50 protein-coding genes and 2 tRNA genes (1 of these 52 cut by a window edge) are annotated in these 56,476 nt (G+C 58.9%); 12 read left to right on the top strand and 40 right to left on the bottom strand.

Annotated features, from left to right (window positions below; all coding sequences use genetic code 11):
• The coding region (locus tag J1777_RS06055; protein WP_242700419.1) for a DEAD/DEAH box helicase at positions 1-1,606 on the bottom strand (1,606 nt) is incomplete at its 3' end.
• 298 nt (positions 1,607-1,904) lie between these two features.
• Here J1777_RS06055 and ettA point away from each other — a divergent pair.
• The gene (gene ettA / locus J1777_RS06060; RefSeq protein WP_207574925.1) at positions 1,905-3,566 is read left to right on the top strand and encodes an energy-dependent translational throttle protein EttA; all 1,662 of its coding nucleotides are present in this window, start codon (positions 1,905-1,907) and stop codon (positions 3,564-3,566) included.
• Between the two features lie 147 nt (positions 3,567-3,713).
• Positions 3,714-4,238 (top strand): DUF4124 domain-containing protein, encoded by a 525-nt coding sequence (locus J1777_RS06065; protein WP_207574926.1) that lies wholly within the window; start codon positions 3,714-3,716, stop codon positions 4,236-4,238.
• Here J1777_RS06065 and J1777_RS06070 read toward each other — a convergent pair.
• Entirely contained in the window at positions 4,202-5,194 is a 993-nt protein-coding gene (locus tag J1777_RS06070; RefSeq protein WP_341352940.1) for an SDR family oxidoreductase, read from the bottom strand. The genes J1777_RS06065 and J1777_RS06070 overlap by 37 nt on opposite strands.
• Before the next feature lie 57 nt (positions 5,195-5,251).
• Between J1777_RS06070 and J1777_RS06075 the strand changes: the two genes are divergently transcribed.
• Positions 5,252-6,292, top strand: coding sequence for a CDP-6-deoxy-delta-3,4-glucoseen reductase (locus J1777_RS06075; protein ID WP_207574927.1), 1,041 nt, complete (start codon positions 5,252-5,254; stop codon positions 6,290-6,292).
• A gap of 110 nt (positions 6,293-6,402) precedes the next feature.
• Complete coding sequence (locus tag J1777_RS06080; protein WP_207574928.1) at positions 6,403-6,891, top strand: plasmid pRiA4b ORF-3 family protein; 489 nt, start codon at positions 6,403-6,405, stop codon at positions 6,889-6,891.
• Between the two features lie 113 nt (positions 6,892-7,004).
• On the opposite strand, the gene J1777_RS06085 is transcribed toward J1777_RS06080, so the two are convergent.
• Both J1777_RS06085 and ppsR read right to left on the bottom strand, forming a co-directional pair.
• Positions 7,005-7,664, bottom strand: coding sequence for a 7-cyano-7-deazaguanine/7-aminomethyl-7-deazaguanine transporter (locus J1777_RS06085; RefSeq protein ID WP_207574929.1), 660 nt, complete (start codon positions 7,662-7,664; stop codon positions 7,005-7,007).
• Between the two features lie 88 nt (positions 7,665-7,752).
• Positions 7,753-8,586, bottom strand: a complete 834-nt coding sequence (gene ppsR, locus J1777_RS06090) for a posphoenolpyruvate synthetase regulatory kinase/phosphorylase PpsR (protein WP_207574930.1) — start codon at positions 8,584-8,586, stop codon at positions 7,753-7,755.
• Positions 8,587-8,769: 183 nt separating this feature from the next.
• Here ppsR and ppsA point away from each other — a divergent pair, with 183 nt between their 5' ends.
• The 3 genes from ppsA to J1777_RS06105 are packed head-to-tail and all read left to right on the top strand — an operon-like array spanning position 8,770 to position 13,578.
• On the top strand, positions 8,770-11,160 hold the full coding sequence (gene ppsA / locus J1777_RS06095) for a phosphoenolpyruvate synthase (RefSeq protein ID WP_207574931.1): 2,391 nt from the start codon (positions 8,770-8,772) through the stop codon (positions 11,158-11,160).
• Between the two features lie 20 nt (positions 11,161-11,180).
• Positions 11,181-11,519: a DUF4212 domain-containing protein gene (locus J1777_RS06100; RefSeq protein ID WP_207574932.1), complete on the top strand. Its 339-nt coding sequence runs from the start codon at positions 11,181-11,183 to the stop codon at positions 11,517-11,519.
• Positions 11,503-13,578 (top strand): VC_2705 family sodium/solute symporter, encoded by a 2,076-nt coding sequence (locus J1777_RS06105; protein WP_207574933.1) that lies wholly within the window; start codon positions 11,503-11,505, stop codon positions 13,576-13,578. Before J1777_RS06100 ends, J1777_RS06105 begins: the two co-directional genes overlap by 17 nt.
• Before the next feature lie 8 nt (positions 13,579-13,586).
• Here J1777_RS06105 and J1777_RS06110 read toward each other — a convergent pair whose 3' ends face one another.
• Both J1777_RS06110 and J1777_RS06115 read right to left on the bottom strand, forming a co-directional pair.
• A complete protein-coding gene (locus tag J1777_RS06110; RefSeq protein WP_207574934.1) occupies positions 13,587-14,597 on the bottom strand; it encodes an HD-GYP domain-containing protein in 1,011 nt (336 codons plus the stop codon).
• 49 nt (positions 14,598-14,646) lie between these two features.
• On the bottom strand, positions 14,647-15,132 hold the full coding sequence (locus J1777_RS06115) for a YajQ family cyclic di-GMP-binding protein (RefSeq protein WP_207574935.1): 486 nt from the start codon (positions 15,130-15,132) through the stop codon (positions 14,647-14,649).
• A gap of 74 nt (positions 15,133-15,206) precedes the next feature.
• On the opposite strand from J1777_RS06115, the gene murB reads away from it, so the two are divergent.
• Positions 15,207-16,286, top strand: a complete 1,080-nt coding sequence (murB, locus tag J1777_RS06120; RefSeq protein ID WP_207574936.1) for a UDP-N-acetylmuramate dehydrogenase — start codon at positions 15,207-15,209, stop codon at positions 16,284-16,286.
• Between the two features lie 138 nt (positions 16,287-16,424).
• Complete coding sequence (locus J1777_RS06125; RefSeq protein ID WP_207574937.1) at positions 16,425-19,307, top strand: bifunctional diguanylate cyclase/phosphodiesterase; 2,883 nt, start codon at positions 16,425-16,427, stop codon at positions 19,305-19,307.
• Between the two features lie 88 nt (positions 19,308-19,395).
• Here J1777_RS06125 and J1777_RS06130 read toward each other — a convergent pair whose 3' ends face one another.
• The 4 genes from J1777_RS06130 to gloB all read right to left on the bottom strand — a co-directional run bounded on the left by J1777_RS06130 (position 19,396) and on the right by gloB (position 26,036).
• Complete coding sequence (locus J1777_RS06130) at positions 19,396-20,061, bottom strand: hypothetical protein (RefSeq protein WP_207574938.1); 666 nt, start codon at positions 20,059-20,061, stop codon at positions 19,396-19,398.
• Positions 20,054-23,587 (bottom strand): transcription-repair coupling factor, encoded by a 3,534-nt coding sequence (gene mfd / locus J1777_RS06135; protein ID WP_207574939.1) that lies wholly within the window; start codon positions 23,585-23,587, stop codon positions 20,054-20,056. The genes J1777_RS06130 and mfd overlap by 8 nt, the downstream gene beginning before the upstream one ends.
• 161 nt (positions 23,588-23,748) lie before the next feature.
• Positions 23,749-25,239: a transglycosylase SLT domain-containing protein gene (locus tag J1777_RS06140; protein WP_242700420.1), complete on the bottom strand. Its 1,491-nt coding sequence runs from the start codon at positions 25,237-25,239 to the stop codon at positions 23,749-23,751.
• A gap of 23 nt (positions 25,240-25,262) precedes the next feature.
• The gene (gene gloB / locus J1777_RS06145; RefSeq protein WP_207574941.1) at positions 25,263-26,036 is read right to left on the bottom strand and encodes a hydroxyacylglutathione hydrolase; all 774 of its coding nucleotides are present in this window, start codon (positions 26,034-26,036) and stop codon (positions 25,263-25,265) included.
• A 41-nt stretch (positions 26,037-26,077) separates the two neighbouring features.
• On the opposite strand from gloB, the gene J1777_RS06150 reads away from it, so the two are divergent.
• Both J1777_RS06150 and rnhA read left to right on the top strand, forming a co-directional pair.
• Positions 26,078-26,827 (top strand): methyltransferase domain-containing protein, encoded by a 750-nt coding sequence (locus J1777_RS06150; protein ID WP_207574942.1) that lies wholly within the window; start codon positions 26,078-26,080, stop codon positions 26,825-26,827.
• Entirely contained in the window at positions 26,820-27,263 is a 444-nt protein-coding gene (rnhA, locus tag J1777_RS06155) for a ribonuclease HI (protein WP_207574943.1), read from the top strand. The genes J1777_RS06150 and rnhA overlap by 8 nt, the downstream gene beginning before the upstream one ends.
• A 44-nt stretch (positions 27,264-27,307) precedes the next feature.
• On the opposite strand, the gene moeA is transcribed toward rnhA, so the two are convergent.
• From moeA to moaA, 3 genes are read right to left on the bottom strand one after another with little or no spacing between them, the layout of a single operon-like run.
• On the bottom strand, positions 27,308-28,621 hold the full coding sequence (gene moeA / locus J1777_RS06160; RefSeq protein ID WP_207574944.1) for a molybdopterin molybdotransferase MoeA: 1,314 nt from the start codon (positions 28,619-28,621) through the stop codon (positions 27,308-27,310).
• 5 nt (positions 28,622-28,626) lie between these two features.
• On the bottom strand, positions 28,627-29,265 hold the full coding sequence (mobA, locus tag J1777_RS06165; protein WP_207574945.1) for a molybdenum cofactor guanylyltransferase MobA: 639 nt from the start codon (positions 29,263-29,265) through the stop codon (positions 28,627-28,629).
• A gap of 16 nt (positions 29,266-29,281) precedes the next feature.
• The gene (gene moaA / locus J1777_RS06170) at positions 29,282-30,415 is read right to left on the bottom strand and encodes a GTP 3',8-cyclase MoaA (protein ID WP_207574946.1); all 1,134 of its coding nucleotides are present in this window, start codon (positions 30,413-30,415) and stop codon (positions 29,282-29,284) included.
• 229 nt (positions 30,416-30,644) lie between these two features.
• Between moaA and J1777_RS06175 the strand changes: the two genes are divergently transcribed.
• Positions 30,645-31,649 (top strand): site-specific integrase, encoded by a 1,005-nt coding sequence (locus J1777_RS06175; protein WP_207574947.1) that lies wholly within the window; start codon positions 30,645-30,647, stop codon positions 31,647-31,649.
• Positions 31,650-31,677: 28 nt separating this feature from the next.
• On the opposite strand, the gene J1777_RS06180 is transcribed toward J1777_RS06175, so the two are convergent.
• From J1777_RS06180 to J1777_RS06310, 27 genes are all read right to left on the bottom strand, one after another.
• Positions 31,678-31,854 (bottom strand): hypothetical protein, encoded by a 177-nt coding sequence (locus J1777_RS06180; protein WP_207574948.1) that lies wholly within the window; start codon positions 31,852-31,854, stop codon positions 31,678-31,680.
• Positions 31,841-32,083, bottom strand: coding sequence for a hypothetical protein (locus J1777_RS06185; RefSeq protein ID WP_207574949.1), 243 nt, complete (start codon positions 32,081-32,083; stop codon positions 31,841-31,843). The genes J1777_RS06180 and J1777_RS06185 overlap by 14 nt, the downstream gene beginning before the upstream one ends.
• 42 nt (positions 32,084-32,125) lie before the next feature.
• Positions 32,126-32,347, bottom strand: coding sequence for a hypothetical protein (locus J1777_RS06190; RefSeq protein WP_207574950.1), 222 nt, complete (start codon positions 32,345-32,347; stop codon positions 32,126-32,128).
• A 229-nt stretch (positions 32,348-32,576) separates the two neighbouring features.
• Positions 32,577-33,050, bottom strand: a complete 474-nt coding sequence (locus J1777_RS06195; RefSeq protein WP_207574951.1) for a hypothetical protein — start codon at positions 33,048-33,050, stop codon at positions 32,577-32,579.
• A 360-nt stretch (positions 33,051-33,410) separates the two neighbouring features.
• Positions 33,411-33,884 (bottom strand): hypothetical protein, encoded by a 474-nt coding sequence (locus J1777_RS06200; protein ID WP_207574952.1) that lies wholly within the window; start codon positions 33,882-33,884, stop codon positions 33,411-33,413.
• 13 nt (positions 33,885-33,897) lie between these two features.
• Positions 33,898-34,071 carry a hypothetical protein gene (locus J1777_RS06205; RefSeq protein WP_207574953.1) on the bottom strand — a complete coding sequence of 58 codons (174 nt, stop codon included), beginning with the start codon at positions 34,069-34,071 and terminating at the stop codon, positions 33,898-33,900.
• A 242-nt stretch (positions 34,072-34,313) separates the two neighbouring features.
• The gene (gene mobF / locus J1777_RS06210) at positions 34,314-37,841 is read right to left on the bottom strand and encodes a MobF family relaxase (protein ID WP_242700421.1); all 3,528 of its coding nucleotides are present in this window, start codon (positions 37,839-37,841) and stop codon (positions 34,314-34,316) included.
• Between the two features lie 2 nt (positions 37,842-37,843).
• Entirely contained in the window at positions 37,844-38,077 is a 234-nt protein-coding gene (locus J1777_RS06215) for a hypothetical protein (protein WP_207574955.1), read from the bottom strand.
• A gap of 3 nt (positions 38,078-38,080) precedes the next feature.
• The gene (locus tag J1777_RS06220; protein ID WP_207574956.1) at positions 38,081-38,587 is read right to left on the bottom strand and encodes a plasmid mobilization protein; all 507 of its coding nucleotides are present in this window, start codon (positions 38,585-38,587) and stop codon (positions 38,081-38,083) included.
• A 236-nt stretch (positions 38,588-38,823) separates the two neighbouring features.
• Positions 38,824-40,539: a type IV secretion system DNA-binding domain-containing protein gene (locus tag J1777_RS06225; protein ID WP_207574957.1), complete on the bottom strand. Its 1,716-nt coding sequence runs from the start codon at positions 40,537-40,539 to the stop codon at positions 38,824-38,826.
• Positions 40,540-40,551: 12 nt separating this feature from the next.
• Positions 40,552-40,929: a hypothetical protein gene (locus tag J1777_RS06230; RefSeq protein WP_207574958.1), complete on the bottom strand. Its 378-nt coding sequence runs from the start codon at positions 40,927-40,929 to the stop codon at positions 40,552-40,554.
• 1,070 nt (positions 40,930-41,999) lie between these two features.
• Entirely contained in the window at positions 42,000-42,563 is a 564-nt protein-coding gene (locus tag J1777_RS06235) for a replicative helicase loader/inhibitor (protein WP_207574959.1), read from the bottom strand.
• Complete coding sequence (locus J1777_RS06240; protein ID WP_207574960.1) at positions 42,560-43,219, bottom strand: hypothetical protein; 660 nt, start codon at positions 43,217-43,219, stop codon at positions 42,560-42,562. Before J1777_RS06240 ends, J1777_RS06235 begins: the two co-directional genes overlap by 4 nt.
• Complete coding sequence (locus J1777_RS06245; protein ID WP_207574961.1) at positions 43,216-43,608, bottom strand: hypothetical protein; 393 nt, start codon at positions 43,606-43,608, stop codon at positions 43,216-43,218. The genes J1777_RS06240 and J1777_RS06245 overlap by 4 nt, the downstream gene beginning before the upstream one ends.
• The gene (locus J1777_RS06250; RefSeq protein ID WP_207574962.1) at positions 43,605-43,949 is read right to left on the bottom strand and encodes a DNA-binding protein; all 345 of its coding nucleotides are present in this window, start codon (positions 43,947-43,949) and stop codon (positions 43,605-43,607) included. The genes J1777_RS06245 and J1777_RS06250 overlap by 4 nt, the downstream gene beginning before the upstream one ends.
• 71 nt (positions 43,950-44,020) lie before the next feature.
• A complete protein-coding gene (locus tag J1777_RS06255; protein WP_207574963.1) occupies positions 44,021-44,473 on the bottom strand; it encodes a hypothetical protein in 453 nt (150 codons plus the stop codon).
• A gap of 166 nt (positions 44,474-44,639) precedes the next feature.
• Positions 44,640-44,716 (bottom strand) — tRNA-Arg (locus J1777_RS06260).
• Between the two features lie 58 nt (positions 44,717-44,774).
• Positions 44,775-44,850: transfer RNA gene (locus J1777_RS06265), tRNA-Thr, on the bottom strand.
• A 12-nt stretch (positions 44,851-44,862) separates the two neighbouring features.
• A complete protein-coding gene (locus tag J1777_RS06270) occupies positions 44,863-45,885 on the bottom strand; it encodes a class 1 fructose-bisphosphatase (protein WP_207574964.1) in 1,023 nt (340 codons plus the stop codon).
• Between the two features lie 113 nt (positions 45,886-45,998).
• The gene (pepN, locus tag J1777_RS06275; RefSeq protein WP_207574965.1) at positions 45,999-48,704 is read right to left on the bottom strand and encodes an aminopeptidase N; all 2,706 of its coding nucleotides are present in this window, start codon (positions 48,702-48,704) and stop codon (positions 45,999-46,001) included.
• 10 nt (positions 48,705-48,714) lie between these two features.
• A protein-coding gene (gene prfB, locus J1777_RS06280; RefSeq protein WP_207574966.1) for a peptide chain release factor 2 occupies positions 48,715-49,819 on the bottom strand; the annotation gives its coding sequence in 2 pieces (ribosomal slippage) (positions 48,715-49,737 and positions 49,739-49,819; 1,104 coding nt in all).
• A 200-nt stretch (positions 49,820-50,019) separates the two neighbouring features.
• Positions 50,020-51,198: a lipopolysaccharide assembly protein LapB gene (lapB, locus tag J1777_RS06285; RefSeq protein WP_207574967.1), complete on the bottom strand. Its 1,179-nt coding sequence runs from the start codon at positions 51,196-51,198 to the stop codon at positions 50,020-50,022.
• Positions 51,188-51,481: a LapA family protein gene (locus J1777_RS06290; protein WP_207574968.1), complete on the bottom strand. Its 294-nt coding sequence runs from the start codon at positions 51,479-51,481 to the stop codon at positions 51,188-51,190. The genes lapB and J1777_RS06290 overlap by 11 nt, the downstream gene beginning before the upstream one ends.
• Before the next feature lie 28 nt (positions 51,482-51,509).
• On the bottom strand, positions 51,510-51,800 hold the full coding sequence (locus J1777_RS06295) for an integration host factor subunit beta (protein ID WP_207574969.1): 291 nt from the start codon (positions 51,798-51,800) through the stop codon (positions 51,510-51,512).
• A 143-nt stretch (positions 51,801-51,943) separates the two neighbouring features.
• Positions 51,944-53,626, bottom strand: coding sequence for a 30S ribosomal protein S1 (gene rpsA / locus J1777_RS06300; RefSeq protein WP_207574970.1), 1,683 nt, complete (start codon positions 53,624-53,626; stop codon positions 51,944-51,946).
• Positions 53,627-53,811: 185 nt separating this feature from the next.
• On the bottom strand, positions 53,812-55,854 hold the full coding sequence (locus tag J1777_RS06305) for a bifunctional 3-phosphoshikimate 1-carboxyvinyltransferase/cytidylate kinase (protein ID WP_207574971.1): 2,043 nt from the start codon (positions 55,852-55,854) through the stop codon (positions 53,812-53,814).
• Positions 55,855-55,858: 4 nt separating this feature from the next.
• Positions 55,859-56,476 carry the 3' portion of a prephenate dehydrogenase gene (locus tag J1777_RS06310; protein WP_207574972.1) on the bottom strand. It continues 255 nt past the right edge of the window, so only the last 618 of its 873 coding nucleotides appear in the window; the start codon falls outside the window, past its right edge — the gene reads right to left on this strand; it ends in the stop codon at positions 55,859-55,861.

Consider the following 56,476-nt stretch of genomic DNA (forward strand, 5'->3'; position numbering starts at 1 on the left):
GGGCATCGGTGGGGGGCTGGAATTCAAACCGGCTGCTCGCGCCGCCTTCGTAATCCGGCCCTTCGCTGCGGGGGGGGCGGTTGTGGCTGCTGCTGGTGCTAGTGCGGGGAGGGCGGCTTTCTCGCATCGGTGCCAAGCCTTCGCCCGGGCGTGTGCTGCTGCGGCCTGGGCGCTGGCGCGAGCGGTTGTAGCCTTGGCCGCCACGGCGTGGGCCCGTGTCCCCTGGGGTGGCGCTGCCCTGGTCGGGGTGGCCTTCGCCACTGGCTTGGGCGGCGGCTTCGGCCACCGGTTTGCGGCCACCACGGCCACCGCCTCGGTTGGGTTGGGCGGTTTTAGTGCTGCGGATGCGCTCCATCATCTCTTGGCGCGCGGCTTTGGCCGCTGCCTGCATGACTTCCCGGCTGGGGGGCTTGCCAGCACCGCCCCAAATGGTTTGGCGGCCCATGGCGATGGGCTCGGCTTTTTCACCCTCTTCAGGGCCAAAGTCGGGCAGCACCTGCACGGGGATTTCTTGCTTGGTGAAGCGCTCGATTTCCATCATGAAACCTTCTTCGTCCAGGCACACCAAGCTGACGGCGTGGCCTTCGCGCCCCGCACGGCCCGTGCGGCCAATGCGGTGTACGTAGTCTTCTGGAACGTTCGGGATTTCGTAGTTCACGACGTGCGGCAGCTCGTCAATATCAATGCCGCGTGCTGCAATATCAGTAGCTACCAAAGCACGTAGCTCGCCAGTTTTAAAGCCTGCTAGCGCTTGAGTGCGCGCGCTTTGGCTTTTGTTGCCATGCAAAGCCATAGCGGTGACACCGTGCTTGGTCAGGTATTCAGCCACATGGTTGGCGCCAAATTTGGTGCGGGTAAAGACCAGCACTTGGCTCCAGTTGTGTTCTTGGATGATGTGCAGCAGGGCTTCTTTTTTCTTGCGGCGGCCAACGGGGTGGATGATCTGGGTGATGCGCTGCACGGTGGTGTTGCGCGGTGTCACTTGGATGCTTTGCGGGTTTTTCAGCAAGGTGCCCGCCAGCTCGCGGATGTCGTCGCTGAAGGTGGCCGAAAACAGCAGGCTTTGCTTGTCTTTGGGCACCAGGGCCAGGATTTTTTTCACATCGTGAATAAAACCCATGTCCAGCATGCGGTCAGCCTCATCGAGCACCAGCACTTCCACGTGGGACAAATCCAGCAGGCCTTGCTGCTGCAAATCGAGCAAGCGCCCCGGCGTGGCGACCAGGATGTCGATGCCTTTGCGGATACGGTCGATTTGTGGCTTCATGCCCACGCCGCCGAAGATGACGGTCGATTTGACGGGCAGATGTTGGGCGTAGGAGCGCAGGTTGTCCTCAATCTGCGCGGCCAATTCGCGCGTGGGGCTCAAGATCAGCGCACGGATGCCGCCAGCGGGTTTTTGCGTGCCGCCTTGGGTTAGGCGGTGCAGGATGGGCAGCGAAAACGCCGCCGTTTTCCCGGTGCCGGTTTGGGCACCAGCGAGCAAGTCGTGACCGGCCAAAACGGCGGGGATGGCTTGTTCTTGAATCGGGGTGGGGGTGGTGTAGCCCTGCTCGTGTACGGCTTGGACGATGGCCGGAGCCAAGTTCAGTTCTTCAAATGTCATTGTTGTGGCAATACGCCCATCCTGGGCGTTGGGGTTAGGTGCTTGTTTTCAAAATTTACTCACCTTGCAGGGCCGCCCCTTGCGGGCAGCCGGGCCAGTCTCTAGGTGAATGGGCTGACCTTGGTTTTAAAGACGGTCGCAGTGCGTGGGTAGGCGCTGGAAGGCTTCGCAAAAAGGCCAAAGTCCAGGGTAACTGGATCCCTGGGTAGCCGATATTGTCGCATGCGTTGATAATTGCGGGTTGGTTGCTGCAAAAAGACAGCACATTAATTGCAAAAATTTCTTATTTGAAAGACCCATGGCTCAATACGTTTTCTCGATGAATCACTTGACCAAGACGGTGCCGCCCAAGCGCCAGATCTTGAAAGATATCTCTTTGTCGTTCTTTCCCGGGGCCAAAATCGGTGTGCTGGGCCTGAATGGTTCGGGTAAATCTTCGCTCTTGAAGATCATGGCGGGCGTGGACAAGGAATTCGAGGGCGAAGCCATTCCCATGGCGGGGCTGTCGATTGGTTACCTGCCCCAAGAGCCCCAGCTCAACCCCGAGCACACGGTGCGCGAAGCGGTGGAAGAGGCCATGGCCGAGGTGAACAAGGCCAAGGCCCGCCTCGAAGAGGTGTATGCCGCGTATGCCGAAGAAGATGCCGACTTTGATGCCCTGGCGGCCGAGCAAGGCGAGTTGGAGGCCATCATTGCTGCCGCAGGCACAGACAGTGAGCACCAATTAGAGATTGCCGCCGATGCCTTGCGCCTGCCCCCTTGGGATGCGGTGGTGGGCAAACTCTCGGGCGGTGAAAAGCGCCGCGTGGCGCTGTGCAAGTTGCTGCTGTCCAAGCCCGATATGCTGCTGCTGGACGAGCCGACCAACCACTTGGACGCTGAATCGGTCGATTGGCTGGAGCAGTTCTTGCACCGCTTTACCGGCACCGTGGTGGCCATTACCCACGATCGCTATTTCCTGGATAACGCGGCTGAGTGGATTTTGGAGCTGGACCGTGGCCATGGCATTCCCTACAAGGGCAATTATTCCGACTGGCTGCTGCAAAAAGGCAACCGCCTGGAGCAAGAGCAAAAAGGGGAAGAGGCCCGCGCCAAAGCCTTGAAAAAAGAGCTGGAATGGGTGCGCCAAAATGCCAAAGGTCGCCAGACAAAATCCAAAGCCCGCATTGCCCGTTTTGAAGAGCTGAGCGATTACGAATACCAAAAACGCAATGAAACCCAGGAAATCTTTATTCCTGTGGCCGAGCGTTTGGGCAGCAAGGTGATCGAATTTAAAAACGTCTCCAAAGCCTTTGGCGACCGTTTGTTGATTGACAACCTGTCGATGAACGTGCCCGCTGGGGCCATCGTCGGCATCATCGGCCCCAACGGCGCGGGTAAATCCACGCTGTTCAAGCTGATTGCGGGCAAAGAGCAGCCCGATAGCGGCACGGTGGAAATCGGTCAAACCGTGCAACTGGCCTATGTGGACCAGTCGCGTGACAGTCTCTCGAACGATAAAACCGTGTGGGAAGATGTCTCGGGTGGCCTGGATATTTTGAACATCGGCAAATTCCAAATGGCCAGCCGCGCTTACTGCGGGCGCTTTAACTTCAGCGGTCAGGACCAGCAAAAGAAAGTTGGCAACCTCTCCGGCGGTGAGCGTGGTCGCCTGCACTTGGCGAAAACCTTGATTCAAGGCGGCAACGTGCTGCTGCTGGACGAGCCCTCCAACGACTTGGACGTGGAAACCCTGCGTGCCCTGGAGGATGCCCTGCTCGAATACGCCGGCACGGTGCTGGTTATCAGCCATGACCGCTGGTTTTTGGACCGCATCGCCACCCACATCCTGGCCGCCGAGGGCGACTCGCAATGGGTGTTCTTTGACGGCAACTACCAAGAGTACGAGGCCGACAAGAAACGCCGCCTGGGCGAAGAGGGCGCTGCGCCCAAGCGTTTCCGCTACAAGGCACTGAAATAAGTCAGTGACTTTAATTGCATAGCAAGAGGCGTACTGAGTACGCCTTTTTTTATTGAAAAACACCAAAAAATAGCAAAAATAAAGCGGTAGATGCTATTTATTATTCTCTTGTCAGTGCCGCTTGAACTGGGCACAGTTCTGGGCACTATGCGCTGCAAAATTTTTCTACCCCTGTTGTTGTTCACGGTTGTTACGGCCTTGCTGCCGGCGCAGGCCCAGGTGCAGCGCTGCACCGATGCCCGCACGGGCAAGGTGACGTACACCGACGGCAGTTGCAGCGCTGACCAGCGCAGCCAGGAGGTGGTGCCGGCCCTTTCACCGCAGGAAAAAGCCGCGCAAGAGCGCCAATACGAAGAGGCCCAAGCCCGCTGGCAGGTGGAGCAGGCCCGCACCCAGGCCCAGCGCCGATTAGAGGCGGAAAAAGCCGCAGCCCAAGCCGCCGCCGCAGCGGCGCGGCAGCCCCCGGTGCAAATCATTCAGCCGCCCGCCAATCCTGTTGCACCTGTGGTGGTGCCTTATCCGGTGTACCCCGGTTCGGTGGGGGCTTATCCCCCCCACCACCGCCCGCGGCCACCGCATGGCAGGCCCCCGCCGCCCGAGCCCGAAGTGCGCTGGCAGTGCAATGTGTTTCGGTGCTACGACGGCAAGGGCAATGTGCGGCCCCGGCCTTGATCGGCGGTCGGCCCAAGGCCTGCCGCCAAGCCTTGCAACACATCGGGCCAGCGCAAACGCATTCTGAGTTCTGTTTTTAAACGGCGATTGGAGAGGCGGCGCGATTCGCTCATAAAGCTCAAGCTCAGGGGCGAGAGCTGCTCTTGCGCCTGGCTGCGCGAGATGCGCGGTGGGCGCGGCAGGCCGTACACATCGGCCGCCTGCTCAAAATAATCGCCCATGCGCAGCTGGCGGTCGTCGCACACGTTCATGGCCCGCAAGGGCCGAGCGCGAAACAGGGCCAGCAGGCAGGCCAGGGCCAAATCGTCGGCATGAATATGGTTGGTAAACACATCGTCGGCCGCGGCCAAGATGGGCAGGTTGTTGCGCAACCGCTCTTGGGGCGTGCCATGGGGACGATTGGGCGCATAAATGCCGGGGGCCCGCAAAACGCTCAGGCGCACGCGCCGGTGTTTCGCCCAGCGCTGCAATTGCGTTTCCGCATCCACACGCCGCTGGGCGCGGGCGGTGCTGGGGGCCACGGGGCGGGTTTCATCCACCCAAGCGCCGGCGCAATCGCCATACACCCCGGTGGTCGAGACATAGGCCAGCGCCTGGGGCGCTGAAGTTTGGCTCAGCGTCTGCAGCAGGGCGCGGGTGCGGGTGTCGTGCGGGCCGTGGCCCGGTGGCGGGGCCAGGTGCAGCACATAAGGGGCCAAACCGGCCAGGCGGCGCAGGCTGGCCGGGGCATCCAAGTTGCCCAACAAGGGGGTGATGCCCTGGGCTTGCAGCACGGCCTGGCTCTGTGGGTTGGAAGTTAGCGCCAGCACCCGCACCCCGCGATCGAGCAGCATGCGGGCGCAGCGCTGGCCCACATCGCCACACCCGACAATGAAGACGCGCAGGCGGCGAAATGGGGCCAGCGGCTGGGGGCGGATGCGTGGCGGGCGGGGGTATGGTTTTGCGTTTGTGGGCACAATCCGGCCTTTCCTGGCGCGGGGCCAGTGCTGAAAATAAGGAAGGATAGCCAAGATATGAGCGCAGACAACGCTTGCCAAGTCACCATCCAGCCCAGTGGCCGCAGTTTTATGGTGCGCGAAGGCCAAACCATTTTGGCCGCTGCCATCGAGGCCGGGGTGGGCCTGCCCTATGGCTGCAAGGACGGGGCCTGCGGCTCGTGCAAGTGCCAAAAATTGAGCGGCAGCACCACGCATGGCAGCCATTCGGCCCATGCCTTGAGCGAGGAAGAGGCGCGCCACGATGTGATCTTGACCTGTCGTGCCACCGCCCACAGCGATGTGGTGCTGGAGTCGCGCCAAGTGAGCTTGGAAGGCTTGCCGCCCATCAAGAAAATGCCCGTGCGGGTGCGCAGCCTTGCGCGTTTGAGCCCCGATGTCATGCAAGTGCAGCTGCAGCTGCCGGCCACCGAAAAATTTGTGTACTTTGCCGGGCAATACATTGAGTTTTTATTGCGCGACGGCACCCGCCGGGCGTATTCCATGGCCAACGCACCGCACACCCAGGCCGACAACCCCGGCATGGAGCTGCACATTCGCCACATGCCCGGTGGCGTGTTCACCGACCAGGTGTTTGGCGGGATGAAGGAAAAGGACATCCTGCGCGTCGAAGGCCCGTTTGGCAGCTTTTTCTTGCAGCCTAACAGCCAAAAGCCCTTGATTTTTATCGCCTCTGGCACCGGTTTTGCCCCCATTCAAGCCATCTTGCAGCACTTGGAATACCTGGGCAGCCGCCGCCCGGTGATGCTGTATTGGGGGGGACGACGCCCGCACGATATTTACCGGGCCGACTGGATTCAGGCGCATCGCCTGCCGGGGGGCTTGAACTTTGTGCCCGTGGTTTCGGATGCGTTGCCTGAGGACGATTGGCAGGGCCGCACAGGGTGGGTACACCAAGCCGTGCTGGATGATTTTGCGGATCTGGCCCCTTTCGAGGTGTACGCCTGCGGTGCCCCGGCGATGGTCGAGGCGGCGCGACACAGCTTTATCGCGACCCGCAATCTGCCTGCCGAAGCATTTTTTGCCGATGCCTTTACCAGCGCTGCCGATTCAGCGTAATTGGCCGCCGCCATACCCACCCGGGAGGCGGACTTTCTTGCCCACGCCCCAGCAGCGTGGGCGTGGCTGCTCTTAAATGGCGGTTTTTTTGACCTTGAAGGAGTGTTTTCATGCCGCCGTCTGTGTCCCGTTGTGCTTACCAGTTGCATGTGCAGTTGCAAGGCACAACCCCTGCCGTCTGGCGGCGCTTGGTCGTGGCAGAGCGCACTTCTTTGGCGCAACTGCACCGCATCGTGCAAACCGTTTTGGGCTGGCACCAGCCCCAGCCGTATTGCTTTGAAATTGCGGGCCAGCGCTACGGCCAGCCCAACCCGGATGACCCCAACGACCCCACCATGGATGCCCGCCGCTACACCCTGGGGCAATTGCAGCAGCATGGCCCCGTGCCCATGGCGCACAGTGTTGGCGGTGGCGAGGGCGTTGCACTGCTGCGCATTCGGGTGGAGGCGGTGCAACCGCTGACGGCATTGCTTGTCATCCCCGATTGCCTGGATGGCCGCCACCAGCCCGATGGCAGCGCGTTTGATATAGCCGCAGCCCGTTTGCGCGTGCAGGCTTTGCAGGCCCAGCCGCAAAAAGCGGGTGAATGCCTGATTTAAAAATAAAAGCTGTTTGCGCTTAATTTAAAACGTTTTCAAGGCAATTTTGCTTTGAATCGCTTATTAAATCAGCGCAAACAGCTATTGTTTTTATGAGGTGGTGTGCAGCCGCTTTAGCGGGCCGCAGCCACCAACCGCTGGCGCGGCAGCAGTTTGAGCAAGGTTTTGAGCAAGGCACCGTACAGCGGCACAAACACCGCCAGGCTCACCAGCAGCTTGATCACGTAATCGACCAGGGCAATCTCCATCCAGTTGGCCGCCATAAACGGGTTGGAGCTGCGCCAGAACGCCACGCTGAAAAACATCAGCGTATCGGCCGCCTGACCAACAATGCCCGAGGCGGCCGGCGCAATCCACCACTGGGGCCATTGGCGCAGGCGGTCAAACACCTGAATATCGAGCAGCTGCCCCAGCACATAAGCCATAAAGCTGGCCAAGGAAATGCGGAACACAAAGGCGTTGAAGGTGGCCAAGCTCTCCCAGCCGGCAAACGCGCCATCGTGAAACAGCACCGAGACGATGTAGGAGGCGACCAGTGCGGGCAGCATGACCCGGGCAATGACGATTCTGGCGGCCGGTTTGCCAATCAGGCGCACCGTTAAATCGGTGGCCAAAAAGATAAACGGAAAGCTGAATGCGCCCCACGTGGTATGCCAGCCCCATAGGGTAATGGGCAGTTGCACCAGGTAGTTGCTGGCAATGATGAGGGTGATGTGAAAGGCGATCAGGGCCACGAGCGCGTTGCGCTGGGCCGTTGCCGGGAGCTCAAACATAAAAGTCCTTTTTGGGCAAAGCAAGCATGGGGGTGAGGGAACCCATGGCACCGGCCCCCGATGGGCCCGTGCGAAGAGGGGCGCAAGTTTAACCGTGCAAATTCACCCCCAGGCGCTGGGGCAGCACTTGCTGCAGCACGGTGGTGGAGATCTCTTCAATCGATTTGTGCGTGCTCGAGAGCCACTGCACCCCGGCGCGGCGCATCATGGCCTCGGCCTCGGCCACCTCGTGGCGGCAATTTTGCAAGCTGGCGTAGCGCGAATTGGGGCGGCGCTCGTTGCGAATATCGGACAGGCGCTGGGGGTCAATCGTTAGGCCAAACAGCTTTTTACGGATCGGCTCCAGCGCCGGGGGCAGCTGCTTGCGATCAAAATCTTCAGGAATCAGCGGGTAGTTGGCCACTTTTAGGCCAAATTGCATCGCCAGGTACAGGCTGGTGGGGGTCTTGCCCGAGCGGCTCACGCCAATCAGCACCACATCGGCACCCGACAGGTCGGCGTGTGTCTGCCCATCGTCGTGCGCCAGGGTGTAGTTGATGGCCTCCATGCGGTTGAGGTATTCCTTGCTCTGGCTGATATCGCTAAAGCGCCCGACGCGGTGCTGGCTTTTCAGGCCCAGCTCATCTTCCAGCGGCTGCACAAAGGTGCCAAACATGTCCATGAGCAAACCCTTGCAGTGCTGGGTGATCACGGCCACCACGTCTGGATTGACCAGGGTGCTGAAAACGATGGGGTTTTTTCCCTCCACTTCACCACTGTGATTGATTTGGCGCACCGCTTGGTGGGCTTTATCGACGGTATCGACAAAGGGAATGCGCACGATGCGGGGGGTGATATCAAATTGCGCCATCAACGCGGTGCCAAAGGTCTCGGCGGTGATGCCCGTGCCGTCCGAAATCACAAAAACCGTGCGTGTATGCATACACTTGCCTCTCCAGTGGGGTCAGAAACTGCCGGATTTGGCCATTGTTTTGGCTGCCCGGCCCTACAATCGCCGATTATTTGTCAGATTCCTGCCTCTGCCCGATGAAGTCCCACAACGAAAACCAAGCAAAGTGACTTGCACCGCGCAGACGCTGCCGATTTTTTAACTTTGGAGTTTGTTATGTCTGAACGCTTTGCTGCGAATGCTCTGGTCGTGCCCTTTGAGCAACTGCGCATGGAGGATGTGGAGGTTGTTGGCGGTAAAAACGCCTCGCTGGGCGAGATGATCTCGCAGCTGCCCCAGGGCGTGCGCGTGCCCACCGGCTTTGCCACCACGGCCCACGCTTTTCGCCAATTTCTGGCGTTTGAAGGTCTGGCCGAGAAAATCTCCGCCAAATTAAAAGCCTTGGACGTGGACGATGTGCGCGCTTTGGCGCAAGTGGGTGCCGAAATCCGCGCCATGGTCGAAGCCCAGCCCTTCCCCGCCGATCTGGAAAAAGCCATTCGCGAGGCTTTTGACACCCTGCAAGGCGGCAACAGCGCCGCTTCGTTTGCGGTGCGCTCTTCGGCCACGGCCGAAGACCTGCCCGACGCTTCGTTTGCCGGTCAGCAAGAAACCTTCTTGAACGTGGTGGGCATCGAAGATGTGCTGCACAAAATGAAAGAAGTGTTCGCTTCGCTCTACAACGACCGTGCCATCTCTTACCGCGTCCACAAAGGCTTTGAGCACGACGTGGTGGCCCTGTCCGCTGGTGTGCAGCGCATGGTGCGCTCTGACCTGGGCGCCGCCGGTGTGATGTTCACCATCGACACCGAATCGGGCTTTGAAGACGTGGTGTTCATCACCTCCAGCTACGGCCTGGGCGAAACCGTGGTGCAAGGCGCTGTGAACCCGGACGAGTTCTACGTCCACAAGCCCATGCTCAAGGCCGGCAAACAGGCGCTGATTCGCCGCAACCTGGGCAGCAAACTGATCCAGATGGTGTTTGCCAGCCCTGAAGAAAAAGCTGCCAGCGGCAAGCTGGTGAAAACTTGCGATGTGGCTCCTGAGCTGCGCAATCGCTATTCGCTCTCCGACGCCGACGTGCAGCAACTGGCCCAGTACGCCCTGGTGATCGAGCAGCACTATGGCCGCCCGATGGACATCGAGTGGGGCAAGGACGGCACCGACGGCCAGCTCTACATCCTGCAAGCGCGTCCCGAAACCGTGAAAAGCCAGTCCAAAGGCCAGGCCGAGCTGCGCTACAAGCTCAAAGGCACCGGCAATGTGCTGGTCGAAGGCCGCGCCATTGGCCAGAAGATCGGTACCGGCACTGTGCGCCTGGTGTCCGACATTTCGCAAATGGACCAGGTGCAAGCCGGCGACGTACTGGTCACCGACATGACCGACCCCAATTGGGAGCCGGTGATGAAAAAAGCCGCAGCGATTGTCACCAACCGTGGTGGCCGTACCTGCCACGCCGCCATCATCGCGCGTGAATTGGGCATTCCGGCCGTGGTGGGTTGCGGCGATGCCACGGCACGCTTGAAAGACGGCACCTTGGTGACCGTGTCTTGCGCCGAGGGCGATACCGGCAAGATCTACGACGGCCTGATCGAAACCGAAGTGACCGAAGTGCAGCGCGGTGCCATGCCCGAGATTGCCACCAAGATCATGATGAACGTGGGCAACCCCCAGCTGGCTTTTGACTTTGCCCAACTGCCCAATGGCGGTGTGGGGCTGGCGCGTTTGGAATTCATCATCAACAACAACATCGGCGTGCACCCCAAGGCCATCCTGGACTACCCCGCCGTAGATGCTGACCTGAAGAAAGCTGTGGAATCCGTGGCCCGTGGCCATGCTTCGCCGCGTGCCTTCTACGTCGATAAAGTGGCGGAAGGCGTGGCCACTATTGCCGCAGCGTTCTGGCCCAAGCCCGTCATCGTGCGCATGTCGGACTTCAAGTCCAACGAATACCGCAAGCTGATCGGCGGCAGCCGCTACGAGCCGGAAGAAGAAAACCCGATGCTCGGCTTCCGTGGTGCAGCGCGTTACATCTCGGAAGACTTCGGCGAAGCCTTCAAGATGGAATGCGAAGCCCTGCGCCGCGTGCGCGAAGACATGGGTCTGACCAACGTTGAGATCATGATCCCCTTCGTGCGCACCTTGAAGCAGGCCGAGCGCGTGACCGAGCTGCTGGCCGACAACGGTTTGAAGCGCGGCGAAAACGGACTGAAGCTGATCATGATGTGCGAAGTGCCCTCCAACGCCATCCTGGCCGAAGAGTTCCTAGAGTTCTTTGATGGCTTCTCGATTGGCTCCAACGATTTGACCCAGCTGACCCTGGGCTTGGACCGTGACTCAGGCTTGGAGCTGCTGGCCAAAGACTTTGACGAGCGCGATCCGGCCGTTAAGAAAATGCTCGAACGCGCCATCGATGCCTGCTTGGCCAAGGGCAAATACGTGGGTATTTGCGGTCAAGGCCCTTCTGACCATCCCGACTTTGCCAAATGGTTGGCCGACAAGGGCATTGTCTCGATCTCGCTGAACCCCGATACCGTGATCGAAACCTGGCAAAACCTGGCCAAGTAAGGCCGACTGCGCAGCCCGCCATGCCCGAGCAAGTTTCTGCCCAGCATGACGAGGCGGCCGCTGTGGCAGTCGAGGTTTTCCCCCCCGACTTGCACGACACCCACCACCTTTGGCTCAAAGCATCGTTGCTGACAGTCTGGGTGGTGGTCACGTTTGGGGGGGCGTATTTTGCCCGTGTCCTGCAAAAAGGAGGGGGGCAATGGGGCTATTGGATGGCAGCCCAAGGCTCGGTGTTGGTCTTTTTGGCCATTGTGGTGTTCTACTCGTGGGCCATGGCACGGTTTGAGCGGCGTGATGCCCAAGCGACCGATCCTGGCCCACCCCCTTTGGAAGATGGGGCTGATGACACAGCCCTCTGATCGCCCCGGTATCCATGCCCTGCATGCCCGCGCGTATTCTTCGCGCTGGCACCGTTTTGTGGGGCTGTACGTTGTCGGCGTGCTGGTGTTTTTGGGCTGTATGGGCTGGGCGGAGCACCTGGGCCTGTCGCGGTTGTGGATTGGCCCGATCTTTTTGTTCGTCACGGTGATGGTGTATGCGCTGATCGGTATTTCGGGGCGCACGGGCAGTCCCGAGGAATACTACGTCGCTGGGCGGCGCATTCCCCCCATTTACAACGGTATGGCCGCGGCAGCCGACTGGATGAGTGCGGCTTCCTTTATCAGCTTGGCTGGGGCCTTGTACCTGCAAGGGTATGGCGGCACACCTGAAAACCCGGGGGGGCTGGCCTATGTGCTGGGCTGGACGGGGGGCTTTGTGCTGGTGGCCTTGCTGGTTGCGCCGCATTTGCGGGCCATGCGCCTGTACACCTTGCCAGACTTTTTTCAGCAGCGCTTTGGGGGCAGCTGGCCGCGCATCATTGCGGCCTTGTCTGCGGTGCTGTGCTCATTCACCTATGTGGTGGCGCAAATTTATGGGGTAGGGCTGATTGCTTCGCGCTTGACCGGGGTGCAGTTTGAAATTGGCATCATGCTGGGTTTGGGCGGCGTGCTGGTGTGCTCCTTCCTGGGGGGGATGAAGGCCATCACCTGGACCCAGGTGTCGCAATACATTGTGGTGTTGCTGGCTTTTCTGGCACCGATGTCGTGGCTGGCGTACAAGCAATTGGGCAACCCGGTGGCCGCTGTGGCCTACGACAGCCATTTGCAAGCCATTGCCGATATGGAAACGCGGCTGCTGGCGGCCCCTGAAGAGCTGCAAGTGCGCCAGGAGTTTGAGCGCCGCGCCCAGGTGCTGGAATACAAATTGAGCAATGTGGCGCAAAACTTGGAGCAAGAGCGCCAGCTGCTGCAAGAGCGGGTGCGGTATCTGCGCTCTATTCACAGCGATATGGCATCGATTGTGCAGGCCAATCGCGAGCTGGTGAACCTGCCGCGCACCCCCGAAGAGGCCAAAATCCTGTGGCAGGAGCAAATGCACGAATACCGCCAGCGCTCCCAGCCCTTGAATGGGGTGCCCCGCCATACCCTGCCCTTTGCCGGTGATCCTGAAGGCTCGCCGCAGGAGCAAGCCCTGTTTGATAAATCCCGGCGCAACTTTTTGGCTTTAATGTTTTGCCTGATGCTGGGCACGGCAGGGCTGCCCCACCTGCTGACGCGCTACTACACCGCGCCCTCGGTGGCCGGGGCGCGCTCCTCGGTAGCGTGGTCGCTGTTTTTTATTGCGCTGTTGTACCTCAGTGCGCCGGCCTTGGCCGCCTTGGTGAAGTACGAGGTGATGCACAAATTGGTCGGTGTGCGCTTTGATGAGCTGCCCACCTGGATTGCCCAATGGTCACGGGTGGATAGCTCGTTGCTGGCCGTCGAAGATGTGAATGGCGATGGCCGCTTGCAGTGGGGCGAAATTCGCCTGGGGGCGGACCTCATCATGCTGGCCACCCCAGAAATTGCCGGGCTGCCCTACGTGATGTCGGGGTTGGTGGCGGCCGGTGGTCTGGCGGCGGCGCTGTCCACGGCCGATGGTTTGCTGCTGACGATCAGCAATGCCTTGGTGCGCGATTTGTACTTTCAAGCCCGCCCGCACCAGGCCAGTACCGAGCAGCGGGTGATTGTCTCAAAGTTTGTACTTATGGCCGTAGCGTTGGCGGCCGCTTTTGTGGCAAGTCGTCGCTCTTCTGATATTTTGCCTATGGTTGCAGCTTCATTTTCGATAGCTGCTTCCGCCTTTGTGCCGGTGATGGTGCTGGGCATTTTTTGGCGTGGCACCAACCGCATGGGTGCGGTGGCCGGCATGCTCAGTGGGCTGGGGGTGACGCTGTACTACATGCTCTCCCATACGGCACTGGCGCAGGCGCTGTTCCCGAAAGCCTGGCTGGCCAATGGGATGTGGTGGGACATCCAGCCGGTGTCGGCCGCCGTGTTTGGCGTGCCGGTGGGTTTGGTGGTGGCGATAGTGGTCAGCTACTGGAAAAAACCCTAGCAACCCGCTTAGGCTTGCCCAGGCGTTTGCGTAATTTGCTGGAAGGTGGGCGTGCTGTTGGTCATCAAGGCCCCCAAGTGCAACAAGCTTTGGGTGTCCAAAAAGGGGCGCACTTCTGAGGAGGACAGGCTGTGCGTAATGCGCAGCTGCGGCTCTTGGGTGAGCAACAGAATTTGCGGCTGGGCAAACGGCAGTTTGCGCGCATCCAGCAGCTTGGCAATTTGCGGCTGGTGCGGCTGCTGGGTTCTGCGCAGCACCACGGCGGTGGTTTCATCGTTGAGCGCAATGAACACCCCGGGCGGGTACATGCCCACGCTGTGCAGCAAGGCATCCCCGGCTTTTTGATAGAGCTGCGAGGAGGGGCCGGTGATCACATGCACCGATTCGGCCACGCTGCGGCCGGCCCGGCTGCGGCGGGGGCTGATCATGGCGGCATAGCGATCCACCGTGGCCAGCAGGCGGGCCAAACGTTCAGCCGCTTGCTGCTGCAGCAATGGCAGCTGTGGCGGGATGTTGATATGGTGCAGCGTCACCACGTCCAGCCACAATCCATTGGTGATTTGCATGCGCTCCAGCAAGCGCCGCCCTTCCACCGGATGCATGCGAATGGCTTCTTGCTGGGCAGCGCTGGGGCGCTCGCGCTGCAAGGCCAGCTGGTCTTGCAGCTGGGTCATGCCGATGTTCATGGTCAGGGCGGCGCGGACCAAGGCATCGCGCTCTTGCGGTGGCAAATGGTAGGTGTCGGCCAAAATGTGGCTCAGTGTTGCGCATACCAGTGCATGGGCCGCGCTGTAGCCCGTGTGCGAGCTGGAGGCCAGCTGGTACATCAGGTACAAGCCCGCATCGCGGTCATGCGCCAAGAGCTCTTGCAGCCACGCATCAAGTTGCAGAACTTTGGCTTCAAAATTACCCACCTGCGCCGGATGCGTCAGCACCAAAGCCAAGGCCGCCTCTAAATCGGCCCACAAGCCTTGCAGGTCTTCGTAGGTGTCGTAGTCCATGGCAGCGTATCGGCGCAAGTGCGGCGCAATCAAGAAGGGCAGGCAGGTGCTGGGGCGGTTGCAGGTGTTAATCGCGGAAGTTGTTGAACGACAGCGGGTGGTCAGGCAGCTCTTTGCGGATCAGCGCCATCGCCGCTTGCAGGTCATCGCGCTTGGCACCAGTGATGCGCACGGCATCGCCCTGGATGGCCGCTTGCACCTTCATCTTGCTCTCTTTAATGAGTTTTTGAATTTTTTTGGCCAGTTCTGATTCAATGCCGTTTTTGATTTTTACCACCTGCTTGACCTTATCGCCGCCGATTTTTTGCGATGGCTGCACGTCCATGAAGCGCACATCCACGTTGCGCTTGGTCAGTTTGTTGCGCAGGATGTCCTCGACCTGCTGGAGCTGAAAATCGGCATCGCCAAACAGGGTGATCTCTTTGTCCTTGAGCTCCAGGCCCGCTGAGCTGCCTTTGAAGTCAAAGCGGGTGCCAATTTCTTTGGCAGAGTTGTCCACGGCGTTTTTGACTTCGACAAAATCAGCTTCCAAGACGGTATCAAATGAAGGCATAGCAGTTCTCTTTCTCTCTTCTCAAACAGGGCGCACCCACCAGACCCACTCAGGCGCAGTGCGACAATCGGGGGATGTTAGTCGAGAAAAATACTTCATTACAGAATTTGAATACCTTTGGCATTGCCGCCAGTGCCGATGTGCTGGTGCGCTTGACCAGCACCCAAGCGGTGCAGGAGGTCGCCTCCAGTGCCATTTTGCGCACCCCGCAAGGGGCCTTGCGCCCCAGCTTGGTGCTGGGTGGGGGCAGCAATATCGTTTTGAGTGGCGATGTGGTGCATGCCGTGGTGCTAAAAATGGAAATTCCCGGCATGGCCTTGGTGGAAGAAACGGCCAAGCATTGGATTGTGCAGGCTGGGGCGGGGGTGCGCTGGCATGACTTGGTGGAGTGGACACTGCAGCAGGGCTGGGGCGGTTTAGAGAATTTGGCGTTGATCCCCGGCACCGTGGGCGCAGCCCCTGTGCAAAACATTGGGGCCTACGGGGTGGAGCTGCAAGACCGCTTTCACAGTCTGGATGCGGTGGATTTGCGCACGGGGCAGGTCTTTACCCTGGATGCGGCCCAATGCGCTTTTGCCTACCGTGATTCGGTGTTTAAACATGTGCCGGCGCAGGCGGGTGATTTTGGCTTGGCAGGCCAAGCGGTGATAACCCAGGTGCGCTTGGCCCTGCCCAAGCAATGGCAGCCCGAGCTGGGCTACCTGGAGCTGCAGCGCAAGGCAGAAAGTTTGGGCATTGCTCAGCCCAGTGCCCAGCAGGTGTGTGATTGGGTGTGCGCCATTCGCCGTGCCAAGTTGCCCGATCCAGCGCAGATTGGCAATGCGGGCAGTTTTTTTAAAAACCCCACCGTCACCCAAGAGCAATGCCGCGACACCATTGCCCGCGAGCCCAAAATTGTCTACTACCCCCTGCCCGATGGCCGCATCAAGCTGGCCGCCGGCTGGTTGATTGATGCCTGTGGCTGGAAAGGCAAAACCCTGGGCCGCGCCGGAGTGTATGAGCACCAAGCGCTGGTGTTGGTCAATCGTGGCACGCTTGGCAGTTGCGACAACAGTGTGACGGGTGGAGAGGTTATGACCCTGGCGGCTGCGATTCAAACCAGCGTGTACGAGCGCTTTGGCATTCGGCTGGAGCCGGAGCCGATAGTGGTGTGATTTTGTTTTTGCAAACAATACAAAATCGTAAAATTTACCTTTTATTGCAAAGTAAACATATTCTGAACCCCACAGCCTGCAAAGCCGTGGGTTTTTTCATGGTGCAAATACCTGTGGTTGGTGGCAAGGAAATTCCCGTTGAGTGAGAAAAAAACATCTTTAACAGCCAATGCAACGGCCTTGCCCCGGCTGCATTTGCTGGGCACCCTGGTGCTGATGCTGGTAGTAACCCTGGCGTTGGCCAGCTTTTATTCTTGGCGCAGCAAAGAGCAGCAGCAGGCGTTTCGTGAGCGAATCATGCAGACCATGGCTGAGCAACAGCGCCAGCGCCTTTCTTCTGAGCTGCAATCGGCCATAGGCTATCTTGAGTTTTTGCGCAAGCGCACCGAATCGGTCATGCGCCAGAACATGGTCGAGCAAACCGATGCCGCATTCGTGGTGGCGCAGGCAATTTATAAGCGCGAAGCCCCGCACCGCCCAGCGCAGCAAGTGCAGCAGCTGATTGTTGAAGCCCTGCGTCCGCTGCGTTTTTTTGAAGGCCGGGGCTACGTGTTTATTGACAGCATGCAAGGCGACTTTGTCCTGCTGCCAACGGCACCAGAGTACGAGGGGCAATCGGGCATCAACAACCAAGACGACACCGGCTCCTACATCATGCGGGGCTTGATCAATGCGGCCCTGACCCCGGATGGCAACGGCTTTTTTGAATACCGGTGGTACCACCCGAAAAACCCGCAAACCATGGCGCGAAAAATCGCCTACGTGCGCCACTTCGCTCCTTTTGACTGGCTGATCGGCACCGGCGACTATGTCCTGGAGTGGGAAGAGCTGCAGAAAAAAGAAGCCATGCGGCGTCTGCGGGGCTTGCGCTTTGGCAGTACGGGCACCATTGGGCTGATCGACCATGACGGGCGCTCGCTGCTCAGTCCCAGCGATGCCTCGCTGGAGGGGCTGTTGCCTGAGCAAATGCTGCCCGTGCAGCGCCAAGCCTTAGAAAAGCTGCGCGAGACGGCCCAGGGCGGTGGCGGCTTTGTCGAATACGACTGGCCCCGTCCTGGAGCGGCACCCGATGCCCCCTTGGGGCGCAAAACCGCCCTGGTCACCACCTATGCCCCTTGGGGCTGGGTGCTGACCACCACCATGTTCAACAACGAGCTGGAAGCGCCCTGGCAGGCTGAAGTCCAGCAGCAAAACGAGCACAAAGTGCGCCAGCAGCTGGAGCTGGTGTTGGTCGTGCTGGCCTCTTTGCTGCTGGGCGGGCTGGGCTCGTGGGTGTTTTCGCGCTGGTCGGGGGGCTTGTTTGCCCGCTACCACCAAGAGCGCGAAGCCACCCAGGAAAAGCTGCGCATCGCCGCCATTGCCTTTGAATCGCAAGAGGGCATGATCGTCACCGATGCCAAAAGCCGCATCCTGCAATTCAACCAGGCCTTTACCGATATCACCGGCTACAGCGCCGCAGATGTGGTGGGCAAAACTCCCAGCATCCTGAAATCGGGGCGGCATGGTGCGGCGTTTTATGCTGCCATGCGCCAGCAATTGCTCAGCCACGGCACCTGGGCGGGAGAGGTCTGGAATCGCCGCAAAAACGGTGAAATCTACCCCGAGTGGCTGACCATTACCGCCGTCAAAGACGAGACCCAAACCACCACCCATTACGTCGGTTCGCTGTTTGACATTACCAGCCGCAAAGCTGCCGAGGAAGAAATTCGCCACCTGGCGTTTTACGACTCGCTGACCCAGCTGCCCAATCGCCGTCTGCTGCTCGATCGCCTGGAGCATGCCGTCAAAACCAGTGCCCAAACCGGCCACCACGGGGCCTTGGTGTTCATGGATTTGGACAATTTCAAGCGCGTCAATGACATCCTGGGCCATGAGCAAGGCGATGTGCTGCTCATAGAGATCGGCAAGCGTCTGCGTGCGGCCGTGCGCGAAAGCGACACCATTGCCCGCCTGGGCGGCGATGAGTTTGTGCTGCTCATTGAAGGCTTGGACACCCGTGCCTTCAAGGCCGCCCGGCAGGTCGAAGCGCTGGCGCAAGAAATCTTGGGCATGCTGGCCACCCCGGTGGTACTCAAAGGGCAAGAGGTCCACACCACCGGCAGCATGGGGGTGGTGCTGTTCAGTGGTTTGGCCGTGCCCGTGTCCGATTTAATGCAGCACGCCGATTTGGCCATGTACCGCGCCAAAGCCGAAGGGCGCAACACCATGCGCTTTTTTAACCCGCAAATGCAGGCTGAGGTGCTGGAGCGCTTGGCCCTGGAACAAGCCCTGCGCCAAGCCATTGAACAAAGCCAGCTGACCCTGTGCTACCAACCCCAAGTGGGCAGCACCGGGCAGATTGTGGGTGTGGAAGCCTTGGTGCGCTGGCACCACCCCCAGCGCGGGCTGGTGTCCCCTGGCGAATTTATTCCTTTGGCGGAAGAGACCGGCCTCATCCTCCCCCTGGGGCAGTGGGTGCTGCAGGCCGCGTGCAAGCAGCTGGCGCAATGGGCGCAGCCCGCAGCCGCCGGTGCCCCGCAGGGCCTGCCCGCGCGCAGCCACTGGACGATTGCGGTGAATGTCAGCGGACAGCAGGTGGGCCAAGAAGATTTTGTTGCCCACGTGCTGCAAATTCTAGAAACAACCGGGGCCCCCCCGGCGCAGCTGAAGCTGGAGCTGACCGAAACCATCTTGCTGGAAAACCCCGATCAAGTGATTGAAAAAATGGCCGCCTTGCAACGCCACGGCGTGCGTTTTTCGCTGGATGACTTTGGCACCGGGTACTCCTCGCTGGCCTACTTGCGCGACTTGCCGCTGAGCCAGCTCAAAATTGACCGCAGCTTTGTCCAAGCCATGGTGCACGATGCCAAAGCCACGGCCATTGTGCGCACCATCGTCACCATGGCGAACAACCTGGGGCTGGACGTGATTGCCGAAGGCGTGGAAACCGCCGAGCAGCAGCAAGCCCTGAGCGCCAACGGCTGCCTGATCTACCAAGGCTACCTGTTTGGCAAGCCCATGCCAGTGGAAGAGCTATTGTAAAAATAGCTGTTTCCGCTGATAAATAAACAGATTCAATGCTATTGATGCATAAATATGTTTATTTTTAAGCGCAAAGAGCTATTAAATTTTATTTCTTCTTCTGCTGCTGGTACAGGTACAAATCGTCCGACCAGGTGGCCAACCACTGCGGACGGTAGGCCACAAAGACGGCGGTCAGCATCCCCGTCACCACCGCATCGCCCCAGGCCATCAGCCAGCGGGCAATCTTGCCCAGCTCTTGCTGCACACCGGGCAGTTGCTCGCCGGCGGCCTGGGCCAACAGCCCGGCGATGAACAGGCACACAACCGTGCCGAAAAAGCCCCGGCCAAAGAGATAGACAAACACCTTGGTGCCCAGAAAGCGCCGCAGCAGTGCCCCCCAGCCCATCGCCAACGTGGCGGGCACCAGGCCGTGCCAAACGGTCAGCGCCAGCGTGGCCGGCACGCTCAGGCTGGGCGAGAGCAGCCAGGTGATAACGCCCACGGCCAGCAGTGTCAGCACCGCCAGGGGCCAGCCCAGCATCAGCAGCACCAGGCAAGCCCCCGACCACTGCAGCTGCAGCGGCATCTGGTGCAGCGTGGGCAGCGCCCACATCCAGGGCAGCACCACCAAGGTGGCCAAAAGCGGTGTCCACAGCCCACTGGCATCGCCGCTGCTTTGCGTCACCAGCGGGCGGCGGTTGAGCAGCTGCCGCCAGGGGCGCAGCAGCAGGGCCAGGATGAGGGCGATGAGGGCCAGGGCGCTTTCAAGCATGCACTGCCTCGCGTGGCTGGGGCGCTGGCGCGGGTGCCGGGGTAGTAGGGGTGCCCAGGTTTTTCAAAATATCGCGCACCAGGTGGGCGCGGGCGGCGGGGTCGGGCAGGGCGCGTTCGATGCGCAGTTTGTCGTTGCCGGCCAGTTTGATGTGTTTGTTTTTTTGGATGAGCTGGATGATGTGCAGCGGGTCGATTGGCGGGTTGGGCTTGAAGGTGATGTTGATCACCCCCGGCGCGGCATCGACCTTGAGCACGCCGTAGGGTTCGGCCAGCACGCGCAGGCGGTGGGTGTCGATGAGGGTTTGCGTTTGGTGCGGCAGCTTGCCAAAGCGATCGACGATTTCTTCCAGCAGCGCATCGATTTGGCCGCTGGTTTTGGCCGAGGCCAGTTTTTTGTACAGCGACAGGCGCAGTTGCACATCGCCGCAGTAGTCGCTGGGCAGCAGGGCGGGGGCGTGCAGGTTGATGTCGGTGGCCGCCTGCAGGGGCGAGAGCAAATCGGGCTCGTGCCCGGCTTTCAAGCTGCGCACGGCTTCGGCCAGCATTTCGTTGTAGAGCTGAAAGCCGATTTCGGTCATGTTGCCGCTTTGGTTGTCGCCCAGCACCTCGCCCGCGCCGCGAATTTCCAGGTCGTGCATGGCCAGGTAGAAGCCGCTGCCCAGCTCTTCCATCTCTTGAATGGCTTCCAGGCGCTGCTGGGCTTGTTTGGTCAGGCTTTGCACGTCCGGCACCATCAGGTAGGCATAGGCTTGGTGGTGGCTGCGGCCTACGCGCCCGCGCAGCTGGTGCAGCTGGGCCAGGCCAAATTTGTCGGCCCGCGCCATGATGATGGTGTTGGCGGTGGGCACGTCGATGCCGGTTTCGATGATGGTCGAGCACAGTAGCAAGTTAAAACGCTGGGCGACAAAGTCGCGCATCACGCGCTCGAGTTCGCGCTCGGGCATTTGGCCGTGGGCGATGGCGATGCGGGCCTCGGGCAGGATTTCTTGCAGCGCTTGGCGGCGGTTTTCAATGGTGTCCACCTCGTTGTGCAAAAAGTACACCTGCCCGCCGCGTTTGAATTCACGCAGCACGGCTTCGCGGATCACGCCCTGGCTCTCAGAGCGCACAAAGGTTTTGATAGCTAGCCGCCGTTGCGGGGCGGTGGCAATCACCGATAAATCCCGCAATCCTTCCAGGGCCATGCCCATGGTACGGGGAATGGGCGTGGCGGTCAGCGTGAGCACGTCCACCTCGGCGCGCAGCTGCTTCATGGCCTCTTTGTGGCGCACGCCAAAGCGGTGCTCTTCGTCGATGATGAGCAGGCCCAAATCCTTGAACTTGGTGTTGGCGCTGAGCAGCTTGTGCGTGCCCACCACAATGTCGATGCTGCCTTCGGCCAGGCCCTTGAGGGCGGCGTTGATCTCTTTGGTGGTGCGAAAGCGGCTCATCTCGGCAATGCGCACCGGCCATTTGGCAAAGCGATCGACCAGGGTTTGGTAATGCTGCTCGGCCAGCAAGGTGGTGGGGGCCAAAAAGGCCACTTGCTTGCCGCCCATGGCGGCCACAAAAGCGGCGCGCAGGGCCACCTCGGTCTTGCCAAAGCCCACGTCGCCGCAGACTAGGCGGTCCATGGGCTGGGGGCTGATCAGGTCGTGAACGACGGCGTTGATGGCCGCTTGCTGGTCGGCGGTTTCTTCAAAGCCAAAATCCTCGGCAAACTGCTCGTAATCGTGCGCGTTCAGGCGAAAAGCGTGGCCTTGGCGCGCGGCGCGGCGGGCGTAGATGTTGAGCAGCTCGGCCGCCGCATCGCGCACCTGCTCGGCGGCTTTGCGTTTGGCTTTTTCCCACTGGCTGCCGCCCAGCTTGTGCAGCGGGGCCGATTCGGGCGTGACCCCGGTGTAGCGGCCAATTTGCTGTAGCTGGCTTACCGGCACGTACAGCGCAGCCTTGTCGGCGTATTCGAGGTGCAAAAATTCTTGCAGGGCGGGGTTGCCGTCGGGGTCGGTTTGGCCCATGTCCATGTGGATCAGGCCCAGGTAGCGGCCAATGCCGTGCTGGCTGTGGACGACGGGGTCACCGATTTTTAGCTCCGACAGGTCGCGAATCAGCATGTCCACATCGCTGACCTGCTCTTGCTTTTTGCTGCGTCGGCGCACGCCGCCGCTGGTGGCAAACAGCTCGGTTTCGGTCACCAAGTCCAGCCCGGCTTCTAGCCAGGCAAAGCCGCGCACCAGGGGGCCGACGGCCATGCCCAGCGCCGCTTGCCCTTGCTGAAAGGCTTGCAGGCTGGCAAAGGCCGTGGGGGTGATGCCGCTGGCGCGCAAAAAGTCCTGCAGGCTTTCGCTGCGCCCAGCGCTTTCAGCCAAGATGAGCGTGCGCCGCCCGCTGCTGCGCAGGTGGTCTTGCAGGCGCTGCAGGGGCTCTGCGTGGCTGCGCTCGGCCGTCAGCGGGGGCAGGGGGGCGATACCGTCCAGCGCCTGCGGGTGGGCCGGGCTGCCTGCCACGGCGGCGGTGCCATCGGCCCCAGGGCGCAGGGCCAGCTGGGCGTAAGGCTTGGCCAGGGTGTAGAACTGCTCGGCCGTTAAAAACAGCGCTTGCGGCGCCAGGGCGGGGTGGTCGGGGTCGCCTTGCACCATGCGCCAGCGCTCTTGCGTGTCGTGCCAGAAGCGTTGCAGCGGCACTTGCAGGTCGCCGTGCAGTACCAGGGTGGCTTGCGCGCCCAGGTAGTCAAACACGGTGGCGGTGTCGTCAAAAAACAGCGGTAGGTAGTATTCGATGCCGGCGGTGGCCAGGCCCGCGCCCATGTCTTTGTAGATGCGGCTTTTGGTGGGGTCGCCCTCCAGCAGCTCGCGCCAGCGGGTGCGAAACTGGGCGCGGGCGGCCTCGTCCATCGGAAATTCGCGCCCCGGCAGCAGGCGCACGGTTTTTACCTCGTGCTGGCTGCGCTGGGTGTCGGGGTCAAAGGTGCGGATGCTGTCGATCTCGTCGTCAAACAAATCCACCCGGTAGGGGCTGCTGCTGCCCATGGGGAACAGGTCAATCAGGCTGCCGCGCACGGCGTATTCACCCGGGCTGACCACTTGGCTGACGTGCTGGTAGCCGGCCAAACTCAGTTGTGCTTTGAGTTTGGCTTCATCGAGCTGCTGGCCCTGGGTGAACGAGAAGGTGTAGGCGGCCAAAAACGACGGTGGTGCCAGCCGGTACAGCGCCGTGCTGGCGGGCAGCAGCACCACATCGACCTCGCCCTGGCGAATGGCCCACAGCGTGGCCAGGCGCTCGCTGATCAAGTCTTGGTGGGGCGAGAACTGGTCGTAGGGCAGCGTCTCCCAGTCCGGAAACAAAGCGCAGCGCAAGCCGGGCAGAAAGAAGGCGATCTCGTCCTGCAGGCGGCGGGCATCGCTGGCATCGGCACAAATAATGGCCGTGACCCGCCCGGCCGCTTTCTCTTGCCGCGCCAGCTGGGCCAGTAACAGCGCATCGGCGCTGGCAGCGGGTAAAGGGTGGGTAAAGCGTTGTCCGAGGGTGAGTTTGGGCAAGTGCATGGCAGGCAGATCAAGGCGGAAAAGCAACAACAACAGCCGCAGGCAGCGGCTGGGGCAATTTTAGGGCGGCGCCACAACCCGCGCAGCGCAACCGCCGGTGGCGCCAGCCAGGGCCAGCGCGCTCGGTTTTTTCAGCGGTGTTTAGCGGTATTCAGCCGTGTTCAGCGCTTGCGCTTGGCAGGCGTTCCGCCGCGTTTTTGCGGTGCAGCTTGGGCAACGCGCTTGGCGGGGGCGGCTTTTTTGTTGTTGGCCGTTGTGCGTTTGCCGCTGGCTTGGCTGCGAATGGCTTGTTGCACCTCGGTGTAAATGCTCAGTGTTTGGCCGATGCGCAGGCCCGCGTTGGCCGGCAGTTTGTTCCAGCTGGTCAATTGGTGGGCGCTGACGTTGTGGCGTTTGGCCAGGCTGGACAGGGTGTCGCCACGCTGCACGCGGATGGCTTTGCGTTTGGTGACCAGGCTGTATTCGGGGGTGAACTCTAGGCGGGCGTTGTTGGCCAGCTGCTGGGGGACATCCTGCGTGTGCGGCTCCAGCCGGGGCACGATCAGGGCCGAGCCAGCTTTGATCATCATGCGCGGCGGGATGTCATTGACCTCGCGCAGCTGCGCTTCGCTGGCCCCGGTTTGCGCCATGACATCGGCCAGGCGCATGGTTTTGGGGGCTTTCCACACCGTCCAGCTGGCCAATTTGGGGTTTTTGCCGGATTTAAGCTCTTGCAGGTTTTGCTTGAAGACTTTGGCGTTGTCCCAGGGCAGCAGGATTTTTTGCGTGGCGGCGGCAAAGATCACCGGTTTTTTCAGCGAGGGGTTGAGCGCTTTGAAATCGTCCATGGACACATCGGCCAGCTCGGCGGCAACTTGGGCATCCATGTCGTGCTGGATTTCGACCACATCAAAGAAGGGGTGGTTCTCGATGACGGGTAGCTCCGTGTCAAAGGCTTCGGGGTTGGCGATGATGTTTTTCACCGCTTGCAGCTTGGGCACGTAAAACTGGGTTTCTGCCGGCATGGTCAGATCGGTGTAGCTCGTACCCAGCTGGGCTTTTTCATTGCGCTTAATGGCGCGGCTGACACTGCCTTCGCCCCAGTTGTAGGCGGCCAGGGCCAGGTGCCAGTCGCCAAACATAGCGTGCAGTTTTTCCAGGTAATCCAGCGCCGCGCGGGTGGAGGCCAGCACATCGCGCCGATCGTCACGCAGCATGTTTTGCTGCAGGTCAAAGTAGGTGCCGGTGGCCGGCATGAATTGCCACATGCCAGCGGCCTTGGCGCTGGAGACGGCCTGCGGGTTAAACGCGCTTTCGATGTAGGGCAGCAGCGCCAGCTCGGTGGGCATGTTGCGCTTTTCCAGCTCTTCGACAATGTGGAACAGGTATTTTTTGGAGCGCTCGGTCATGCGCAGGATGTAGTCCGGGCGGCTGCTGTACCACTGCTCGCGATCGGTGACTTTGTCGCTTTCCAGGTCGGGCATGGCAAAGCCGCTGCGGATGCGTTCCCACAGGTCTTGGGGCGGCTCCAGCGAGGCGACCTTGCCCGAGGCGAGGCTCGATTGCGATAAGGGTTTCAGTGGCCCGCTGGCCTGCGGGCCGGAGGGCGTGGTGGCGGCACAACCGGCCAGCCACAGCGAAAACAGGACAAGAAAAAGGCGCAAGGTGGGCATGCAAGGGGGGCGCATCAGGCAAGTTATGCAAAAACGTTTTTCCAAGCCCGCAGCGTGGCCAAGGTGGCTTCAGGTGTGGGGGCCGTGGTGGGGTCGAAAGTGACAGCACTGCGCTGCACCGTCGGCACGTTGCAGCGCAAAAACGGGTTAATGGCCAACTCCTGCGCCATGGTGGAGGGCAGGGTGGGCAGGCCACGGTCCCGTTGCTGCTGGCACCAGTGCTGGTACTGCTGCAGCACGGCATTATCAGGCTCTACAGTCAAGGCAAAGCGCAAGTTGCTCAGTGTGTATTCGTGCGCACAGAAAACCTGGGTGCTCGCTGGCAAGGCCGCCAATTGCTGCAGCGAGGCGTGCATTTGCGCGGCCGTGCCCTCAAACAAGCGGCCACAGCCGCCAGAAAACAGGGTGTCGCCACAAAATAGCGCACCACCTGCGACCAGGTCGGGGGCGTACCAGGCAATATGCCCTGCGGTGTGGCCGGGCACGGCCAACACCTGCCAGTCGGTGCCCAGCAATGCGATGCGTTGCCCGGCGTGTACGCGCTCGACGGGCTCGGGCAGTTTTTCTTGGGCTGGCCCCAGCACGCGGCACTGGGTGGCTTGGCGCAGCGCAGCCACACCGCCGGTATGGTCGCCATGGTGGTGGGTCAATACAATCGCCTGCAGGGTCAATTGCTGGGCTTGCAATGCGGCCAGCACCGGTTGGGCATCGCCCGGATCGACGACCACGGCGTTTTTTCCGTCGTGGGCCAGCCAAAGGTAGTTGTCGTTAAAAGCGGGCAGGGGCTGAATCAACATAAGCAGGATGAAATAAACAAGGTCCAAAAGAGGAGTAAAGATTGCACGATGTCACGCCACAGGCCAGGGCCTGGCAGCAGTATTTGCTCGACTGGCAGCAGCAGCGCTGCGATGAGGCCGTGGCCGATATTTTTGGCTACTACGCAGTGCAAGTGGGGTGGCCCGCTTTGCAGGCTTTGCGCTGCAACCGCATGCCCCGGCGCTGGCTGGCGGCACAAGAGGCGGATTTGACCTGCGAAAACCAATCTTGCCAAGCGCCAGCGCAGGCCCAACTGGTCTGCCACCCCGAAGCCCTGCCCTTTGCCGAGGCCAGCATCGACTTGCTGGTGCTACCGCACACCTTGGAGCGCTGCCAATCACCCCACGCTGCCGTGCGCGAAGTGGCGCGGGTGTTGGTGCCTGAGGGGCGGGTGCTGATTTTTGGCCTCAATCGCTGGAGTGTGTGGGGTGCGCAGCATGGGCTGGAGCGCCCAGCGCAACTCAATGCCGCCCGGGGTTTGAGTTATTGGCGGCTGCGCGATTGGTTGCAATTGCTTGATTTAGAGGTGCTGGCGGTTGATTTTGGCTGCCATGCTCCGGCTTTGGAAACGGCCCTGTGGCAGCAGCGCTGGGCGTGGCTGGATGCGCTGGGGCAACGCGCTTGGCCGGTGCTGGGCGGGGCATACTGCGTGCTGGCGGTGAAAAAAGTCCCCGGCATGCGCCTACTGGGACCCGCTTGGCGGCGGCAAACGCTGGCAGGTGCCGCTGCTGCCGCTGCTGCGCAAAAAAATGTAGGAAAACAAATTGAATGAAGTTGTGATTTACACCGACGGGGCTTGCAAAGGCAATCCCGGCCCCGGTGGTTGGGGGGTTTTGCTGCAAGCGGGGCCCCATGTCAAAGAGTTGTATGGCGGCGAGCGCCAAACCACCAATAACCGCATGGAGCTGACCGCTGTGATCGAGGCGCTGCAGGCACTCAAACGCCCTTGTGATGTGCAGCTTTACCTGGATAGCCAGTACGTGCGCCAGGGCATTACCGAGTGGATTCACGGCTGGAAAGCCAAAGGGTGGCGCACGGCGGCCAAGCAACCCGTGAAAAATGCCGATTTATGGCAGGCTTTGGATGCCTTGGTGCAAAACTCGGGCCACCGCATTACCTGGCATTGGGTCAAGGGCCATGCGGGCGACCCAGGCAATGAGCGGGCCGATGCCTTGGCTAACCTGGGCGTGGAGCAGGTGCTGGCGTAAGAACGTATTCACGATCTCCTCGCGGGTGTGCCGCCCTCTACCCTCTACAGCAAGCCATCGAGCAGCCACACCGGCACGCTGTCACCGGCGGTCACGCTGCCTTGGTCGTGCGCCAGCACGATGAGGCAGTTGGCCTGCACCATGGAGTGCAGCAGGCCCGAGCCTTGCGCCCCGGTGGTGCGCACGGCCAACTGCCCATCAGCCCCCGTGCTGACCTGGGCCCGCAGGTATTCGGTGCGCCCAGGCTGTTTGCGAATGCTGTGGCTGCACCGGGCCGGAACCAGCAAAGGGGCCGTGGGGGTGGCCCCCATCAAGCGCTGCAGCGCCGGACGCACCAAAGCCAAAAAGCTGACCATGGCCGCCACAGGGTTGCCAGGCAGGCCAAAAAGCCAAGTCGATTCGCTATTTTGAGAGCTGTTAGCGCTTTCTGGTATTGCGAAATCGCTGTTTTTGTTCGTAATTTTTTTATGAATTTTGCCAACAGCAAAAGGCCGCCCTGGGCGCAGCGCCAAGCGCCAAAACGCCACTTCGCCCAGTTCTTGCATCAAAGCTTGGGTGTGGTCGGCGGTGCCCATGCTGACACCACCGCTGGTGATGATGGCATCGGCCACTTCAGATGCTTGTAAAAAGCTAGCACTTAGCGCTTGTGGATTATCAGAAATAGCTCCAAGATCAATAATTTCTACGCCCATATTGCGCAACATGCTTGTGATCGTATAGCGATTGCTGTCAAACACCGCCCCTGGGCGGGGGGCATCGCCCAGGGTCAGAATTTCATCGCCCGTCGAAAAATACGCGACACGCAAACGCCGTACCACGGGCAGCGTGGCCAGCCCCAAGCTGGCGGCCAAGCCCAAGGCGGCGGCGTGTAAGGGCTGGCCTTGGGGCAGGGCGATGTGCCCCTGGGCCAAGTCTTCACCGCGCAGGCGGACATTGGCCCCAGGCGGCAGGCCGTTGGCAGGCAGGGTGACGGTGGTGCCGGTCACGGTCACCTGCTCTTGCGCTACCACGGTATCGGCCCCGGTGGGGATCACCGCCCCGGTCATGATGCGCACGGCTTGCCCCGCCTGCAGCGTACCGTCCCAAGGTTGGCCCGCCAAGGCGGTGCCGACGATGGTCAGCGCCAGCGTTTGCCCGGCTGGCACAGTGCCCAGGGCGCAGCCCGCAAACGCATAGCCATCCATCGCGCTGTTGTTGTGCGGTGGCACATCGACGGGGCTGATGAGGTCTTGCGCCAGAATGCGCCCCCCGGCTTGGGGCAGGGGCAGGTGCTCTGTCGCGCCAGCACACACGGTCAGTGGCGTGATCATTTGTGCCAGCAGGGCTTGGGCCTGGGGGACGGGAAGGTCGGGGTGCATGCGGTTTATTCCAAGGTTTGCAGCTCGGCCAAGGTGTTGATATTGACAAAGCTGCGCAAAGGGTGGTCGGTGGCTCGGTCAAAAGGGCACAGGATGCGGCCTTGCTCCTGGGCCCACTGGCCAATTTTGTGGCCCCCTTGCTGCAAAAAATCGGCCAGGCTGGGGGCCAGGCTGCGATGCAGCAAGGCAAAGGTGGGCTGGGGGCGCAGCTGGCCGGTGGCATCCGGGGCCGCGGCCAGTACCAATCTGGCGTGATGGGTGTGCGCACAGGCGGTCAGCCGCTGGGCCAAATCGTGGGGGAAGAAAGGGCTGTCGCACGGCACCGTCAGCAGCCATGGCGTGCTGCAGTGGGTCAGCCCGGTCAAAAATCCGGCCAAAGGCCCCGGGTACGGGGGCAGGTGATCGGGCAACTGGTCGGGCAGCACCGGCACCCCCCAGCCGGTGTAGTGGTCAAAATGGCGATTGGCGCTGACCAGGCAGCGGCTCACTTGTGGCTGCAGCCGCTGCAGTGCGTGGTAGGCCAAAGGCTGCCCCGCAAAAAGTTGCAGGCCTTTGTCGCGCCCCCCCATGCGTGAGCCCTGGCCGCCGGCCAAAACCAGGCCGGTGGTGTGGTCACGGGTGGGCGTTGTCCATGGGGTTTGCATTGCGCTAGGCACGCCATTAGCCGCCGATGTAGCTCATTTCAATGCGTTTGCGCTGTACCGTGGTGGTCGGCTGGCTGGGTGCATTGCCTTGGTTTTCGGGAGCCAGGCCTTGGGTGCGCAGTTCGGAATAGCGGTCGGTGCGCTGGCCCCAAATCTGGGCAATGCGGGCGCTGATGTCGGCATCGCTGCTGCCATTGCGCAGCAGGCTGCGCAAATCCCAGCCCTGGTGGGCAAACAAGCACAGGTAAAGCTGCCCCTCGGTCGAGAGGCGGGCACGGTTGCAACCGCCACAAAAAGCCTGCGTCACGCTGCTGATAACCCCCACCTCGCCCAGGGCCGGGTCGTGCTGCCCCTGGGCATTGGCGTAGCCCCAGCGCTGGGCGGTCTCGCCTGGGGCCGAGGGCTCTAGCGGTACCAGTGGGAATTGCGCTTGCAGCCGGGTGATGATTTCGGCAGAGGGCACCACCTCGTCCATGCACCAGCCATTGGTGGCCCCCACGTCCATGTATTCAATAAAGCGCAGCGTCACCCCGGTGCCGCGAAAATGCGCTGCCATGGGCAGGATGTCGTGCGCATTGGTGCTGCGCTTGACGACCATATTCACCTTGATGCGCTCAAACCCGGCCGCTTGCGCAGCGGCAATGCCATCGAGCACTTTGGCCACCGGGAAATCCACATCATTCATGCGCCGAAAGGTGGCATCGTCCAGGCTGTCCAGGCTGATGGAAAGGCGGCTTAAACCCGCATTTTTCAAGCTGCGGGCCTGGCGCTGCAGCAGCGAGCCATTGGTGGTGAGTGTGACCTCTAAGGGCTGCCCCTCCAAAGTGGTCAGCGCGGCCAATTGGCCAATCAGCTGCCCTAAATCCTTGCGCAGCAAAGGCTCGCCCCCCGTCAGGCGAATTTTGCCCACGCCATGGGCAATAAAAAGCCGGGCCAGTCGGGTGATCTCTTCAAAGTCCAGCAAAGCACTGCGGGGCAAATAAACGTGGTCTTTGCCAAACACCTCTTTGGGCATGCAATAAGTGCAGCGAAAATTGCAGCGATCAGTCACGCTAATGCGTAAATCGCGCAGCGCACGGCCCCGGGTATCGCGCAGCAAGGTGGGCTGGACAGCAGGCGGCAGGGGGGAGGAGGGCAGGCAGGCAGACATGGCTGCCGATTGTGCCTGAGTGCTTTTTTAGTCGGAGCAAAGCCCGTAATTTTTCCAAGCTTTACTGTGCCGACTTTTGCATGGCTGGCCCGCCTGGCTGGACTCGAACCAGCTACCTATTGCTTAGAAGGCCATGGAATGAGCGTGCAACCTATTGAAATAGAGCTGTTTTTTTAAAAAAATGTGTTATTGTCACCCCGTTGTCACCCGAGAATGAGGATTCTAAAAAATGCCAACGGTCAGAAAAAGAGGCGATTTGCAGTGGCAAGCAATCGTGAAAAGACAAGGGATCGGCTTTGCCTCCAAGACCTTCACCACAAAAAAAGATGCCGAGGCCTGGGCAAAAATTACTGAAGCTGAGATGCTGCGCGGGGCTTACATTTCGAGGCGAGACGCGGAAAAAATAACTCTTGCTGAGTGCATAGAGCGCTACAAAAAAGATGTGCTGCCGGGTCTGCGGGGCGTGGGCCATGAATACATCCTGGCGCGGCTCGCGGAAGCCTTCGGAAAACTCGCGCTGGCACATATCACCCCCGCCAAGGTCGCCGCACATCGTGATGCGCGGTTGCGTGCTGGGCGCAGCCCCAGCACGGTTAAAAAGGAGTTGGCCAAGCTCTCCGTTATTTATAAACTGGCCGGCCAGGAATGGGGCATTGCCGGGCTTGAGAACCCGGTTTTGAATGTGTCCAGGCCAAAAGAAAAAAACAGCCGCACCAGGCGGCTAGAGAATGGAGAGCTGGAGAAGCTGCTGGCGGCTGCGCCCAAGCCTGTCGAGTTGCTCATCCGCTTGGCGCTTGAAACTGCGGCGCGGCTGGGTGAGCTGCTGGCCCTGGAGTGGCGCGATGTGGACAGCGCCCGGCGCGTGGCCCTGCTGCGTGGCGTTGGTGGGCGTGGGACGAAGAACGGGGACGATGTGAGGGCTGTTCCCCTCTCCAGCGCTGCCCTGGTCGTCCTGCAGGAGCTGCAGGCGCTACCCCTGAGCATTGACGGGCGCGTTTTTTATTGGTGGGCCGGTTCCGATAGCTTTAACAAGCCATGGGCGCGGCTTTGTAAAAAAGCGGAAATCGAGGATTTGCGATTCCATGACCTACGCCATGAGGCAACCTCGCGCCTATTTGAAAAAGGGGTTTTCGAGGGCGTGGAAGTGGCCGCAATCACCGGGCACAAAACGCTGCAGATGCTCAAGCGCTACACCCACTTGAGGGCGGCGGATCTGGCGCAGAAGCTGGGCTAGGCCAATGGATGCAGCAACGTGCTGGGCGTCATCGTTCGGCGGCTTGTTTTAGTGCCTTTCGGATGCCGTCACTGACGTTGCCGTTGCCCAGCTTTGCCGCGATGGCAAGACTTTCGGCATCCAGATAGACCTGAACGCGCTTGCCGCCGACATCGGCCGGGCGGCCAACGGGGCGCTTCTCCGGGGGCTGTTTAGTGTCTGGCATTGCGAGCCTCGATATAGATGTCGCCGGCTTCACGGGCGACACGCGCCGCTTGCAATATGTGCACCGGCAACAGTGGAGATGGCTGCTCGATACACTCGCCATCGAATGCGCCCGGCTCGCCATCAACGGGAGAGAACTTGAATACCCAGCCATCACAGTGAGTAGCTGTTGCGGATTCAATGTCGATGGACCAGCGAGAACGCCAGCCACGATTAGGGTGATTTGCCATGTAATCCTCGATAAAAAAAAAGCCCCTTTCGGGGGCGATTTGTTATTCAGGGCGCGGGCCACGCGTAGCTTTCGGCTTATTCAGCCACGCAAGCTGTTCGCGCTCCAGTCTAGTCGATTCATGGTGAGTAGCCATTCCGGCGCTGAACCCTTCGTCGTAATCTCGACGGCTCTGACCACCAGCCTTGCGATTGGCTGGCTTGTAGTTATTTGTGCTGCCGTAGTTGTTTCCATGGTTGAAGCCGATTTCGTAGGACTTGCTCATTTTCTTCTCCAGCCCCTGTTATCCCCGAGGCGCGGTTGGTAGCGATGTGCTATCCATGGACTTAATTATATACACACAAAACTAGGTGTCAAGCATTTTGTGTGTATAAAACTAAATATTTTTCATCAACCAGGGAATCCGAAGAAAGCGATTGTTCTGTCAGCCTTCCGGGCGGCCAGAATCAACCGCTAAATCCGAATACCCGAAGTTTTTACCGAGTAGGGCCCAACTAGTGCAGCCACAGGTGCGGGCAATGTCTGCCGGACAACTTGTCGGGGCCCCTGGTAATCTCGACCTCGCCCGCTACCACGCGGCAAAACGACGCATCAAAAACCAGCCGCTGGCCTGGCTGGGGCACCTCCAGAACCTGGCCGAGGGGGTGGAGCAGATGGCAATACGTGATCCAGCGCTGCAGGCGGTACGCAGCCCCGGTCTTGACGATCTGCCGCGTTTGGCATACGCCATCGCCCCCAGGGTCTGGTACATCAAGATCGCGCGGTTGGAGCCCCTGGGCGATGGCCTGCCAGCTCAGGCCTGGTAGCCAGAGGGGCCAGCCGTGCAAAACGGCCATATCGACCCCACAGCATTCGAACCCGCTGACGCTGGCCGGGGTGCGCCGGGCCAGCAGCACCCGCCCAAGGAACCGGCGGCGGGCCAGCTCAACGGCGGTCACGCCGGGCAAAAGCTCAAAGGCGACAGGCATCACTTCTTACCGCCCTCTCTCCAAGCGTTGCGCACGGGCTCGGGTTTGGTTTTTTTAGAGTCGCGGCCCACTGCGTAAACGTTTTGACCTGCTTTTGGTGGTGGCGGTGGTGGTGGTGATTGAAAACCGCCGGTGCCCCCCGTCGTCATGGTCTTCGCTCTGCTGGCGGCGCTCCCACCAGCACCAGCAGCACCAGGAGGAGGGGGAGGGGGAGGGGTGCCCCCGCTGGGGGCCCCAGTGGTCTTACTGGCTGCGCTGGCGGCACGGCCAGCAATTGCGTTTTTGGCGGCTTTGGCAGGAAGGCCAATAGAGGCGAGAGTTGCTATTTTTCCAAAAAGTCCCATTTTTATTACTCCTTTTTTAGTTGCTGGTGAATTGGTGGGCGTGAAGGCGCAGCATTGTTGTTTTATCTTTTAAATTAAGAGAGTTCCATTTATAAATTTCATAAATTCCCGCATCCTCTAGTAATTTCCCGGCTTGGGCGGCGGCGGCTTCAATGGCGTGATCGCGGCTGGGAAATAATACTTCGTCTGGGAAATCGTGAAATGAAAAATAATACCAATCGTTATCAGTTTTCCAAAAATAAAAACCCACGCCAATTAGAGATTCTTCAAGTTTTTTATTAACGAGATTCATGATATTTTTTGTTCCTAAGCGGTTGAAAAATTGGCTGTTTGGCTGTCCGAGGGCGTGCCCCCTTGGGGGCTGGCCCTGGATGTTTGCCAGTCTCGAAGAGTCTGGCGGCTGTTTGCGATAGGGATCGTTAGGCGGCTTCGCCGCTCGAAACCCCGCAGGGGGTTCGACCCGCAGGGCCAGAGCCCGGGCCGAAGGCATCGCCCGAGAATCTTCATTTAACCCCCTGCGAATCAATTAATTTATTAATTTGCTGCACATGCTCCACCTGCTCGGGCGTGTCATTTGATCGGCTAATAAACACAATTAACGCCAAAGTAATGACCACTGAATAAAAAAAGAAAAAAGTTAATGCCCCGCCTAAAGTGACTTTTGCCAATGCGCTCATAAGTTTTTCCATGATGACCCTTTAAAAAAGTTACTGAACGGCGAAAAGTGCCGCTGACCTCCTTCAGCATTTCGCGGACATGGTGCGGTCTTAATCATCGTTAAATAAGAATGGATTTATTTATGAGTTTGTGATAAACACAAAAAAATATAGCACTAAAACAGGCTGTTAAGCGTGTTTTGGTGCTATCTTGTGATTTACTAATGCAGTTTTATGAAATGTGCAAGTATTATTTTACGATGTCACATTTCCATTTCTCTGCCCTTGCTGGGGGTTGGTGCTGGTGCTGGTGCGGGCGTGGGGGTCGGCGTTGGCGTGGGGGCTGCTGTGGCCCCTTGACTGGCCTTGCCCTCAAGGGCTGCACGTGTGGCCTCTCGAAGCTGGGCGGCCTCATGGGCGGCTCCCAGCTTCGCCCTGATCGCCTCCTGCGTGGTGGCCTTGCGGAAGCCTTCGGCGTTGAAGCTTTTATAAATGTTGTCCTGGGCCTTGGCCCAGGCCTTGGCGGCGCTGCCGGTTTCCTTGCTGTTCATGCGCTGGCGCAGCTCGTCCCGATCCCGGCCCGCCATGCGCTGGCCGGTGGTTTCGCGGCTGATGAGCACCTCGGTTTTTTGGCCAACTTTGAACCCCAAAACCTTTACATCACGTTGCACCAGGGTCGCGGTTTTGGTCGTCATGCCCAGGGTTTTGGCCTGGCGTAGCTGCACCTGGCGGGGGCCTGCGCCGTGTAAGCCCTGGTGATAGGTGCGCCCGTCCTTGTATTGCAAGTAGCGCTCCCCCTGGCTATCGAATTTGTAGCTGGCCTTGCCTTTTTCGATGTCCTTGGCAATCTTGGCGGGCGTGGGCATTTTGCCCTTGGTGTCGAGGGCTGACCTGGCAAGCTGTGCGTCTTTCGTGCGTTCTGTGTGGCTGCGGCGGTCTGGTTTTTGCTCTTGTGCGCGATCCTGGAAACGTGGCCCAAGCTGTTCGCGGATGCCCTGGCCCAAGGCCTTCAGCGGGTCGGGGTGGCGGGCCTCAAGTGCCCGGCGCTGCTCCTGGCCGTAGGCCTTGGCCTGGGCTTCTTGGCGTTCCGCGAACCTCTCCCAGCTCTCTTGAGCGGTGGCGGGGGCTGGCTCTTTTTGGAGTTCTTGGGTAGCGGGTTTGCCCTGTTGCTGGTCTGCAAGCCGGTCGCGGCGGTTTTCCACGGCTTCGGCTACCAGGTGCGCGGCCTCCAGCCTCTCGCTGGCGCGGTCGATTTGGCCCTCATCGCCAAAGCGCTGGGCGTGGTCGTACTCGGCCTTTGCGGCCTTCAGCTCCTCGGCGGCGCTCTTTGCGTCACGCTCGATCTGCTCGGCGCTGTCCCGGCTCTCCCGGTCGTTGCCTGGCCCTGCATCAGCCTGCTGATAGTCTGTTGAGCTGTCCTTGTCCCGGTTGCGACTCATTTCGGATTTCAGCTCGTCGCGCTGGGCCTGGGTGTGGTGGTAGCTCATGCTTTCGCGGTGGCGCGATGCCCCCACGTAGGCCAAGCTGCGGTCGGTCATTGCGGAATCGTGCGCTATGTGAGCACGATCAACAGTTACGCCCTGGCTTTTGTGGACGGTCGCGCCATAGGCGTGGTCGATCGCCTGGTACTGCTTTTCGGTAATCTTGACCTCCCGCCCGGTTTCGTCCTGGCGAAGGGTCAGGCGGCCTTCGGCGGCGGCTGTGACCTGCCACGTTTGGCCGTTTTTCAAATCGAGAGAACGATCATTTTTTAGGGTAATTACCCGATCACCCACGGCGAAATTTTTAGTTTTTTCTGTGGCCTCTTTGCTGGTTTTTGTTTTGAATGTGTGGTCTTCCCCCTTCAAAAGCCCCTTTTCTCGCGCCATCTCCCGCGCGGCGTTATTGATAGCCGCAACATCTGCCCGTCGGCCAGCAAGGGCAATACTTGTTTTGCCCTCGGCCAAATCTTTGACCACCTCGCCCGCCATGGCCTGGCGCAGCTTCTCGGGGTCGGCGTGTTCCCTTAAATACCCTTGCTTTTCCATTATTTCGATTGCCCGGCCTGCCTGGCCATCCTTGAGGGCGTGAACCATCTCACGGTCGGGGGCGGCGTGCTGCCGCCGGATTTCGTCGATTTTGGCGGTGGCGGCGCTGGCTGCCCCCATTGATCGCATCGCGCCACCTGCGTCAATAGGCTGGAGCTGCCGGGTATCGCCCACCAGTACCACCTTGGCCCCGGCGGCCTGGGCTCGATCGGTTAGCTTGGCCATCAGGCGGCTGCCTGTCATGCCCGCCTCGTCCACGACCAAAACGGACTTTTCATTTAATTGCAGCTCGCCTTTGTCGATTTTGTTAATGGTGCTGTGAATGGTGTCGCTGGCAATGCCGCTGCCCTCGGCAAGCCCGGCGGCGGCTTTGCCCGAGGGAGCGCAGCCAAAAACTTGACTACCGCCAGCCTCCCAGGCCTCGCGGGCTGCGCCTAGCATGTAGGACTTGCCAGCCCCGGCTACACCTTCAACCACGGCAAAATTGTTTTTGCTGTCGGTAATCGTTTTTAAACAATTTGCCTGCTGGGTTGATAATTCTTTTTTCTCAATAATTGATTCCACGTCGGCGGCGTGGGCCTGGCTTGGCCCCCTGGATTCTTTAAAAGCGTAGCTGTGCAAGTCTTTTTCGATTTCCAGCATTTCGCGCGAAGTCCAGCGTTCTCCTCCCTCCTGGTCGTAGAGTTTGACCAGCTCGCCCGAGTTCTCCAGCTCGCGCAGCTCTTGCAAAGCGCTGCCAATATCCTGCCCGGTGATTTGCGCACGTTCAAACGCTGCGCGGTGTAGCTGTGTTTGAGTTAGCGTGCTGGCCTGGTCAAAGGCGGTGGCGGTTAAGGGCTGGATTTCTTTTTCTGCAGGCTGGCGGTTCAAAAGGTCTTCGGTTTTGAAATTGTGTTTTGTAGCCGTTTCCTTAGCCAAATTAAAAGCCTCTTCGCGTGGTTTTTCTGTTTTTTTATCGCGGGTTTCGACTTGGTGAATATCTCGGGCTTTTTCCGATTTCATCCCGGTTTTTGCTTCGCGTTCGGCAATTTGGGCTGAACGAGTGGATAACTCTTTTTCTAAATCTTTTGAAAAACCCTCGATGCGGAAAGATTTCCCGTCTTGCTCAATTGAAAACCCCATTTTCTCCAGCTCTCGCGCCATTTCCACGCGATAAGCTGTTCCAATTGCGTGGGTGTGGGCGGCCCGGAAATCTACCCGTTTGCCATTATCTGAGACATTTAAAACAACTGCATGGGTGTGCAAATGCGGTTCACCTGCCCTATTAGAACTGTGCTCAAAAGTGGCTGCAGCAATTTCTCCGTGGGCGACTTTAAATTCTCCTGCGTGGCCTTCCCGCTGAACAAATGCGCCGGATTGCTCGGCATATTTAAGAGCTGATTCAATGGCCTTTTGGTGGGCGGCGCTAATCTGTTTTTGCAATTCCGGCGGTGCGCTGGCCCATGCGATAGAAACCGATTTTGGAGCGCTAAAAGTTAAATCATAGCCCGGTTTATGTCGTTCGTCCCCGGCGTTATTAGAAAGTGCCTGACCTGTTTTTGGGTCAAACCCTCTTAGGCCACGCTGCATTTCCCCTCGATGAACTAATTCATTAGCAAAACCGCGTTTTTCTGCATAGCTTCCAATCCATTTACCCATTGGCTCATCATGCTGGCGAGTGGTTTCTTTTTCATTTGGATTTTCTTTGCCCAGCTGATAGCCTTCATAATATGCGGCGATTTTGGAAACCCCGCCTTCGGCATTAATACTTTTAAAAGACAGCATATTTAATCCTTTACTTTCTCTTTTAAAACCTTTTTAATAATAGGTTCTAAATCGTCAATGGTTAATTTGTGTTTTTGCAAGATATTTAAAACTTTTTCTGCCCGGCCTTCTTTCTCGGCTTTCATTTTGATTTTATATCTCTGGATTTCTATATCTAATAAATGGGCCTGATATATCAAATCATCGCGTTTTCGGGCAACTGCATTTAAATCGTCGAAGGAAATAATTTTGTTCATAATTTAAATCCTGGGAGCTTTAGGAAAATTGGCTTTTGTTTCGTCGGAAATTTTTCCAAAAATATTTATATTCGTTGGGTCAGGCCAAACCTTATAAATTAAATAATAACGGTTTGCCAAGCGAATTAAGAAATTTAATTCGGTTTCCCCTGGTTTCTGAATACTGCCCTCGACCGCATCCCGGGCTCGATATTCTCGAAAGGAGGGGACGCGCAGAAACTCGCCCAGGTTCTGAACCAGCGCGTTAAAAGATTCTGCGGCCTGGGCCTGGGCGGCATTCATTTCTTCTTGCTGGGTTTTCAGCGCTGCAATATCAGCCTGGAGAATGGATAAATCGGGCGCTGGCGCGGTTTCAGCGGTTGGGCTAGGGGTACCCACAGGGGCAGGCGCTCCGAACGCTACAGCGCGTAAATAATCGCTACGCGATAGCCCCAGGGTTTTACAGATGCGGTCGATTTCGCGGGCTTCTTCTTGGGTTGCGCGAAATTTTAGATATTCGGTTTTAATCATTTTTTTGATTCCTTCCGTGTCACGCGGAAACCCGCATGGCTGTTGGGTTTTGGCCGTTTTAGGCCGTTTTTGTGGTCTGGCCGTGGCCCGCCTGTGCCACCCGGAAACCCGCATGGCTATTGGGCGCGGCGGTTATGCACCCCTCACCCCTGGTGGGTAGGGTGCGGGCTTTTTGCTGAGGAAACTGTTTTTAAAATACAACCCCAGGAAAGAATATATTCCCAGGGGTCGAACATTTAGAAATCTCCTTCCATACCCGGTGGCAAATCGCTATCAGAAATGTTATTAACCTCGGCCTGTTTTGTTTCTGCCATCACTTGAATAGCTGGTTTGATTTTGATTGCCTCCCGGGTGGCTTGCTCAAAAGTGGTGGCGGTTTGGGGGCGGTTCACTGGCTCCAGCAAAATCGGGGCAGCAGGAATAGAACCGGCGAAATTCAGAAAGCCATGTAAGGTTTCCAGATTCTGTAGTTCACCTGGCAAGACAATGCGATCATTGGTAATCTGCTGCTGCCAATTCTCGTTTTTGGATTTTGAGCCGAAAACTTGCTGAAAGGATTTGTTTTCGCTTTCCCCGCCACTTGCGACGATGCGGCTAATCTGCGCCTCCCCGAGTAATCGGCTCATAACGTCCGAAGTTTCCGGATCTGGGACGCGGAAAACGACCTGGCTGGAGCAGTTAGCCAAAATGGTGTGGGCTTCTGCGCGTGTATAAGGAATTTCTAATTGGGAAACGGTTTGAAGGCCAAGAATTGCACGGCCCCCGTTTTTACGGGCTTTCGTTAGAAAATCGAGAATTGAGCCAATACGGCCCAGGCTGGCGAATTCGTCAATGATCATCCAGAATTTGCGAGTTTTTGATTCTTCCATTGACAAAATGGTTTTGCTGATAATGTCGGCCATGGCCGCGATAATTGGCTTTAATGTTTCTAATTGATCGTCGCGAAAGTTGAAAAATAGCCAGCCCTTGGCTTTGTCAGACGAAACAATATCTTTTAGAGAGAAACCATTCTCTACCCCTGCGGCTGCCTCCAGGTATTGGAAGGGGCTGATATAACGCCCGACGATGGCGCGAACACTGCCAAACATCCGCTCGTTACCCTCTTCGGCAAACGGCTGCGCAGGAGTGCCCGCGAAAATCTCGCGTAACTCCTTAATATCTGCAACGGTTGCCAATTTGAAAATATCGGCATTGGTCAAATTGTTTTGCCAGCAGTGTTTTAAAATCGCAGAAACAATTGTTTGTGCATATCCGTTCCATTCTGCGCTCGACCCCTCCGCGTCCGGGATAATAGATTTAGCGATTTGATCAACGTCCCAAACCGATTTAATTTCGGCCAAAGGTGACCAATTAATAGCGCGAGAATCCAAGGGATTCAAGATTAAATCGTGGCGCTCTTCGTTGTAGTAGGCTTTTAAGAAGTTGCCTCCAGCATCGGAAAGAAAAACACGATCACCACGCGCTGCAATGCCGTCTAAAACCTCGCAAATCGCCACCGATTTGCCTACCCCTGTGGAGCCAGCAATTAGAAAATGCAGGGCTTCTAAACGCTCGGGGATTTTTTGACTGCCTATTGTCAAATCACCTTCTTCTTTTTTGAGAATTTTTTGTAATTGTTTACCAGTTACCAAACGCGCCCCGCGTAAATGACCGTTATCGTTTTCTGATTCACCATTACTGAAAAAACTAAATACGCCTTCTAAAATGGTTGAAAACCGATGATAAATAATCGTGCCGATATTAATAAAAATAAAACCTAATAATGAATTGCCAATAAATGTATTAATTACAAATTCTTCTTTTCCCGTAAATGCAGAACTCGCGCCCACTAAGGCACCCGCGATAAAAAACCGGCCAAGGTACACGCCAAAACGGCCAAAACGGCCTCGGGAAATGAACCACGCACCAGCACAAATAATTGCAGAAATTGCAAATAAAAAGAAATTAATCATTTTGAATACTCCTTATTTCTTGAAAATCAAAACAAATGGGCCAAAACTGCCAACCAAAAAACCGAAAATTGAGCTTAAATAAAAGCTTTTAAGGCCTTCTGCGTATTCTGGGTTTGCAAATAGCTCTTTAAAAAAGAATATGTAATAATCAAAACCGGCGATTTTCCAATGCAGGTGATTTTGAATAAAGATAATGGGGCCGATGATCGCGCCCATGAAACCGAGAATTAAGGCCCATTTCAAAATCCAGCCAATTTCGCGTGCTTCTTGCTTTGCCACTTTGGTTTCCTTTCTCACGGCGAAAAATGCCGCTCCCCCTCCTTCTGCGTTTCGCGGACATAAAAAAACCCAGCGGTGTGCTGGGCGTGGGGGTGGCGATGCCGTGGGCATGGGAGTCGGTTGTAGATATCCGAATCGGATATGCAATAGCGCTATCGGATATGCAATAGCGCTATCGGATATGTATTAGTGCAAAGCCTTACAGGCCGCGCCTAGGGCGCTCCTCGACGGCGGGGCGTGCCGCCCCCCGGCCCCCCTCTGGGCTGCGCCCCCTGCGCACCTTCGGCGCGTGGGCCCCTGCATGCGGCTGGACATTGAAGGGGAGGGCACCAGGCGGCGGCGGTGGTGATGGTGGTGATGGTGGTGATGGTGGTGGTGATGGTGGTGGTGATGGTGGTGGTGGTGGTGATGGTGGTGATGGTGATGGTGGTGATGGTGGCGTTCTGACGGCTTCGCCTTGCCTTCTGCTAGTTGGCATAACAGCCGGGGCCCGTGGCCGGGAGGCCACAGGGGGCGCAGCCCTGGGGGTCTGGGGGGCGCAGCCCCCGCAGTCCGGGAGCGCCCTAGGCGCGGCGGGTACGGCGGCTGTTTGGCTGTCCCAAAGAGGAATTTTTTAAAAATTGGTAGCAGGCGCTGGCGGTGGGCAACGCGCAGCGTTGTCCACGGACGAGCCTGGGATGTTTTGCAGCGAAGGCGGTGGGCAGACCTGCGTACCGCGCTTGCGCGGCAGTGCCCAGGCTTGCCCTGGGTGCTGGCAGGTTGTCCATGGTCGTAGCGGGCCATCGGGCGCAGCGGTGCCGGGCTGGGCGTTAAAACCGCCCCCCAGCGCGTTTTAAGGGCTGGGGGGATGGCTACCCCTGGGCGTGGCTCTTAAAACCGCGTGGCGGCTGTTTTGGTGGCTTTCGTGATCTTTCTCTCGTGGGCGCGTGCGCGTAACCCTTGCGAAGAGATGTTTTGTTATTTCTTTTCTTTGTTATTTCTTAGGCTGCTGTTTTCCAGGTCTGCAAAATCCAGGACTGCAAAACAGCATTGTGGTGAATTGACTCCAAAGTATTGCAGGTATTAGCAATGATGCTATTGTTTGAGTAGCGTTTTTTGGCGCGAAAAAAAAGCCAGCGTGGTGCTGGCTTTGGTGCTGGTGCTGGTGTTGGTGCTGGTGTTGGTGCTGGTGTTGGTGCTGGTTATGCCTGTGCGGCGGAGAACTGTTTTTTTATGGCCGAAGCCTCTTTTTCTCCTATCATTTTTATAGCGCACCGGATGTCGTCAGCTCTTGTTTTGTGGCCTAAATAGAACCGTGCGAGTTTTATTCGCCAATTGTCCAAGCCATCACCGCGACTTGTTATTTTTGGTGCGGCGCAGGCGATCATTTTAATGATCTGCGGATTTTTAATTGCTTTATCATCATTTGCTTTTTGAATTTTTAATTCTTCACATTTTTTTATAAAATGGCCTAAATTTGGCGGATAATTTAAATTTTCAAGCTGAATTTTCTTGGTTGCTTTTTCTATAACATCATCCTCATAATTATTTAAGCTGCGATCCCAAACCAATAATGCTGCACGCATCCCTTTATCGCTTCCCTCGGAATTTAATTCGCCTGTGCTGAATTTACTTGTAAATAAAGAGCCGTAACTTGCATGAAAAATCATAAATAATTTTCTTGTCCTGGCTGAAACCTCAAGTTTTTGCTGTGCGGTGGCCTTGATTTCTTGAGCTGTGAAATTTGAAATGTTGTGCATTTTCATAAGTCTATGTCTCCGAAAATTGCTTTTGCAGCGCCGTTGTTTTTGTTAAAACTTGATGCCTTAGTTACTCTTTGCGTTTTGGCTTTAAAATCATTTGCTTTATGCAGCCATGATTTAAAAATTGATTGCCAATCTTTATATTGGCTGCCTACTCCTGTGTAATAATCAATAAATTTTGTAATTTCTTGATTTATATTTAAGCCATAATCTTTAGCGAGATTTATTGCGGAATCCCCTGGTTTAAAATCAGGCGGGATGGGTTTTTTTGTATCTGCTGCAGGCCTTGTTTTTGTTGGCGCTGGCGCTACAATTTTTGACTTTGCCTTTGCCTTTGCCCATGAAGCATTTTCCGGATCATCTGTTATATGCCATATTGTTTTAACAAATTCTCCGTGGTCGCCTCTCTCTTTTTCAATATATAAATAGCCTGAATTTTCAAGTTCCTGAAGACCTGCGCGAGTGCTTCTTTCACCATCTGTTTTCTGATGTGATAAATGTTTTAAATTGAAACTCCAGCCGTCCGCCATACTCAGCATGTAACAAAGTAGGCCTGTTGCTTTCCAGCTCAAATTTTTATTACGCAGCAATGCGTTTTTGATGATGGTAAAATGACTGCTGCTGGCATAATTTTTAATCTCAATATTTGCTTCGCTCATGCCGCTTCCCCCCCGAAAAAGTCACCCTGGCCGGTGGCTTTTTTCTTTTGCGCGGCGATCACGCGCCGCGCGTGGCGCGTTGATTTGCCCAGCGCTTTCGCTACACTTTCTGTAAGTTCTCGCTGGCGCTGGCGTTTGCCCACGATGGGCTGTGGCCTGGCTGATTCGTCATCTGCAACGAGGTCGAAGGCCTGGGCCTCCTCGCTAAGGCGGCTGCAATTGCGCATAAAGTTGCGCACGTTTGAACGTGCTTTTTTTAGAGCATCCGCAAGGGTCAGTTGCTCCCCTTTTGCTAGCGCCTCATAGAAAATGAGTGCTGCCGTTTGCTGGAGCTCTTGCGACTCAAAGCTATCGGTTTTGCGCGTGAAAATGCTGGGGGCGGTGGTCATGCTGCACCCCCTTTGCCTTGGGCCTGCTGGGCTGCTGCGGCCTCCTTGGCCTGCTGGCGCTCAAGCTGTTCTCGCTTGGTGGGGCGGCCTTGGCGCTTTTTGACCGGCGCAGGTGCGGGCTGTTTTTGAAACTGACGAAGCCAGTCAAGAACATCTTGCAGTATCCAAAGCGGCTGGCGCGTGCCCGGTGGCGTGCAACATGGGGGCAGGCGGTGCGGTGCGCGGACGCGGTCTGCAAGAATGACTCCAGGGCTTTTATGCAAAAGCACAGAGAGTTCGGTAACGCCCAGGACGGGCGGCAAGTAGCTGCCGGTGACAGCATCAAAGTTTTGAAATTCCATTTCCTCGACTCCGAAGAAGTCGAGGCCGCTTGGCTAATGCTGGCGGGGAGAGGCGGCGCGGCCTCAGTAGCTCACCTGCCCACCAGCGTGGCGGCGGGGACTTGAGCGAGGAGGCGAGGGGTTAGGCAGATGCCAGGGGTAGCCCTGGGCAGCCCAGGGGGGGGTGGTGGCTGCATTAGCAGCAACGAAGCCACGCGATCAAAAGCGGCGGCGATCAAAGAGGACAGCACGGCGATGCTGTCGCCTGTCTGGTCTTGCTGCTGTTTAAAAAATTCGCCATTCGGGTGGGAGGCCGCACGATTCCTAAAACCGTGTGCGCGTTGCAGGAGCTCTTCCTCGGAAAGAAACAATTCTTTATTGATCTCGACCATGCGACGCAGCTCCCGTGTCCAGCGACGGCGGGCGGTTAGCCCAAGTGCTGCAAAGAAGTGGTACTCGTAGTCGGTGCGAGTCAAAAAACGCACGGCCTTGCCCTGAGCCTTGGGGCCCTTGGCGGGGAGTGCGTCTTTGTCCTTCGGTTGCATGTCCCGATCATACACATAAAGAAAACTTTTGGGTGACAAAAGTTTTGGCCTTTTCCCCTCTGACTTGTCACCCCACTGTCACCCGACGGGGTGACAAACGAAAGAAATCCAAAGTAATCGAAAGAAACCGAAAGTCTTGTAAATCGTTGAATTTCTTGGGGAATTTTGGCCCGCCTGACAGGGCTCGAACCTGTTACCTATTGCTTAGAAGGCAATTGCTCTATCCGGATGAGCTACAGGCGGATGATTTAAAAAATAAACCCTGGTACTTGCGCAAAGTAGCAGGGTTTATTGGTTGTTTTGGTGCCGGAGAAAGGAATCGAACCCTCGACCTTCTCATTACGAATGAGCTGCTCTACCAACTGAGCTACACCGGCGAAAGACCGCAATTATAACGAGTTTTTATCTGCTTCCAGGTGGTACTGGGTGACGCGCTCGACTTCGTTTTTGGAGCCGAGGACGACGCTGACACGCTGGTGCAGCTGGGTGGGCTGCACGTCCATGATGCGTTGGCGGCCATCGGTGGCCAGGCCGCCAGCTTGTTCCACCAGCCAGGCCATGGGGTTGGCCTCGTACATCAGGCGCAGCTTGCCCGGTTTGTTCGGTTCGCGCTTGTCCCAGGGGTACATGAAGATGCCGCCCCGGCACAGGATGCGGTGCACGTCGGCCACCATGGCGGCGACCCAGCGCATGTTGAAGTCCTTGCCGCGTGGGCCATCTTTGCCGGCCAGCACTTCATCGATATAGCGCTTCACGGGGGCATCCCAGTGGCGCATGTTGGACATGTTGATAGCAAATTCTTTGGTGTCTTCGGGGATGCGTACGTTCTCTTGCGTGAGGATGAACGAGCCTTGCTCGCGGTCCAGGGTGAACATCGAGACACCGTCGCCTACCGTCAGCACCAGGGTGGTTTGCGGGCCGTAGATGCAATAACCGGCCGCCACTTGCTTGGTGCCCGGCTGGAAGAAGTCGCTGTCGTGTACGCCAGGGTGGCCTTCGGGTTTTTTTAGCACGCTGAAGATGGTGCCAATGGACATGTTGATGTCGATGTTGCTGGAGCCGTCCAGCGGGTCAAACATCAGCAGGTATTCGCCCTGGGGGTAGCGGTTGGGCACGACGTAGATGCCTTCCATCTCTTCGCTGGCCATGGCCGCCAAGTGGCCGCCCCATTCGTTGGCTTCAATCAGGGTTTCGTTGGCGATGATGTCCAGCTTTTTCTGCACTTCGCCTTGTACGTTTTCGCTGCCGGCGGTGCCCATGACTTCGCCCAGCTCGCCTTTGTTCACGGCAAAGCTGATGCGCTTGCAGGCGCGGGCAACCACTTCTAGCAGCAGGCGCAGTTGCGGGGGGATGCGGCCATCGACCCGTTGTTTTTCCACCAGGTAACGGGTAAAGCTATCGCGGCGTGGCATGAAAACTCCTTAAAAAGAAGCGTCTACCGCTTGTTTGGCAAGGGATTGACGCTTTTTATTGATAAATTCTTTGCTGAATAAGCGGTAGAAGCTATGTTTTTTAGAATGTTGCTTCACTCACCCAAGGCCCGTGCCACGACTTCGCGCACGTCGTTGGACAGGTCGGCCTTGGCGGCGACGCGGGCAATGGCTTCGCGGGCGGCTTCCCGGTAGGGTGGGGCGAGCTTTTGCCAGCGGTCCAGGGCGCGGGCCAAGCGGGCGGCCATTTGGGGGTTGATGGCATCCAGCGCCAGCACGTGGTCGGCCCAGAAGATGTAGCCGGCCGCATCCAGGCGGTGAAAGCCCCCAGGGTTGGCATTGCAGTAGGTAAAGACCAGGCTGCGGGCGCGGTTGGGGTTTTTCAGCACAAAGTCTGGGTGCTTGAGCAGGGCTTTGACGGCGGGCAGCACGCTGCCTTGCACATCGGGGGCGGCCGCTTGCAGGGCAAACCATTTGTCCAGCACCAGGGGCTCGTGGCGCAGTTGGCGGTAAAAATAATCCAGCGCGTTGCTTGCCAGGGGGCTGGCGCTTTGGACCAGGGCTTGCAGGGCGTTGGCCTTGTCGGTCATGTTGCCCGCGTCTTTGACGCGCTGGTAGGCTTTGCCGGCCCACACACCGTCGCCCTGGGCGGCCAAGCAAAGCATGTTCAGCGCCAATCCGGCCAGGGCGCGGCGGCCTGCGGCGATGGGTTCGGGCTGGTAAGCGCCGGTGTGGGCGTGGGCTTCGTAGGCGGCTTGCCACTGCGGTTGCAGGGCCAGGGCCAGTTGCCGGCGCATGGCTTCGCGCACGCTGTGGATGCGCTGGGGATCGACGCTGTCCAGCTGCTCGGCGATGTAGCTTTCGGAGGGCAGGGTCAGCACCAGCTCTTTGAAGGCGGCATCGAGTTGCGGGTGCTCTAGCACCAGACGCAGAGCATCCACCACGCTCTGCGGCAGGAGATTGGCAGGGTTTTGCTCTTTTTCTGTTGCTGTTTCAGCGGTAGCAGCTATGGCATTGGTAGCAATGCGTAAGCTCAGGCGCTGTGCGGCTTCCCAGCGGTTGAAGGCATCGCTGTCGTGGGCCAGCAGGGTGAGCAGTTCGGCCTCGGTGAACGGGTAGTCCAGCAGGACAGGGGCGCTCAGGCTGCGCAGCAGCGAGGGGGTGGGCTGGCTGGTGATGCCGGTGAAGGTCCACGCTTGCTCTTCTTGGTGCAGCACCAAGGTGTGCTCTGTGCCGACGTTGAGGCCCTGCAGCTGCAAGGGCAGTGCCTTGCCTTGGCCATCGAGCAGCCCCAGGGTGACGGGGATGACGAAGGGCTGTTTTGCGCTTGCACTTTGGCCGGGGGTGGCCGGGCAGCTTTGGCGCAGGGTGAGGGTGTAGGTTTGTGCCTGTGCATCGAACACGCCGCTGGCATGCACGGTGGGGGTGCCAGCTTGGCTGTACCAGCGCTTGAATGCATCCAGGTGTTGGGCCAGGGGGCTGGCGGGGTTGGCATCGGCCATGGCCTGAACAAAGTCGTCGCAGGTCACTGCTTGGCCATCAAAGCGCTCGAAATACAGCTTCATGCCTTGGGCAAAACCGTCTTTGCCGACCAGGTTGTGCTGCATGCGCACCACTTCGGCGCCTTTTTCGTAGATGGTGACGGTGTAGAAGTTGTTGATTTCGACGTAGCTGTCCGGGCGCACGGGGTGGGCCATGGGGCCAGCGTCTTCGGCAAACTGCACGGTGCGCAGCACGCGCACGTCTTCGATGCGCTTGACGGCGCGCGCTGAGGCGCTGCCGGCCATGTCCATGGAAAATTCTTGGTCGCGGAACACGGTCAGCCCCTCTTTGAGCGAGAGCTGGAACCAGTCGCGGCAGGTGATGCGGTTGCCCGTCCAGTTGTGGAAGTATTCGTGCCCGACCACGCTTTCGATGTTGGCAAAGTCAGCGTCGGTGGCGGTGGCTTGGTTGGCTAGCACGTACTTGGTGTTGAAGATGTTCAGGCCCTTGTTTTCCATCGCGCCCATGTTGAAGTCGCTGGTGGCGACGATCATGAAGCGCTCCAGGTCCAGCGGCAGGCCAAAGCGGGCTTCGTCCCAGGCGATGGCGTGCATGAGCGAGCGCATGGCGTGCTCGGTCTTTTCCAGGTCGCCGGGGCGCACCCAGACTTGCAGCAGGTGCTCTTTGCCGGTGCGGCTGGTGATTTTTTGCTCGCGCGCGACCAGTTTGCCCGCCACCAGGGCGAACAAATAGCTGGGCTTTTTGTGCGGGTCGTGCCAGCGGGCAAAGTGGCGGCCATCGTCCAGATCGCCGCTTTCCACCAGGTTGCCGTTGGACAGCAGCACCGGGTAGTGCGCCTTGTCGGCCCGCAGCAACACGCTGTAGCTGGCCATCACATCGGGGCGATCCAGGAAGTAGGTGATGCGCCGAAAGCCTTGGGCTTCGCACTGGGTGAAAAAGGTCTCTTGGCTGACGTACAGACCCGATAGCTGGGTGTTTTTCAGCGGGGCGCAGGTGGTGAAAATCTCCAGCGCAAAGGGCTCGGGCCCTTCGGGCAGGTTTTCCAGCACGAGCTGGCCACCGTCCAGTTTGAAGCTGGTGCCACTGCCATTGACCAGCACGCGCGCCAGGTTCAAGTCTTCGCCATCCAGGCGCAGGGGCTGGGCGGGCACCTCTGGATTGCGGCGCACCTGCATTTTGTTCAGGACGCGGGTTTTGGCCGGGTCCAGGTCGAAGGCCAGCTCCACCGTCTCGATCCAGAAGGCCGGGGCGGTGTAGTCCAGGCGCTGCACCACGGTGGGGGTTTGCTCTGTTTTCATGGTTGTTCGTTTAAACGCCTTGCTTGAGCGAGGCTTCAATAAATACATCCAGGTCGCCGTCCAGCACTTTTTGCGTGGCCGAGACTTCGACGTTGGTGCGCAAGTCCTTGATGCGGCTGTTGTCCAGCACATAGCTGCGGATTTGGTGGCCCCAGCCTACATCGGTTTTGCTGTCTTCCAGCTTTTGCTGCTCTTCTTGGCGTTTGCGCATTTCAAAGTCGTACAAGCGCGAGCGCAGGCGCTGCCACGCTACATCGCGGTTGCTGTGCTGGCTGCGGCCATCTTGGCACTGCACGACGATGCCGGTGGGGATGTGCGTCAGGCGCACGGCCGAGTCGGTTTTGTTGATGTGCTGGCCGCCCGCGCCCGAGGCGCGGTAGGTGTCGGTGCGCACGTCAGCGGGGTTGATGTGGATTTCGATGGAGTCATCAATCTCTGGATAGACGAACAGCGAGGCAAACGAGGTGTGCCGCCCGCCCGAGCTGTCAAAAGGCGATTTGCGCACCAGGCGGTGCACGCCGGTTTCGGTGCGCAGCAGGCCGTAGGCGTATTCGCCCTCAATGTGAATGGTCGCGCCCTTGATGCCAGCCACGTCACCGGGGGTTTCGTCATCGACGGTGGCCTTGAAGCCTTTGCGCTCGGCGTACTTTAGGTACTGGCGCAGCAAGATGCTGGCCCAGTCGCAGGCCTCGGTGCCGCCCGCGCCGGCCTGGATGTCGATGTAGCAGTTCAGCGGATCGGCCTCGTGGCTGAACATGCGGCGAAACTCCAGCTCTTCAATCAGGGGCTGGAGTTTGGCGGTTTCCGCTTCGATGGTCAGCAGCCCGGCCTCGTCGCCTTCTTCGCGGCTCATTTCGAACAGTTCGCTGTTGTCCGCCAGCTCGGTAGTGAGCTTTTCCAGGGTGAGGACCACGGCATCGAGCGATTTTTTTTCTTTGCCCAGCTCTTGGGCTTTTTTCGGGTCGTTCCAGATGCTGGGGTCTTCTAGCGAGGCATTGACGGTGCGCAGGCGTTCAAACTTGGCATCGTAGTCAAAGATACCTCCGTAAGTCCTGGGTGCGCTCACTCAGGTCTTCAAGGGTGTTGCCAATTTGGTTGATGCGTTCTGCTTCCATGATCGTGTCCTGTTTTTAATAAAGAAAACAAGGGCTGCCCCATCGCATGTTGGCAGCCCTTGTGAATTGAAAATTGCGGCGCTGATTTTCGCATGTGCCGCCCCTTTCTACCAATTACTTAAAAAATAATAGCTGTTTGCGCTTACCCAGTAAGGGTTTTAACGTTTTTCTATACCAGGTTTGAGTGTGCAGCTTTTGGCTTACAGCTCTTCCACCCGCCGCGCCGGGTAGCTGTCCCAGCTTTGGCAGCCGGGACAATGCCAAAAATGCTGGCGCGCCTCAAAGCCGCAGGCCGCGCAGCGGTAGCGCATCAGGGGGCGGCTGGCATGCTCCAACGCTTGCAGCACTGTGGGCGGTATGGCGTGCTCCCCTTGCGTGGCCAGCCATTGGTGGGCAATCGCTAAAGAGGGTTCTTGCTCCAAGTGGCGCAGCAGCCAGCCTTGGCTGCAGGTGCCGTCTTGCTGCTGGCAGCGCTGCCCGGCTTGGCCTTGGGGGTCTGCCTGCAATTGCACCAAGGCCAGCACCAGGTCCAGCGATGGGGTTTGGGCATAACGCTGGCGCAGCAGGGCAATGGCTGGCGCTTCTTGGCCACTGGCTTGGGCAATGTCTTGCAGCAGTGGCAGGGCCAGGGGCAGGGCCTGCGGGGCTTGCTCGGCCAGGGCGAGCAGACTGTTCCATGCGGCATCGGTGGCCCCTTGGTGGTGCTGCAAGCGGGCCAAATCCAGCCAGGGGCGCGGTGCCGTGGGGGCCGTCTGGGTGGCCTGGGTGAGCAAGGCCAGGGCGGGTTCGAGTTCGCCTTGGTTGGCCAAGGCGGCGGCCTGCTCGCATTGATAGTGCGAGAGGCGCTGGCTAAAGTCGCCTTGGCCACTGGCTTGCAGCTTGCGCACGATGGCGGCGGCTTGGGGCCAGTCGCGGGCACGCTCATAAATGCTCAGCAGCGCTAAACGGGCATCGGTTTCGTAAGCGGTCGCTTCCAGGCGGTGCAGTGCTTCTTCGGCGCGGTCTAAGAGTCCGGCTTTCAAATAGTCTTGCGCCAAGCCGTTTTGGGCACGCTGGCGATCGGCATCGCTTAAATCAGCACGGTGCAGCAAGTGCTCATGCACACGCACGGCCCGCAGGTATTCGCCCCGGCGGCGAAACAAATTGCCCAGGGCAAAGTGCAGCTCGGCCGTGTCCGGGTCGTTTTGCATGGCCTCAATAAAGGCATCAATGGCCTGGTCTTGCTGCTCGTTGAGCAGGTAGTTCAGCCCTTTGAAGTAGGCCTTGGGGGCGCGTTGGCTTTCCAGGCGCATTTGGCGCCAATCCATGCGCGAGGCCAGCCAGCCCAGCACAAAGGCCAAGGGCAGGCCCAGCAAAATCCAGCTTAAATCAAAGTTCATGGAGTGTGGTCGGGTGGGCGGCAGCGGCGGAGGATTCTGCCAGGGCAGGGGCGGGCGAGGCTGCGGCATTGGCCTGTTGGCGGGCTTGCCACCAGCGCGGCAGCATGACCAAGATGCCAGTGAGCAGCCCCAAGCAAAATGCCGCCAAGACGATCAGCACCAGTGGCCCGCTCCAATACTGGCCAAAGAACCAGTGCACGGTGGTGCTGTGCTGGTTATTCAGTGCAAATGCAAACAAGGTAAAAAAAATGGCTGCCTTGAGCAGCCATACGAGGTATTTCATCGCAAGCCCTTCCGAAGAAGGTTGCATTCTAGGCGGTGGGCGCAAAGTCAACGGCTTCACGCAAGGCCTTGCCTGGTTTGAAGTGGGGCAGACGCTTGGCGGGTACCAGCACCGATTCGCCGCTGCGCGGATTGCGGCCCGTGCGCTCCGGGCGGTGGTGGATGGAGAAGCTGCCAAACCCACGAATTTCGATGCGCTGGCCCTGCACCAAGGCATCGACGATGGCATCTTGCAAGGCTTTGACAGCTTGCTCGGCATCGCGTTGCATTAAAAATGGAAGCAGAGCAGCGAGTTCTTCAACAAGGTCAGAGCGGGTCATGGCGGAAAACAATCAATGTCAAACAGGGGGGAAGGTGCTTTGCGTGCAAGCACCTTCCCCTTAATAGCCAACGGGCGCTGATGGCAGCGCCCGTTGTGAGAAGGCAAAACTAAAAACTTCAGTTTGCCTTGTGCGTGGTTGGATTACTTGTCAGCGTCCAGCTTGGCGCGCAGCAGTGCGCCCAGGCTGGTGGTGCCGGCGTTCTCTTTCGAGGATTGGGCCGACAGGCTGGCCATGGCTTCTTGCTGCTCGACGTGGTCTTTTTGCTTGATCGACAACTGGATGTTGCGGGTCTTGCGGTCCACGTTGGTCACCACGGCGGTTACTTCGTCGCCTTCTTTCAGGACGCTGCGGGCATCTTCCACGCGGTCTTGCGAGATTTCAGAAACGCGCAGGTAGCCCAGGATGTCTTCGCCCAGTTCGATTTCAGCGCCCTTGGCATCCACGGTCTTGACCTTGCCGGTCACGATCGAGCCTTTGTCATTCACGGTGACAAAGGTGGTGAAGGGATCTTGGTCCAGTTGTTTGATGCCCAGGCTGATGCGCTCGCGCTCCACATCCACGGCCAGCACGATGGCTTCGACTTCTTGGCCTTTTTTGTAGTTGCGCACAGCGGCTTCGCCGGTTTCGTTCCACGACAGGTCAGACAAGTGCACCAGGCCGTCGATGCCAGCGGCCAAGCCCACGAACACGCCAAAGTCGGTGATCGACTTGATCGGGCCCTTGACGCGGTCGCCGCGCTTGGTGTTCTGGGCAAATTCTTGCCAAGGGTTGGCGCGGCACTGCTTCATGCCCAGGCTGATGCGGCGCTTGTCTTCGTCGATCTCCAGGACCATGACTTCGACTTCGTCGCCCAGGGACACCAGCTTGTTGGGGGCCACGTTTTTGTTGGTCCAGTCCATTTCGGAAACGTGCACCAAGCCTTCGATGCCGGGTTCCAGTTCCACGAAGGCACCGTAGTCAGCGATATTGGTGACTTTGCCGAACAGGCGGGTGCTGGCTGGGTAGCGGCGGCCTACGCCCATCCAGGGGTCGTCGCCCATTTGCTTCAGGCCCAGCGAGACGCGGTTTTTGTCGGTATCGAACTTGAGGATCTTGGCCATGATTTCCTGGCCAGCGGTCACCACTTCAGAGGGGTGACGCACGCGGCGCCAGGCCATGTCGGTGATGTGCAGCAGGCCGTCGATGCCGCCCAGGTCCACAAATGCGCCGTATTCGGTGATGTTTTTCACCACACCTTGCACGATGGCGCCTTCTTTCAGGTTCTCCATCAGCTTGGCACGCTCTTCACCCATCGAGGCTTCCACCACAGCGCGGCGGCTCAGTACCACGTTGTTGCGCTTGCGGTCCAGCTTGATGACCTTGAATTCGAGGGTTTTGTTTTCGTAGGGGGTCAGGTCTTTGACCGGACGGGTGTCGATCAGCGAGCCGGGCAGGAAAGCGCGGATGCCATTGACCAACACGGTCAGGCCACCCTTGACGCGGCCGCTGGTGGTGCCGGTGACGAATTCGCCAGATTCCAGCGCTTGCTCCAGCGACAGCCACGAGGCCAGGCGCTTGGCGGTGTCGCGCGACAGCACGGTGTCGCCGTAGCCGTTTTCGATGACACCAACGGCCACCGAGACGAAGTCACCCACTTGGACTTCGATTTCGCCCTGGTCGTTTTTGAACTCTTCAATTGGCACATAGGCTTCGGATTTGAGGCCAGCGTCCACGATCACAAAGTTTTGATCGACGGCAACCACTTCGGCAGTGATTACTTCGCCAGGACGCATTTCGGTGCGTTGCAGGGATTCTTCAAACAGGGCGGCAAAAGATTCGGACATGTGTTTCCTTGGTCGCAAGGGCAGGTTTCCGGCAGCACTATTGCTGCGCGTTTTTAAGGCTGCCCGCGATCGGGGTGCAGAAAAAGATCTGCGGGTTAAAAGTGAAAAACCGCAACGGGTTGGCCGCTGTGTGACAGCGTTGGCCAACCCCGTGCGGGCGTGGTCTTGAGCAGCAGCGCTGGGCGTTATGGGCGCTGGGCGGCTGCAAAAGGCTGGCGTTGCTCCCACCAGGCCAGCACCTGCTGCACGGCTTGTTCAATCGTGCGTTCGGCGTGGTTGTCCCAGTGCAAAGCATCCTCGGCGGGCTTTAAGGGCGCTGCGCTGCGCTGCATATCGCGGGCATCGCGCGCCTGAAGGTCTGCCAAAAGGTCGGCAATATTAGCAGAAAGACCTTTATCTATCAACTGTTTAAAGCGCCTTTCTGCACGGCATTGAGCGCTGGCGCTCAAGTACACCTTCAGCGCTGCATCGGGGAAGATGACCGTGCCCATGTCGCGCCCGTCGGCCACCAGGCCAGGCAAGCGGCGAAAATCGCGCTGCAATTGTAGTAGCGCTTGGCGCACAGCAGGAAAGGCTGAAACGCGTGAAGCATTCATACCAGCGGCTTCGGTGCGAATGGCCAGGCTGATGTCTTCGGCCCCGAGGAGTACGCGCTGGTCCGGGGTAAAAACAATGTGCAGTGTGGCGACCAGATCGGCAATTTGCTGGGCGTGCGCCGCTTCCAAAGGAATGCCGGCCCGGGTGGCGGCCAAGCCGGCAATGCGGTAGAGCGCCCCCGAGTCGAGCAAGGCAAACCCCAGACGCTGGGCCACCAAACTGGCCACCGTGCCTTTGCCCGAGGCGGTGGGGCCATCAATGCAGATGACCGGGGCCGGGACGCTGGGCTGCACCAGGGTGAACAGGGCCTCAAAATAATCGGGGAAGGTTTTGGCCACGCATTGGGGGTCTTCAATGCGCACGGGCAGGCCCGCCGGATTAAAGGCCGCAAGCGAAAAGCACATGGCCACGCGGTGGTCGTCGTAGGTGTGGATGCTGGCGGCTTGCCAGTCTTGCACCGACGCCGGGGGGGTGATGCGGATGAAGTCGGCCCCTTCTTCCACCGTAGCACCCAATTTGCGCAGTTCGCAGGCCATGGCGGCGATGCGGTCGGTCTCTTTGACGCGCCAGCTGGCGATGTTGCGCAAGGTGGTGGTGCCATCGGCGTACAAGGCCATGGCGGCCAGGGTCATGGCCGCGTCGGGGATGTGGTTGCAATCGAGATCAATGGCTTTGAGTGGCCACGCGCCCCGCTGCACTTGCAGCCAATTGGGGCCGCCGGTGACCACCGCGCCCATGGCTTGGGCGGCTTCAGCGAAGCGGATGTCGCCCTGGATCGAGTCCAGCCCAACGCCTTCGATTTTGATGCTTTTTTGGCCATTATCGCCCGTGGCTATTGCGCCTAATGCTATGAAATAGCTGGCCGATGAGGCATCTGCCTCGACATGAATGGCTCCGGGCGATTGGTAGTGGCTGCCCGCTGGGATGACAAAGCGCTGCCAGCCGTGGTTTTCCACGCGGATGCCAAAACGCGCCAGCAATTCCAGGGTGATGTGGATGTAGGGCTTGGAAATCAGCTCTCCTTGCACGTCGATGGTGATGGCTTGCGTGCGTGCCAGCAGGGGCAGTGCCATGAGCAGCGAGGTCAAAAACTGGCTGGAGACATCGCCGCGCACGCGGATGGGTGCAGCCAAATGGGCGGCAAAGTCGGGGTGGCCGATTTTCAGCGGCGGGTAGCCTGGGGTGCCCAGGTAGTCAATCTGGCAGCCCAATTGGCGCAGGGCATCGACCAGATCGCCAATGGGGCGCTCATACATGCGCGCGATGCCGGTCATTTCAAACTGACCGCCCAGCACCGCCAAGGCGGCCGTCAAGGGGCGCATGGCGGTGCCGGCGTTGCCTAAAAACAGCGTGGCTGCGGCATCGGCCGGCAACGCACCGCCCAGTCCGGTGATGTGCAATGGCTGGCCCGGTGTGACTTGGCCGGGGGTGATGGTGCAGCCCAGGGCGTGCAGGGCATCAAGCATGACCCGCGTGTCGTCCGAGTCGAGCAGGTCGTGCAGCACGGTGGTGCCGTGGCTGAGTGCGGCCAGCAAAAGGACGCGGTTGGAGATGCTTTTGGAGCCGGGCAGCTGCACGCAGCCGTGGGCGCTGGCCAGGTGGGGCAGGTCAAGAAATGCGGTGGTAAACATGCCGTTAGTCTTTTTTCGGGGCCGCAAAGCATTGGCTGCGGGCGGCGCTGGCGTGCTCGATCATGCTTTCGAGGGCGGCGGTGTCGTTGGCTTGCAAGGCGGCTTCAAAAGCCTGCAAGGCGTGGCGGTAGTGCTGCAGCTGGCTGAGCACTTCTTCCTGGTTGGCGTGCAGAATGTCGCGCCACACTTTGGCATCGGCAGCGGCAATGCGGGTGAAATCTTTGAACCCGGGGCCGGCCAGCTGCAGGTAATCCTCGCCATGCAGTTGCCCGGTGATGCTGTGCATCATGGCAAAGGCCAACAGGTGGGGCAGGTGGCTGACGGCGGCAAAGGCCGCATCGTGCGCCTGCGGGCTCATGGTGCTGACCTCGCAGCCCAGGGCCAACCACAGCAGCTGGGCTTTGTGCAGTTGGGCGGTCAAGGTGCGCTCAGTGGGCGTGATGACCACTTTGGCCCCCCGGTACAGATTGGCATCGGCGTGCTCAACCCCGGCCAACTCTTTGCCGGTAATGGGGTGGGCGGGAATAAAGCTGCCCAAGCGTGACCCCAGGGCGCTGCGCGCGGCGCTGACGACATCGGCTTTGGTGGAGCCGACATCCATGACCAGCATTTGCGGGGTGAT

Source organism: Comamonas denitrificans (genome assembly GCF_017368815.1).
GTDB lineage: Bacteria > Pseudomonadota > Gammaproteobacteria > Burkholderiales > Burkholderiaceae_C > Comamonas > Comamonas denitrificans.

Bases quoted from the DNA above. Each gene is read 5' to 3' on its own strand.
- J1777_RS06140 (WP_242700420.1), bottom strand. From the start codon at position 25,239: ATGCCCACCTTGCGCCTTTTTCTTGTCCTGTTTTCGCTGTGGCTGGCC.
- J1777_RS06255 (WP_207574963.1), bottom strand. From the start codon at position 44,473: ATGCAACCGAAGGACAAAGACGCACTCCCCGCCAAGGGCCCCAAGGCT.
- J1777_RS06270 (WP_207574964.1), bottom strand. From the start codon at position 45,885: ATGCCACGCCGCGATAGCTTTACCCGTTACCTGGTGGAAAAACAACGG.
- J1777_RS06245 (WP_207574961.1), bottom strand. From the start codon at position 43,608: ATGACCACCGCCCCCAGCATTTTCACGCGCAAAACCGATAGCTTTGAG.
- moeA (WP_207574944.1), bottom strand. From the start codon at position 28,621: ATGCACCCCGACCTTCCCGTCCCCCAGGCCCAAGCCCTGCTGGCACAA.
- mobA (WP_207574945.1), bottom strand. From the start codon at position 29,265: ATGCAAACCCCATGGACAACGCCCACCCGTGACCACACCACCGGCCTG.
- J1777_RS06100 (WP_207574932.1), top strand. From the start codon at position 11,181: ATGCCCGAGCAAGTTTCTGCCCAGCATGACGAGGCGGCCGCTGTGGCA.
- rpsA (WP_207574970.1), bottom strand. From the start codon at position 53,626: ATGTCCGAATCTTTTGCCGCCCTGTTTGAAGAATCCCTGCAACGCACC.
- J1777_RS06195 (WP_207574951.1), bottom strand. From the start codon at position 33,050: ATGCCTGTCGCCTTTGAGCTTTTGCCCGGCGTGACCGCCGTTGAGCTG.
- J1777_RS06075 (WP_207574927.1), top strand. From the start codon at position 5,252: ATGAGCGCAGACAACGCTTGCCAAGTCACCATCCAGCCCAGTGGCCGC.
- J1777_RS06200 (WP_207574952.1), bottom strand. From the start codon at position 33,884: ATGCCTTCGGCCCGGGCTCTGGCCCTGCGGGTCGAACCCCCTGCGGGG.
- J1777_RS06115 (WP_207574935.1), bottom strand. From the start codon at position 15,132: ATGCCTTCATTTGATACCGTCTTGGAAGCTGATTTTGTCGAAGTCAAA.
- ppsR (WP_207574930.1), bottom strand. From the start codon at position 8,586: ATGCATACACGCACGGTTTTTGTGATTTCGGACGGCACGGGCATCACC.
- mfd (WP_207574939.1), bottom strand. From the start codon at position 23,587: ATGCACTTGCCCAAACTCACCCTCGGACAACGCTTTACCCACCCTTTA.
- murB (WP_207574936.1), top strand. From the start codon at position 15,207: ATGTTAGTCGAGAAAAATACTTCATTACAGAATTTGAATACCTTTGGC.
- J1777_RS06085 (WP_207574929.1), bottom strand. From the start codon at position 7,664: ATGTTTGAGCTCCCGGCAACGGCCCAGCGCAACGCGCTCGTGGCCCTG.
- mobF (WP_242700421.1), bottom strand. From the start codon at position 37,841: ATGCTGTCTTTTAAAAGTATTAATGCCGAAGGCGGGGTTTCCAAAATC.
- J1777_RS06225 (WP_207574957.1), bottom strand. From the start codon at position 40,539: ATGATTAATTTCTTTTTATTTGCAATTTCTGCAATTATTTGTGCTGGT.
- moaA (WP_207574946.1), bottom strand. From the start codon at position 30,415: ATGTCTGCCTGCCTGCCCTCCTCCCCCCTGCCGCCTGCTGTCCAGCCC.
- J1777_RS06065 (WP_207574926.1), top strand. From the start codon at position 3,714: ATGCGCTGCAAAATTTTTCTACCCCTGTTGTTGTTCACGGTTGTTACG.
- J1777_RS06290 (WP_207574968.1), bottom strand. From the start codon at position 51,481: ATGAAATACCTCGTATGGCTGCTCAAGGCAGCCATTTTTTTTACCTTG.
- J1777_RS06220 (WP_207574956.1), bottom strand. From the start codon at position 38,587: ATGATTAAAACCGAATATCTAAAATTTCGCGCAACCCAAGAAGAAGCC.
- J1777_RS06250 (WP_207574962.1), bottom strand. From the start codon at position 43,949: ATGGAATTTCAAAACTTTGATGCTGTCACCGGCAGCTACTTGCCGCCC.
- J1777_RS06130 (WP_207574938.1), bottom strand. From the start codon at position 20,061: ATGCTTGAAAGCGCCCTGGCCCTCATCGCCCTCATCCTGGCCCTGCTG.
- J1777_RS06105 (WP_207574933.1), top strand. From the start codon at position 11,503: ATGACACAGCCCTCTGATCGCCCCGGTATCCATGCCCTGCATGCCCGC.
- J1777_RS06180 (WP_207574948.1), bottom strand. From the start codon at position 31,854: ATGCCAGACACTAAACAGCCCCCGGAGAAGCGCCCCGTTGGCCGCCCG.
- J1777_RS06215 (WP_207574955.1), bottom strand. From the start codon at position 38,077: ATGAACAAAATTATTTCCTTCGACGATTTAAATGCAGTTGCCCGAAAA.
- J1777_RS06235 (WP_207574959.1), bottom strand. From the start codon at position 42,563: ATGAAAATGCACAACATTTCAAATTTCACAGCTCAAGAAATCAAGGCC.
- J1777_RS06175 (WP_207574947.1), top strand. From the start codon at position 30,645: ATGCCAACGGTCAGAAAAAGAGGCGATTTGCAGTGGCAAGCAATCGTG.
- lapB (WP_207574967.1), bottom strand. From the start codon at position 51,198: ATGAACTTTGATTTAAGCTGGATTTTGCTGGGCCTGCCCTTGGCCTTT.
- J1777_RS06295 (WP_207574969.1), bottom strand. From the start codon at position 51,800: ATGACCCGCTCTGACCTTGTTGAAGAACTCGCTGCTCTGCTTCCATTT.
- ppsA (WP_207574931.1), top strand. From the start codon at position 8,770: ATGTCTGAACGCTTTGCTGCGAATGCTCTGGTCGTGCCCTTTGAGCAA.
- pepN (WP_207574965.1), bottom strand. From the start codon at position 48,704: ATGAAAACAGAGCAAACCCCCACCGTGGTGCAGCGCCTGGACTACACC.
- J1777_RS06190 (WP_207574950.1), bottom strand. From the start codon at position 32,347: ATGAGCAAGTCCTACGAAATCGGCTTCAACCATGGAAACAACTACGGC.
- J1777_RS06305 (WP_207574971.1), bottom strand. From the start codon at position 55,854: ATGTTTACCACCGCATTTCTTGACCTGCCCCACCTGGCCAGCGCCCAC.
- J1777_RS06185 (WP_207574949.1), bottom strand. From the start codon at position 32,083: ATGGCAAATCACCCTAATCGTGGCTGGCGTTCTCGCTGGTCCATCGAC.
- J1777_RS06080 (WP_207574928.1), top strand. From the start codon at position 6,403: ATGCCGCCGTCTGTGTCCCGTTGTGCTTACCAGTTGCATGTGCAGTTG.
- J1777_RS06240 (WP_207574960.1), bottom strand. From the start codon at position 43,219: ATGAGCGAAGCAAATATTGAGATTAAAAATTATGCCAGCAGCAGTCAT.
- J1777_RS06205 (WP_207574953.1), bottom strand. From the start codon at position 34,071: ATGAGCGCATTGGCAAAAGTCACTTTAGGCGGGGCATTAACTTTTTTC.
- ettA (WP_207574925.1), top strand. From the start codon at position 1,905: ATGGCTCAATACGTTTTCTCGATGAATCACTTGACCAAGACGGTGCCG.
- gloB (WP_207574941.1), bottom strand. From the start codon at position 26,036: ATGTTGATTCAGCCCCTGCCCGCTTTTAACGACAACTACCTTTGGCTG.
- J1777_RS06230 (WP_207574958.1), bottom strand. From the start codon at position 40,929: ATGCCCACGGCATCGCCACCCCCACGCCCAGCACACCGCTGGGTTTTT.